This window comes from Altererythrobacter chaiwopuensis (genome assembly GCF_054957735.1).
Map to the genome: position 1 here is coordinate 1 of NZ_JBTXJF010000002.1, position 56108 is coordinate 56108.

Annotated in this window: 54 protein-coding genes and 3 pseudogenes (1 of these 57 running past the window's edge); 22 read left to right on the forward strand and 35 right to left on the reverse strand. The window is 57.6% G+C overall.

Annotation, left to right across the window (positions count from 1 at the left end):
* Positions 1–161 precede the first annotated feature (161 nt).
* The 8 genes and pseudogenes from ACX3VQ_RS09255 to ACX3VQ_RS09290 form a co-directional block, all read right to left on the reverse strand.
* Positions 162–844 (reverse strand): annotated as a pseudogene (locus ACX3VQ_RS09255) (IS6 family transposase).
* Between the two features lie 108 nt (positions 845–952).
* Positions 953–2629, reverse strand: coding sequence for a flavin-containing monooxygenase (locus tag ACX3VQ_RS09260; protein WP_462580758.1), 1677 nt, complete (start codon positions 2627–2629; stop codon positions 953–955).
* Entirely contained in the window at positions 2629–3804 is a 1176-nt protein-coding gene (locus ACX3VQ_RS09265; RefSeq protein WP_462573136.1) for a CaiB/BaiF CoA transferase family protein, read from the reverse strand. Before ACX3VQ_RS09265 ends, ACX3VQ_RS09260 begins: the two co-directional genes overlap by 1 nt.
* A 258-nt stretch (positions 3805–4062) precedes the next feature.
* Positions 4063–4791, reverse strand: coding sequence for a TetR/AcrR family transcriptional regulator (locus ACX3VQ_RS09270; protein ID WP_462580760.1), 729 nt, complete (start codon positions 4789–4791; stop codon positions 4063–4065).
* Positions 4788–6422, reverse strand: a complete 1635-nt coding sequence (locus ACX3VQ_RS09275; RefSeq protein WP_462580763.1) for a long-chain-fatty-acid--CoA ligase — start codon at positions 6420–6422, stop codon at positions 4788–4790. The genes ACX3VQ_RS09270 and ACX3VQ_RS09275 overlap by 4 nt, the downstream gene beginning before the upstream one ends.
* On the reverse strand, positions 6419–7456 hold the full coding sequence (locus ACX3VQ_RS09280) for a phosphotransferase family protein (RefSeq protein ID WP_462580765.1): 1038 nt from the start codon (positions 7454–7456) through the stop codon (positions 6419–6421). The genes ACX3VQ_RS09275 and ACX3VQ_RS09280 overlap by 4 nt, the downstream gene beginning before the upstream one ends.
* The gene (locus ACX3VQ_RS09285) at positions 7453–8193 is read right to left on the reverse strand and encodes an SDR family NAD(P)-dependent oxidoreductase (RefSeq protein ID WP_462580767.1); all 741 of its coding nucleotides are present in this window, start codon (positions 8191–8193) and stop codon (positions 7453–7455) included. Before ACX3VQ_RS09285 ends, ACX3VQ_RS09280 begins: the two co-directional genes overlap by 4 nt.
* Before the next feature lie 9 nt (positions 8194–8202).
* Positions 8203–10554 (reverse strand): TonB-dependent receptor, encoded by a 2352-nt coding sequence (locus ACX3VQ_RS09290; protein WP_462580769.1) that lies wholly within the window; start codon positions 10552–10554, stop codon positions 8203–8205.
* 215 nt (positions 10555–10769) lie between these two features.
* Between ACX3VQ_RS09290 and ACX3VQ_RS09295 the strand changes: the two genes are divergently transcribed.
* The 6 genes and pseudogenes from ACX3VQ_RS09295 (at position 10770) to ACX3VQ_RS09320 (ending at position 16315) form a co-directional block, all read left to right on the forward strand.
* Positions 10770–11525 carry a glucose 1-dehydrogenase gene (locus ACX3VQ_RS09295; protein ID WP_462580771.1) on the forward strand — a complete coding sequence of 252 codons (756 nt, stop codon included), beginning with the start codon at positions 10770–10772 and terminating at the stop codon, positions 11523–11525.
* On the forward strand, positions 11512–12855 hold the full coding sequence (locus tag ACX3VQ_RS09300) for an acyl-CoA dehydrogenase family protein (protein ID WP_462580773.1): 1344 nt from the start codon (positions 11512–11514) through the stop codon (positions 12853–12855). Before ACX3VQ_RS09295 ends, ACX3VQ_RS09300 begins: the two co-directional genes overlap by 14 nt.
* A gap of 14 nt (positions 12856–12869) precedes the next feature.
* On the forward strand, positions 12870–13349 hold the full coding sequence (locus ACX3VQ_RS09305; protein WP_462580775.1) for a nuclear transport factor 2 family protein: 480 nt from the start codon (positions 12870–12872) through the stop codon (positions 13347–13349).
* An 8-nt stretch (positions 13350–13357) separates the two neighbouring features.
* Positions 13358–14161 (forward strand): alpha/beta fold hydrolase, encoded by an 804-nt coding sequence (locus ACX3VQ_RS09310; RefSeq protein WP_462580776.1) that lies wholly within the window; start codon positions 13358–13360, stop codon positions 14159–14161.
* Positions 14162–14193: 32 nt separating this feature from the next.
* A complete protein-coding gene (locus ACX3VQ_RS09315) occupies positions 14194–15306 on the forward strand; it encodes an NADH:flavin oxidoreductase (protein ID WP_462581200.1) in 1113 nt (370 codons plus the stop codon).
* Positions 15293–16315: pseudogene (locus ACX3VQ_RS09320) on the forward strand (phosphotransferase family protein). The gene ACX3VQ_RS09315 and the pseudogene ACX3VQ_RS09320 overlap by 14 nt, the downstream one beginning before the upstream one ends.
* Positions 16316–16380: 65 nt before the next feature.
* On the opposite strand, the gene ACX3VQ_RS09325 reads toward ACX3VQ_RS09320, so the two are convergent.
* From ACX3VQ_RS09325 to ACX3VQ_RS09355, 7 genes are all read right to left on the reverse strand, one after another.
* Complete coding sequence (locus ACX3VQ_RS09325) at positions 16381–16788, reverse strand: nuclear transport factor 2 family protein (protein WP_462573125.1); 408 nt, start codon at positions 16786–16788, stop codon at positions 16381–16383.
* A gap of 124 nt (positions 16789–16912) precedes the next feature.
* Complete coding sequence (locus ACX3VQ_RS09330) at positions 16913–17329, reverse strand: Zn-ribbon domain-containing OB-fold protein (RefSeq protein ID WP_462573157.1); 417 nt, start codon at positions 17327–17329, stop codon at positions 16913–16915.
* Positions 17329–18297, reverse strand: coding sequence for a thiolase C-terminal domain-containing protein (locus tag ACX3VQ_RS09335; RefSeq protein ID WP_462580777.1), 969 nt, complete (start codon positions 18295–18297; stop codon positions 17329–17331). Before ACX3VQ_RS09335 ends, ACX3VQ_RS09330 begins: the two co-directional genes overlap by 1 nt.
* Positions 18298–18510: 213 nt before the next feature.
* Entirely contained in the window at positions 18511–18927 is a 417-nt protein-coding gene (locus ACX3VQ_RS09340) for a hotdog family protein (RefSeq protein ID WP_462580779.1), read from the reverse strand.
* 5 nt (positions 18928–18932) lie between these two features.
* Positions 18933–19448, reverse strand: a complete 516-nt coding sequence (locus ACX3VQ_RS09345) for an FAS1-like dehydratase domain-containing protein (protein WP_462580780.1) — start codon at positions 19446–19448, stop codon at positions 18933–18935.
* Between the two features lie 89 nt (positions 19449–19537).
* Positions 19538–21172 carry a class I adenylate-forming enzyme family protein gene (locus tag ACX3VQ_RS09350; protein WP_462580781.1) on the reverse strand — a complete coding sequence of 545 codons (1635 nt, stop codon included), beginning with the start codon at positions 21170–21172 and terminating at the stop codon, positions 19538–19540.
* A gap of 80 nt (positions 21173–21252) precedes the next feature.
* The gene (locus tag ACX3VQ_RS09355; protein WP_462580782.1) at positions 21253–21390 is read right to left on the reverse strand and encodes a hypothetical protein; all 138 of its coding nucleotides are present in this window, start codon (positions 21388–21390) and stop codon (positions 21253–21255) included.
* A 236-nt stretch (positions 21391–21626) separates the two neighbouring features.
* Between ACX3VQ_RS09355 and ACX3VQ_RS09360 the strand changes: the two genes are divergently transcribed.
* Positions 21627–22088 carry a MaoC/PaaZ C-terminal domain-containing protein gene (locus tag ACX3VQ_RS09360; protein ID WP_462580783.1) on the forward strand — a complete coding sequence of 154 codons (462 nt, stop codon included), beginning with the start codon at positions 21627–21629 and terminating at the stop codon, positions 22086–22088.
* Here ACX3VQ_RS09360 and ACX3VQ_RS09365 read toward each other — a convergent pair.
* The 4 genes from ACX3VQ_RS09365 to ACX3VQ_RS09380 are packed head-to-tail and all read right to left on the reverse strand — an operon-like array spanning position 22085 to position 27429.
* Complete coding sequence (locus ACX3VQ_RS09365) at positions 22085–22711, reverse strand: FMN-dependent NADH-azoreductase (protein ID WP_462573119.1); 627 nt, start codon at positions 22709–22711, stop codon at positions 22085–22087. The two genes, ACX3VQ_RS09360 and ACX3VQ_RS09365, sit on opposite strands and share 4 nt — an antisense overlap.
* Before the next feature lie 5 nt (positions 22712–22716).
* Complete coding sequence (locus tag ACX3VQ_RS09370; protein WP_462580785.1) at positions 22717–23046, reverse strand: Rieske (2Fe-2S) protein; 330 nt, start codon at positions 23044–23046, stop codon at positions 22717–22719.
* 1 nt (position 23047) lies between these two features.
* A complete protein-coding gene (locus ACX3VQ_RS09375) occupies positions 23048–24955 on the reverse strand; it encodes an outer membrane protein assembly factor BamB family protein (RefSeq protein ID WP_462580786.1) in 1908 nt (635 codons plus the stop codon).
* Entirely contained in the window at positions 24955–27429 is a 2475-nt protein-coding gene (locus ACX3VQ_RS09380) for a TonB-dependent receptor (protein ID WP_462580788.1), read from the reverse strand. The genes ACX3VQ_RS09375 and ACX3VQ_RS09380 overlap by 1 nt, the downstream gene beginning before the upstream one ends.
* Positions 27430–27596: 167 nt before the next feature.
* On the opposite strand from ACX3VQ_RS09380, the gene ACX3VQ_RS09385 reads away from it, so the two are divergent.
* The 3 genes from ACX3VQ_RS09385 to ACX3VQ_RS09395 are packed head-to-tail and all read left to right on the forward strand — an operon-like array spanning position 27597 to position 29564.
* Positions 27597–28949 carry an aromatic ring-hydroxylating oxygenase subunit alpha gene (locus tag ACX3VQ_RS09385; RefSeq protein ID WP_462580791.1) on the forward strand — a complete coding sequence of 451 codons (1353 nt, stop codon included), beginning with the start codon at positions 27597–27599 and terminating at the stop codon, positions 28947–28949.
* 17 nt (positions 28950–28966) lie between these two features.
* On the forward strand, positions 28967–29257 hold the full coding sequence (locus tag ACX3VQ_RS09390; protein ID WP_462573114.1) for a putative quinol monooxygenase: 291 nt from the start codon (positions 28967–28969) through the stop codon (positions 29255–29257).
* The gene (locus ACX3VQ_RS09395) at positions 29244–29564 is read left to right on the forward strand and encodes a putative quinol monooxygenase (protein WP_462580794.1); all 321 of its coding nucleotides are present in this window, start codon (positions 29244–29246) and stop codon (positions 29562–29564) included. Before ACX3VQ_RS09390 ends, ACX3VQ_RS09395 begins: the two co-directional genes overlap by 14 nt.
* 160 nt (positions 29565–29724) lie before the next feature.
* Here ACX3VQ_RS09395 and ACX3VQ_RS09400 read toward each other — a convergent pair whose 3' ends face one another.
* On the reverse strand, positions 29725–30480 hold the full coding sequence (locus ACX3VQ_RS09400; RefSeq protein ID WP_462573112.1) for an SDR family oxidoreductase: 756 nt from the start codon (positions 30478–30480) through the stop codon (positions 29725–29727).
* Positions 30481–30582: 102 nt separating this feature from the next.
* Between ACX3VQ_RS09400 and ACX3VQ_RS09405 the strand changes: the two genes are divergently transcribed.
* Positions 30583–31242, forward strand: a complete 660-nt coding sequence (locus tag ACX3VQ_RS09405) for a TetR/AcrR family transcriptional regulator (RefSeq protein WP_462580795.1) — start codon at positions 30583–30585, stop codon at positions 31240–31242.
* A 13-nt stretch (positions 31243–31255) separates the two neighbouring features.
* Here ACX3VQ_RS09405 and ACX3VQ_RS09410 read toward each other — a convergent pair.
* A pseudogene (locus tag ACX3VQ_RS09410) lies at positions 31256–31474 on the reverse strand (DDE-type integrase/transposase/recombinase); the annotation flags it as partial.
* 215 nt (positions 31475–31689) lie between these two features.
* On the opposite strand from ACX3VQ_RS09410, the gene ACX3VQ_RS09415 reads away from it, so the two are divergent.
* Positions 31690–32250 (forward strand): carboxymuconolactone decarboxylase family protein, encoded by a 561-nt coding sequence (locus ACX3VQ_RS09415; RefSeq protein WP_462580797.1) that lies wholly within the window; start codon positions 31690–31692, stop codon positions 32248–32250.
* Between the two features lie 101 nt (positions 32251–32351).
* Here ACX3VQ_RS09415 and ACX3VQ_RS09420 read toward each other — a convergent pair whose 3' ends face one another.
* The 5 genes from ACX3VQ_RS09420 to ACX3VQ_RS09440 all read right to left on the reverse strand — a co-directional run bounded on the left by ACX3VQ_RS09420 (position 32352) and on the right by ACX3VQ_RS09440 (position 35481).
* Positions 32352–33059, reverse strand: coding sequence for an IS6 family transposase (locus ACX3VQ_RS09420; protein ID WP_462580798.1), 708 nt, complete (start codon positions 33057–33059; stop codon positions 32352–32354).
* 211 nt (positions 33060–33270) lie between these two features.
* Complete coding sequence (locus ACX3VQ_RS09425) at positions 33271–33714, reverse strand: hypothetical protein (RefSeq protein ID WP_462580800.1); 444 nt, start codon at positions 33712–33714, stop codon at positions 33271–33273.
* Between the two features lie 2 nt (positions 33715–33716).
* Positions 33717–34304: a JAB domain-containing protein gene (locus ACX3VQ_RS09430; protein WP_462580801.1), complete on the reverse strand. Its 588-nt coding sequence runs from the start codon at positions 34302–34304 to the stop codon at positions 33717–33719.
* 271 nt (positions 34305–34575) lie between these two features.
* The gene (locus tag ACX3VQ_RS09435; protein ID WP_462580803.1) at positions 34576–34908 is read right to left on the reverse strand and encodes a hypothetical protein; all 333 of its coding nucleotides are present in this window, start codon (positions 34906–34908) and stop codon (positions 34576–34578) included.
* Between the two features lie 51 nt (positions 34909–34959).
* Positions 34960–35481: a LuxR C-terminal-related transcriptional regulator gene (locus ACX3VQ_RS09440; protein WP_462580805.1), complete on the reverse strand. Its 522-nt coding sequence runs from the start codon at positions 35479–35481 to the stop codon at positions 34960–34962.
* A gap of 530 nt (positions 35482–36011) precedes the next feature.
* Between ACX3VQ_RS09440 and ACX3VQ_RS09445 the strand changes: the two genes are divergently transcribed.
* The gene (locus ACX3VQ_RS09445) at positions 36012–36623 is read left to right on the forward strand and encodes a response regulator transcription factor (protein WP_462580806.1); all 612 of its coding nucleotides are present in this window, start codon (positions 36012–36014) and stop codon (positions 36621–36623) included.
* Positions 36624–36658: 35 nt separating this feature from the next.
* Here the strand turns inward: ACX3VQ_RS09445 and ACX3VQ_RS09450 are convergent, their stop codons facing one another.
* The 4 genes from ACX3VQ_RS09450 to ACX3VQ_RS09465 form a co-directional block, all read right to left on the reverse strand.
* On the reverse strand, positions 36659–37066 hold the full coding sequence (locus ACX3VQ_RS09450; RefSeq protein WP_462580808.1) for a hypothetical protein: 408 nt from the start codon (positions 37064–37066) through the stop codon (positions 36659–36661).
* Positions 37067–37753: 687 nt separating this feature from the next.
* Complete coding sequence (locus ACX3VQ_RS09455) at positions 37754–38491, reverse strand: IS6 family transposase (RefSeq protein WP_462581201.1); 738 nt, start codon at positions 38489–38491, stop codon at positions 37754–37756.
* A 105-nt stretch (positions 38492–38596) separates the two neighbouring features.
* Positions 38597–39562, reverse strand: coding sequence for a glutathione S-transferase family protein (locus tag ACX3VQ_RS09460; RefSeq protein ID WP_462580810.1), 966 nt, complete (start codon positions 39560–39562; stop codon positions 38597–38599).
* 88 nt (positions 39563–39650) lie between these two features.
* Positions 39651–42152 (reverse strand): TonB-dependent receptor, encoded by a 2502-nt coding sequence (locus ACX3VQ_RS09465; protein WP_462580811.1) that lies wholly within the window; start codon positions 42150–42152, stop codon positions 39651–39653.
* Between the two features lie 368 nt (positions 42153–42520).
* On the opposite strand from ACX3VQ_RS09465, the gene ACX3VQ_RS09470 reads away from it, so the two are divergent.
* Positions 42521–45166, forward strand: a complete 2646-nt coding sequence (locus ACX3VQ_RS09470; RefSeq protein ID WP_462580813.1) for a LuxR C-terminal-related transcriptional regulator — start codon at positions 42521–42523, stop codon at positions 45164–45166.
* A gap of 129 nt (positions 45167–45295) precedes the next feature.
* Here the strand turns inward: ACX3VQ_RS09470 and ACX3VQ_RS09475 are convergent, their stop codons facing one another.
* The gene (locus ACX3VQ_RS09475) at positions 45296–45544 is read right to left on the reverse strand and encodes a helix-turn-helix domain-containing protein (RefSeq protein ID WP_462580815.1); all 249 of its coding nucleotides are present in this window, start codon (positions 45542–45544) and stop codon (positions 45296–45298) included.
* A 264-nt stretch (positions 45545–45808) separates the two neighbouring features.
* On the opposite strand from ACX3VQ_RS09475, the gene ACX3VQ_RS09480 reads away from it, so the two are divergent.
* The 5 genes from ACX3VQ_RS09480 to ACX3VQ_RS09500 all read left to right on the forward strand — a co-directional run bounded on the left by ACX3VQ_RS09480 (position 45809) and on the right by ACX3VQ_RS09500 (position 49019).
* Positions 45809–46087, forward strand: coding sequence for a DUF3489 domain-containing protein (locus ACX3VQ_RS09480; protein ID WP_462580817.1), 279 nt, complete (start codon positions 45809–45811; stop codon positions 46085–46087).
* On the forward strand, positions 46087–46521 hold the full coding sequence (locus ACX3VQ_RS09485; RefSeq protein WP_462580818.1) for a DUF2924 domain-containing protein: 435 nt from the start codon (positions 46087–46089) through the stop codon (positions 46519–46521). Before ACX3VQ_RS09480 ends, ACX3VQ_RS09485 begins: the two co-directional genes overlap by 1 nt.
* Positions 46518–47633 carry a recombinase family protein gene (locus ACX3VQ_RS09490; protein WP_462580819.1) on the forward strand — a complete coding sequence of 372 codons (1116 nt, stop codon included), beginning with the start codon at positions 46518–46520 and terminating at the stop codon, positions 47631–47633. Before ACX3VQ_RS09485 ends, ACX3VQ_RS09490 begins: the two co-directional genes overlap by 4 nt.
* 171 nt (positions 47634–47804) lie before the next feature.
* Positions 47805–48212, forward strand: a complete 408-nt coding sequence (locus ACX3VQ_RS09495; RefSeq protein WP_462580821.1) for a hypothetical protein — start codon at positions 47805–47807, stop codon at positions 48210–48212.
* 321 nt (positions 48213–48533) lie between these two features.
* Entirely contained in the window at positions 48534–49019 is a 486-nt protein-coding gene (locus ACX3VQ_RS09500) for a YybH family protein (protein ID WP_462580822.1), read from the forward strand.
* Positions 49020–49173: 154 nt separating this feature from the next.
* Here ACX3VQ_RS09500 and ACX3VQ_RS09505 read toward each other — a convergent pair whose 3' ends face one another.
* Genes ACX3VQ_RS09505 through ACX3VQ_RS09515 form a run of 3 tightly spaced genes read right to left on the reverse strand, consistent with a single transcriptional unit; the run spans position 49174 to position 51826 of the window.
* Complete coding sequence (locus ACX3VQ_RS09505; protein ID WP_462580824.1) at positions 49174–50088, reverse strand: hypothetical protein; 915 nt, start codon at positions 50086–50088, stop codon at positions 49174–49176.
* Positions 50089–50124: 36 nt separating this feature from the next.
* Positions 50125–50799, reverse strand: coding sequence for a YybH family protein (locus ACX3VQ_RS09510; protein WP_462580826.1), 675 nt, complete (start codon positions 50797–50799; stop codon positions 50125–50127).
* Complete coding sequence (locus ACX3VQ_RS09515; protein WP_462580828.1) at positions 50786–51826, reverse strand: proline iminopeptidase-family hydrolase; 1041 nt, start codon at positions 51824–51826, stop codon at positions 50786–50788. Before ACX3VQ_RS09515 ends, ACX3VQ_RS09510 begins: the two co-directional genes overlap by 14 nt.
* Positions 51827–52270: 444 nt before the next feature.
* On the opposite strand from ACX3VQ_RS09515, the gene ACX3VQ_RS09520 reads away from it, so the two are divergent.
* From ACX3VQ_RS09520 to ACX3VQ_RS09530, 3 genes are all read left to right on the forward strand, one after another.
* Positions 52271–53746 (forward strand): DUF418 domain-containing protein, encoded by a 1476-nt coding sequence (locus ACX3VQ_RS09520; RefSeq protein ID WP_462580829.1) that lies wholly within the window; start codon positions 52271–52273, stop codon positions 53744–53746.
* Positions 53747–53972: 226 nt separating this feature from the next.
* Positions 53973–55151, forward strand: coding sequence for an acyltransferase (locus ACX3VQ_RS09525; RefSeq protein ID WP_462580830.1), 1179 nt, complete (start codon positions 53973–53975; stop codon positions 55149–55151).
* Between the two features lie 241 nt (positions 55152–55392).
* The gene (locus tag ACX3VQ_RS09530) at positions 55393–55758 is read left to right on the forward strand and encodes a cupin domain-containing protein (protein ID WP_462580831.1); all 366 of its coding nucleotides are present in this window, start codon (positions 55393–55395) and stop codon (positions 55756–55758) included.
* An 81-nt stretch (positions 55759–55839) separates the two neighbouring features.
* On the opposite strand, the gene ACX3VQ_RS09535 is transcribed toward ACX3VQ_RS09530, so the two are convergent.
* Positions 55840–56108: the 3' end of a fatty acid desaturase gene (locus ACX3VQ_RS09535; protein WP_462580832.1), read on the reverse strand. 619 nt of this gene lie beyond the right edge of the window; the window shows 269 of its 888 coding nt (coding positions 620–888); its start codon lies beyond the right edge, outside the window; it ends in the stop codon at positions 55840–55842.

Sequence of the window (56108 nt, forward strand, 5' to 3'; positions counted from 1 at the left end):
TTAGTGCATTAGCTTTGACAGAACCAAGAAATGGCGCGGAACCGCGCCGTTCTTGAGGCAATTTCTCCAGATATCTCAAAGACTTAGACCAGGTGGCGGTGGTGTCAGTCCAATGCGAACTCGTCTCCACCTGACGCACAAAGGGTCAAGCGTCGCCGGAGTTAAGCCGCAAGATTTTGCCACTCGGCGAGAGCCGCCGCGCGCCGTTGCTTGAAAGTCTGTCGATCGACGAGGTGGCGTTCCGAGTTTAAATGGTTTGAGATCGAGGCGTGGACAGATCCAAATTTCTGCAACGACTTCATCTGTCGAAATCGCAGCATGGTTCGTTCTCGTCGTCGGAATGGCAGGTGGGAGTTCTCAGCTCGATTGTTGAGCCACCTGCCCATCTCGCGGCGGTCCTCGTTGCCCAGCTCCTTCATCGCAGCTGGGTACGATCTGAGACCGTCAGTGACGATTGCCTCGACCTTGCCAAGGCGAGAGCAGCGGATTTATCCCGCTTCTTGGTAACGTAGCTCTCGAGGACTTCGCCTTCGTGATCGACCGCTCGCCATAGGTAAACCATCTCACCGTTGAGCTTTACGTACATTTCATCGAGGTGCCACTTCCAGTGGCGGTAGGCTTTCATCCGGCATACCCGCTGGCGGCGAATGTCCGCTGCAAACATGGGCCCGAACCTGTTCCACCAAAGCCGCACCGTCTCGTGGCACAGGTCGTATCCGTGCTCGAAAAGCAGGTCTTCCACATTCCGCAGACTAAGCGGATAACGAATGTACAACATCACGACAATGCGGATCACTTCGGGAGACGAGTGGAAGTAAGCGAACGGATTCTCCGGCTTGCTCATTCGCTCAAGTTAGCAAGCTCGCCGATCGGTCGCCATCCTTTTGACAACACCCGCCTTTGCGCTTCAACGCGCTCTGCAAGAGTTAAGCTGGCAGTCCCCGCCCGTTCATCACCCCGCACGCCGGGAGAATTCGAGTTCCGGAAAACCTTCTTCCGCGGATTGATCGAGCTTGTCGTAATAGGCATTCGCCCCGCCGAAATAGATCAGCACGCGCGGCGGCTTGTCGTCGCGGTTGGCGCCCATCATCCAGGAATTCACCTTGTCGCCTTCGGCCATCAGCGTCTGGGCGTGAATTTCGGCGGTATGCGCGGTCCATTCCTGCTCGGCCTCCTTGCGCGGCTTGAACACGTCATAGCCTTCGCGTTCCATCTTTTCGATGCAGCGCGTGATCCAGATCACGTTCTGTTCAATCGAGGTCGGCAGGTTAGCAAACGGCGCCTGCGGCCCTGTCACGATGAACAGGTTGGGGAAGTCGGCCACGCATACGCCCATGATGCACTCTGAAGCGGTGCGCCACTTCTCGTTCAGCGTCTGGCCGGTGATGCCGCGGATCGGGAACGCCTCCAGCGCGCCAGTATAGGCCTTGAAGCCTGTCGCCAGAACGATAATGTCGAACTCGTACTCGTTCTTTGTAGTGCGGATACCGCTTTCGGTGATTTCGACCAGCGGCTCGCGATCCTTGATGTCAACCAAGTGGACATTTTCCCTGTTGTAGGCTTCGAGATATCCATGATCTAACGGTGGCCGTTTGGCAAAGAGCGGGTAGTCATCGAAGCTGGGTGCAAGCAGCTCGGCGATCTCGGGATCATTGACCCGTTCTTTCATCTTGGACGTGATGAATTCCGCCGCCAGCCGGTTCGCGTCAGGGTTTACGAGAAGATCGTCGAAGGTCTCGAAAACCCAGCGGAAGCTGCCGGTCCAATTTTCTTCGAAGATGCGCTGCCTCTCTTCGGGCGGGGTATCGACTGCGTTCCTTCCAACAGGACTGTCGAATGCCATGCCGAACACATGGTTGCGACACTTGGCGATGACTGCATCGTAATTGTCTTTGATCTCCTTTTCCCACTCCGGAGTCATCGGCTTCTGCATCGCCGGCAGGATGTAGTTGGGCGTCCGATGGAATACGGTCACACTGCCCGCCGTTTGCGCCAACACCGGCAGCATCTGGACTGTGGTTGCGCCAGCGCCGATGATGCCGATGCGCTTGCCGGCATAGTCCAGCCCTTCTTGCGGCCAGCGTGCCGAGTGGAACAGCGGCCCCTTGAACCGGTCCATGCCTTTCATGTTCGGGATCATCGGTTCAGAGATCATGCCCATGGTGCTGACAAGATATTTGCTCGTGTAGGTCTTGCCATCGGCAGTCTCGACCTTCCAGCAACCACGATCAGCCAGATATTCCGCCTCGACGATTTCCGTGTTGAGCTGGATATTGGGCCACATGTCGCATTCGTCGGCGATGAAATGGAAATAGTTGAGCGTTTCCTCCCAACCTGGATACCTCTTCGACCATGACCACTTATGGAGCAGTTCCTTCGAAAAGGTCAGGCAATAGTAATAGCTCTCACTATCTGTGGCCGCGCCTGGGTAACGGTTCCAGGTCCAGGTGCCACCGATATCCGATGCCTTATCGAAAATGCGGACCGAGATGCCAAGCTCACGAAGGTAATGGATAAGAGCAAGCCCTGCGAAACCGGCGCCGATGCCGATTACATCGAAGTCGAACTTACGTTCTTTGCTCTTCTCCAATTCGGGAGCTTCGCCAATGCTGTCAGTCATTGTGCTCATCACTCGTACTCCTTCATCTCTTCGCGCAAGCTGATACCTGGACTGGCGCTGCTCACTTCTTGCAGGATCGCCTTTCGGTGGGAATCGCGCTGCCACATGGTTGGGTCGACCATTTCAGTGCCCAGAAAGCGGGGGGCAGGTCGTGGCTGTATGTATCCGTTGCTTTCGATGTAGCTCTCGCGAGCCTTGTTGTGCTCGTCGTCCAGAGCTTCCTCCATCGTTAGCACTTCACTGTAGCAGCAGTCGCGATGCTGGAGCCGTTCGGTCCATACAGCTCGTGGTGCAGCAGCAAAAATCTCTGCAAGGCGGGCGCGCATGGCAGGCCATTTTGTCTGGTCGAGCTGCTCGGCAAACAGGGGATCGTCTATCAGTCCGAGAGCGTCAAGCAGACTCGCATAGAACTTCGCTTCGATCGCGCCGATCGCGATAAATGTGCCATCAGCGCAGGTGTAGCAGCTGTAGAAAGGGGCGCCGCCATCAAGAAGGTTGCGGCCGCGGCCTGCGCTCCACATGCCGTTATGCTTGAGCGACCACATGCCCGCCAGCATTGTCGCAACGCCGTCAGCCATGCTGCAATCAATGATCCGCCCGCGGCCAGTTTCACGAGCGGCTAGCAGCGCTGTGACAAAGCCAAAAGCAAGCAGCATGCCACCGCCGCCATAGTCCCCGATCAGGTTGAGCGGAGGCGCGGGGGGCTGGTCTTCCGGCCCGATCGCGGCGAGGCAGCCGCTGAGCGAAATATAATTGAGATCATGCCCGGCCTTGTCGGCCAAGGGGCCTGTTTGGCCCCAGCCGGTCATGCGTGCATAGACCAGGGCGGGGTTCCGCTTCATCAGCACTTCCGGACCAAGGCCCAGGCGTTCCGCAACACCTGGCCTGAATCCTTCAATCAACCCGTCAGCGGTTTCTGCCAGCTTGGCGACAATCTCCACCGATTCGGGCTGCTTGAGATTGAGCGTGATCGAGCGTCGCGAGCGCAAGAGGACATCGCGTCCTTGGTCTTGGGCCAGGGGGTCGCTGCCTCCAGGCCGATCGATCCGAATGACTTCAGCCCCATGGTCAGCAAGCATCATTCCGCAGAACGGCGCTGGGCCGATGCCAGCCAGCTCGATAACGCGCACACCCTCCAGCGGGGGGCGCATAAGGCCGCTGTCGATAGGGTTTGGATGGCTCATCGGTCGCAGTCCTCGGCATTCTGGCAGATGGAAGATCTGTCGCGCCATATCTTCATCGACAGGGGCCGTCCGGTCATGCCGTGCATGGCTGCGCGGTACGATTGCACAGCATCATACAACCGGCCTCCGCATCCAGGTCTGATTTTTCAGCCCATCTCCCATTGCGCCTTATATGCGCTACATTTTTAGTTGTTAGCGTCTAGCAACTGTTAGCGCAAGCACAAATAGTAGAGGAGACAATCACGTTATTTCAATAGGTTAATTGTTTCCGATTTGCGCTTTGGGCGAAACGCCAAAGGCATCAGCTGTCGCGCGGCGATAGGCGTCGAACTGGCGCGAAATATCGATGCTACCGGGCGCCACAAGCCATTGGTAAATCGTACCGAAAATGAAGCTGCAGAACTGTACCGCGTACGACTCGGCGTCAATCGCGGCGTCGATCTCGCCGCTATTGATCCCGTCGCGAACCCAATGCGCTACATCGCGGCGATAGATTTCGTGATAGGCGGCAAGGTGGCTGCGCACGTCATTGTGCGAGCTTATCGATTCAAACCACAGTATGTACATGGCCTGCATGTACTCCGAGTGGTTCAGCAGGAAGTCTTCCACCGCGTGAAGGGCGGCCAGACACGCCTGCGCACCGGTACGCCGGCCGACTTTGTTCGCCAGTTCCTGCGTCCAGCCAGCGTTGAAGCGCAAGACGAGTTGCCCGAACAGCGCGTCCTTCGAACCGAACCTGTTGGAGGCGAGACCACGCGAATAACCGGCGCGTTCGCCCACCGCCTTCAGCGTTGTCGCATGTGTGCCCTGCTCAATAATCAACTGCTTGGCTGCTTCGAACATACGGGCATCGGATTCCGCGGTCCGTTCGGCCTGCGTGCGTCGCCGGGTGTTTTGCCGCGAGCGCTTGCGCATCGGTTCGACCACAGGGACTTCCGCAACTGTGCGAAGCGAAGCCTTGCCTTGTTTTGTCGGCAATGTGCTCATGAAACTTCGTCGACCCTTTCGAAACGCATGTCGCCGCGGGCAACCGAAGCCCTCAAGGCTTGCTTGTCGATCTTGCCCACCCCGGTCAGGGGAAGCTTGTCTGCATGCGCCCAATATTCGGGTATCCAGAAGCGCGCAACCCGGTCACGCAGGGCGCCGCGCAATTGTTTAAAGTCTGGCGTTGCACCATCAGTAGTCGTGACGACTGCCAGGGGCCGCTCTTCCCAGCGCGGGTCAGCCACCCCAATGACAGCGGCGAGTGCGACGCCGGGCAGCCCGACGATGTGGTTCTCAAGCTCGGCTGAGGGGATCCATTCGCCACCCGATTTGATCAGGTCCTTAAGCCGGTCGGTCACCTGGACATACCCGCGCGAATCAATTGTCCCGGCATCGCCAGTATCTAGCCAGCCATCCTTGGTCAGCACATCTGCTCCGACCCCGCGGTGGTAGCCGCGCGCGATCCACGCCCCCTTGAGCTGCAGTCGCCCGACTGTTCTGCCGTCTTCAGCGACGGCAGCCCCATTCTCGTCGACCAGTCGTACCCGCACGCCGGCTACCGGCCGACCACTCTTTGCCTGCAGGCGATGTGCTTGTTCCCCTTTGGCGTCGGCGGCGGGGTGCGATAGCACGCACAGTGGGCTCGTTTCGGTCATCCCCCAGCCCTGGATTAGCGGGATGCCCCATCGATCTTCGACTTTGGCAATGAGGCTCTGCGATACGGCCGAGCCGCCCGCAATGATTACGCGAAAGTTCGACATATCGACAGGATCGGCCGCGTCGGCCTGCAGCAGGTCGTTGAGGATCGTCGGTACTGTGGCGGTGAAGGTGGGGGCAGTCAGGCGCACCATCTGCCGGATCGACTCTGGTTGCAGATGTGGTCCCGGAAGGACGAAATCCGCCCCTGCTAGCCAGCCAGAAAAAGGTAAACCCCAGGCATTTGCGTGGAACATCGGTGGCATCAGCAGGATTCGGTCCCGGTCGCTCAGGGCAAAGGCATTCGCCGCCATCGACGCAAGGCTATGCAGGAAAATCGTTCGCTGCGAATAGACCACCCCTTTCGGATTGCCGGTTGTTCCGGAAGTGTAGCAGACTGCAGCCGCCGCAGTTTCGTCAGGCTCCGGGAAGTGGGTTAGTGGCGCGTGCGCGGCAATGAAGTCTTCATAGGCCGTCCAAGGCTTCTGCAGGGCCGCAAGTCCGTCGGTATTTCCGGTAACGATCACTTGCTCCAGCAGGGGCAGAGCGTTCATTTCGTCGATCAATCCGGCGAGCAGGTCACCATCCGCGATCAGGAACGCGTCTTCTGCGTCTGTCATGATGAATTGCAGTTGTTCGGGGTGCAGGCGCAGGTTCAACGTATGCAGCACGGCGCCTACGGCTGGGACTGCAAGATAGGCTTCGAAATGTGCGAAGTCGTTCCAGCTCAGCGTCGCAACCCTGGTATTCTTGCTCGCTCCTGAGGCTTGCAAGGCTGCAGCGAGTCGGCGCGCACGCTCGGCGGTCTCGGCATAGCTGCGCCAGGTTACCTGTCCGCCATCGAACAGGCCGATCCGGCTGGTTGCATGGATTCGCTCGCCATGCGCGACGATCGAGGCCGTGCCCAGCGGCTCGTGCATCATGGTGGCGTCCATCATTGCATGCCGGCCTTGCGCGCGAACCGCGCAGCCTCATCGAGCAGAGCGGGTACGTCCTGCTCAAGGCCCCGCTCATATGCACCCTCGACCTGGCCCTGCCGGTAGAGGACGAAGGCACCTTCGACGATTGCAGCGAGGCGCCACATGGCAAAAGCCTGAAAATAGGCGAGCTGTGCGATCGAAAGCCCGGTAAGATTAGACCAACGCACAGCCAGCTCCACGCCCGGGACAGCGCCGGGCACATTCGACACGCGCTGGACGAAGCCAAAGCCCCGCGGCAAGCTCTCGTCACGGTTCCACATCGCCGTGACCAGCCCGACATCCACTAAAGGATCGGCCAAGGTGGCCATCTCCCAGTCAAGAATCGCTTTGACCCGAGGCTCAGCTGTATCCATCAGCACATTGTCGAGATGGTAATCGCAATGCACGATCCGCACTGTTTCCGAGGAGGGTGCGTTGTCCGCCAGCCACGCGCCCAAAGTCTCGATCAACGGCAACTCGCGCACAGCATGCTGGCGCCGGACATCGCGCCAGCGCGCAATCTGGCGTGTCACGAATTCCTGTGCCTTTTCGACTTGGCCAAGCCCGGCAGGAACTGGCGTGATGGCGTGGACGCTTGCAAGCGCTTCGATCAGCGCGAAGCCCAGCGCATCTATTGTTTCGATGCTATCCGGGTATGTAGTGGGCAGGGTATCTGTGATCGCTTCCCCGCTTACAAACCGGCTCAGCAGGAACGGGGCGCCGATCACCCCTGGATCGTCGCAAAAACCCACCGGAGCGGCCACCGGGGCTTTTCCCGTAAGCGCTGAAACGAAACGATATTCGCGCGCAATCCCGGCCGCTGCCCGATCGGACACGGTTTCGGCCGGGGGATGGCGCAAAACGAGCATCCCGTCGCTGCTTTCGACCAGACTGGTAACATTGGCATTGCCGCCGGTCAGTCGGCGGATGATCCGCGCGTTCCGGATCCCGGTTTCCTGCTCGACCCAGTTAGCAAAGCGTTCCACCTGGCCGATCTCCGCGTGATCAGTCACAGCTTGCACATCAGTCCGCCATCAGTCGCAATGATCGATCCTGTCATATAGCTTGAGCCGGCCACCCAGAAGACGACATCGGCGATTTCCTCGGCACTCCCCTCGCGGCGCAGCGGGATGTCCTCGATAATCCGCGCACGGGCCTTTTCCGGAATTTCCGCTGTCATCTCGGTGGAGACGAAACCGGGGATGACGAGATTGACGCGTATGCCGCGCCGCGCCAGTTCGACCGCCAGCACCTGCGTCATTCCGGCAATCGCCGCCTTGCTCGAGCCATAGGCGACATCCCCGGCAAATCCGCGCATCCCTACCACAGCACCGATATTCACAATGGCGCCCCCGCTTGCTGGAAAATGTGGCAGACAGCCGCGGATCGTGTTGAGTGGACCGTTGACATTCGTGTCAAGCACCGCGCCGAAATCATCGAGCGCAATGCGATCGACCAGACCGCCGCGGTGCAGCCCGGCATTGTTGACGAGGACGTCAATACCGCCCCAAGCTTCTGCAATGGCCTCAAAACACTGCTGGAGCCCTTCGGGATCCGTGACATCGGCCGCAACGCCCATCGCCCTTTCACCAAGCTCGCTGGCGATCGTGGCGATATTGGTGTTGCGAGCCACGAGGCAGACCCGGTCCCCGGCTGCCAACGCGCGTTCAGCGATGGCCCTGCCGATCCCGCGTGAGGCACCTGTCACTACCCATCGCCGCGGCGATGCCGGGAGATCCTGGTCTGCCATCGGTTCCCCTTAGAAAGTCTGGGTTATTGCAACGCCATAGGTCGTGCGCGGACGCGGTGCGCCATAACTCCAGACACCCTGTACGTCGTAACCGATTGTCCAACCCTTCTCGTTCGAAAGGTTCTTGCCGAACAGGCTCACCGTCGTGTCGTTGAACCGGACGTTCACGGAGGCATCGATCAGGTACTGGCCGTCATTGCGTAGGTTGGGGTTGTTGAGGAAGGTGATTTCGTGCGGTCCGATGTAATGGACGTCACCCGAAATCCATGCCGAAGCATTGTCGCTGATGTCGGTTTCATACGTGGCGCCCAAGCTCCAAGTCCATTTCGGTGCGCGACGGATCTTAAGGAAGGTCGCGTCCACCGGGGTGCCTGTGCTGTAGATGTCCCCGAAGAAGTTCTCGTATTGCGCGTCGAGATAACCGAGGTTGCCGTTGAATCGGAAATTCTCGCTGACCCGCGCGGTCAGGTCGAGCTCCATGCCCTTGAACTCGGCCGAGGAAGCGTTGATGGTGCGGTTCTCACGGCCGGTTGATGTGCCCGGCGCTGGGACATCGAGATCCTGCTGCATATCCTTGTATTTCATCAGGAACGCTGCACCGTTAAGCCGCACATTGCCGCCCGCGAATTCGGTCTTGAAGCCGATCTCGTAGTTGTCGAGCGTTTCCGGATCATAAGGGATCGTGGCAGCGCCAATGGTCGAGGGGCGACCGTTGAAGCCGCCGCCGCGATAGCCGCGCGACCACAATGCATAGGCCATGGCGCTATCGGTCAAGTCATAGCTCAGCGACACGCGTGGTGTGAACTTTGACCAGCTTGCTTTCACGGGAGTGGTCATCACGATCGCTCCGGGAAAGGCCGCGTAAGGATTGGCTTCCACCAGCGTATCGTAGAGAAAGGTAGTCCCGTCGTTGACCAGGCTGGTTTTCTTGTCGTGGGTATAGCGGGCACCAAGCGTCAGAGTCAGCCGGTTGGTAAGCTCGTAGTCCGCTTCCCCGTACAGCGCCCAGGATTTGTTGGTCTGAGTGACGTCCTGTGAGCTTGTAAGCAGAGGTGTGCCGGGGATCCCGAGAAACTCGGCAAAGCCGATGTAGTTCTTCAGGTTGATGGTGTAGCGCGAATCCCACAGATAAGCGCCCATCACGAAGGTGAGGGGACCGGTGCCGCCCTTAGCCAGGCGCAGTTCGTTGGTTGTCTGCCGCCAACGCGCCGGACGATCGGTGTGGTAGAGGGTCAGAGGCGCGGAATCGAAGTCCTGCGTGATTTCCTCATCGGTCTTGAGCCAGCCAAGGATGTAATTGATCTGGAGGTCCGATCCGAGGTCATAAGTTACCTTGCCGATCGCCATGTCGAACTTGAAACTGGCATTCTTGCCCAGAGGGCCGTCGCCGACGCTGACATAGCGATCGCCAGAGGTCGGGACGCCTGGGCTGGGTGAGCACTGATTGTATGCAATACAGAAGAGATCGGTATCGCGATTGATAGCGAGAAGCTGCGGCGGATCCTGATCGGTTTCCTGATGGTCGTAGCTAAGCTGAAATGTCAGGGCGTCACTCGGCTCGAACAGCAGCGCTGCGCCTACTGCGAAAAAGTCCGAACGCTGCGCTTTCTGGTCATAGAAATCATTGTAGAAATAGCCGTCGCTGCTTTCGTAGGCGGCGCTGACCTTGACCGCTACTTTTTCGGACAGGCCGCCGCTCGCAACGCCCTCAAACTTCATTGTATCGAAGCGTCCATAAGTGGCGCGCGCCTTGCCCGTTAGGTCATAGGTCGGCTTGGATCGCGCGAGGTTGATCACCCCGCCGGTCGCATTGCGCCCAAACAGTGTACCCTGTGGACCGCGCAGCACCTCCACACGGTCGATATCGATTGCCTTGAACAGGCTGCCCGAGCTTTGGCCAATGTAAATATCGTCGAACACCACGCCGACCGCAGGATCAACCGACTTTTCGACGTCCGCCACACCGATGCCGCGAATATAGACCGCAGCAACGCCGCCGGGACCTTGTTGGGTGTCATCGATAACAATGTTGGGCGACGAGTCCGCGAAGTCGCGCACATCCGAATCGAACCGTCGGTTGAGTTCAAAGGCTGACAACGCGCTAATCGAAGCAGGCACATCTTGAATGTCTTCCGATCGCTTGCGCGCGGTGACAACAATCGTGTCGAGCCCACCGGCCCCTTCAGTAGAAGCTCCATCCTGCGCTTGGGCGGCGGGTGCCGCCAGCGGCAGGGCGGCGGTGGTGGCCAATAGCATTACGGCCTTGAAGCGATTGATCATTGGCTTTGCTCTCCCCTCAGAAGGCGTTTTGTCAGCTCGCAGCTTGTTTTTGCTTCGCGAGTCACGCACTGTTTTGATCATGCTATATTTGCTTGCTATCGACAAGCAAATTATATCCAATTGCGCCCTGGGGCCAAGTTGCCGGCCCGCCCTGTCGCCGCGGATGAATTTCAAATTGCTGATTTATATATAATAAAGATAGACCGTGGACCTATCTTATATTCTTGCTTGTTCTCATCTAGTAAGTGTGTAGAACAAATAGGATAGCAAAAACGACAAATCTGGGAGAGCATGTGATGTCGGGTCGGCTGGCAGGAAAAGTCGCTCTGATTTCAGGCGGAGCAAGTGGGCTCGGCAAGGCTCAGGCCACACTTTTCGCGCGAGAAGGCGCCGCAGTCTTGATCGGTGACGTTCAGGAAGACTTGGGGCGGGAGGTCGCCAAATCGATCGACGAGGAAGAAGGCTGTAGGGTTTCTTTCATCCGCCTCGACGTGACCGATGCCGACAGTTGGAGCGCAGCGGTAGAAGAGGCCGTGGCGAAATTCGGCAAGCTGACCACGTTGGTGAACAATGCGGGGATTTTCCACCCGGGCGGCATTATCGATGAGACTCTCGAAGGTTGGGATCGCATGATCGCGATCAACCAGACCGGCGTGTTTCTCGGAATGAAGGCGGCGATCCCCGTGTTGCTCGCCTGCGGCAACGCCTCGATCATCAACATCAGTTCATTGTTCGGACTCATGGGGAGCCCGGGCGCTATTTCCTATCACGCGTCGAAAGCCGCAGTGCGCTTGATGAGCAAGGGCGCAGCGCTCGAGTTCGCCAGGCATGGCATTCGCGTCAACACGATATTCCCGGGCCAGATCAAGACCCCGATCCTCGGTGACATCACGCCCGAACAGGACGCCGCATTTAAGGCGGCAATCCCAATGGGCGATGCCGGCGAGCCTATGGATGTTGCCTATGGCAGTCTCTACCTCGCTTCGGACGAAGCGAAATATGTCTCCGGCGCCGAACTTTGTATCGACGGCGCATGGTATGCTGGACATTGATCTCCATCACCGGGCGATAAGACCAGAAAGGGCAAGAATGGCTTGGGATTTTTCAACTGATCCGGAATTCGAGGTGCAGCTCGAATGGATGCGCGGTTTCGTAAAGGAGGAGATTGAGCCGCTGGACCTCGTTTTCCGCCATCCCGCCGCGCACGTCGATCCAGCTTCGCCAGCGGCGAGGGCCATGGCGCCGCTGAAGCAAGAAGTGAAGAAGCGCGGCCTGTGGGCTTGTCACCTCGGGCCGGAATTGGGCGGCAAGGGCTTCGGCCAGCTAAAGCTCGGCCTGATGAACGAGATCCTCGGCCGCAGCAGATTTGCGCCAACGGTATTCGGCACACAGGCTCCCGATACCGGTAATGCAGAAATCCTGGCGAGGTTCGGCACCGAGGAACAGAAAGCGGAATACCTCCAGCCGTTGCTCGATGGCGAAATCGTCTCCTGCTATTCGATGACAGAGCCGCAGGCGGGGGCGGATCCTGGCCAATTCACTTGCCAGGCGCGTCTCGATGGCGACGAGTGGGTAATCAATGGCGAAAAATGGTTCGCCAGTCATGCCTGCGTCGCCGAGTTCCTGATCGTCATGGCGATTACTGATCCGAGCGTGAAGGTCCACGAAGGCTCGACCATGCTGATCGTCCCGAAAGACACGCCGGGGATGGAGATCGTGCGCAATACAGCAGTCGGTCCGAAGGACGAGATCGGCAGCGGGGTGCATGGCTACATCCGCTTCACCGATTGCCGGGTGCCAGAAGCTAGCCGATTGGGACCAGTCGGCGGGGGCTTCAAGGTGGCCCAATCACGCCTGGGCGGTGGACGCATCCACCACGCAATGCGGACCGTCGGAATGCTGAACAAAGCGATGGAATACATGCAGGAGCGCGTGGTCAGCCGAACCACCAAGGGCGAGCTGTTGGCCGACAAGCAGATGGTGCAGGAAAAGATCGCCGACAGCTATACGCAGATCCTCCAGTTCCGCCTGCACGTGCTCTACGCCGCCTGGCTACTTGACCGCGACCAAGCCTATACTAGGCCGGTCCGGCGCGAGATTAGCGCGATCAAGGCGGCTATGCCGGGCGTGCTCAAGGACGTGGTCTACCGCGCGTTGCATCTGCACGGCTCACTGGGGATGTCGAACGAGACACCGCTGATGGACATGTGGCAATATGTTCCTGAAATGGGGATCGTCGACGGACCGACCGAGGTTCACAAAGTGGTCGTGGCGAAGGACCTCTTGCGCGATGCGAAGCCGTCTGATGGCCCCTTCCCCAGCTACCACGTCCCGACTCAATTGGCCATCGCGCGCGAGAAATTCGCCGCCTATCTGGATTGAAGCGAGCGCCTGCCATGAACCAGTCCCAAGCCAGTCTTGCAGACATTGCGAAGCGGCTCGACCAGATCGAGAGCCGTTTCGCGCTGCACGATCTCGTCAGCGAATACTGTCATGGCTTCGACAAGCATGACTGGGATCGTTTTCTTTCGATATGGTGGCCGGAAGCGGTGTGGGACATTGGCCCGCCGTTCGGCAAGTTCGAACGCCACGAAGGAATCGCGCATGTGACACAGAACATCCTGTGGCCCGCCTGGCGTGCAACGAGCCATTTCACCACCAACCTGGTGGTCGCCTTCGATGGTACTGGCCGTGCAACCGGTGTCTGCGACGTCGATTGCATCGGCACTACGGCGGACGGTCAGGCGCAAACGATCAGTGCCAGCTACTTTGACCAGTTTGAACGCCGTGACGGCATCTGGAAGATCGCTCACCGCAGTGTGAAGATGTATCACTTCAATCCGCTGCCAGGCGTTACACTTTCACCGCCAGAGTAGGAGTATACATGGCCTATCTCAATACAGAAGACGGTAGCCGCGTCTATTACGAGCATCACCGGGGCGAAAAGCTGCCGGTAATGCTGATCCATGGCTGGGGCATGTCGGGCGAATATTGGGCTTCGGCAATCGAAGCGCTGGCAGGGGCCGGCCACGGCGCGATCGCGATCGACCATCGTGGCTGTGGCCGTTCGGACCGCGACTGCACGGATATGTCGATCGCCGCAATCGCTCGCGATGTTGCGGCAATCGTGGAGTGCTGCGGCGCCACGAAAGTCGTGCTTAACGGTTGGTCGCTGGGCGGCGCAGTGGCGGTCGCCGCGGCCGAGCTGCTTGGTGAAAAGGTGGCCGGCATCGTGCTTACCTGCGGTGCTTCGCCACGGTATACTCAGGCCGAAGGCTTTCCGCACGGAGATATGCCTGGAGACGTGCTTGCAATCGGCGCCGCGATCACAGCCGACCGGGCCGGCTTTTTCCGCGCTCTTGCCGAAGGTGCGGCTGCCCCGGGGACAAGTGAGGCGCTAATCTCTTGGGTTGAGCGAGGCTTCCTGGCATCGGCTCCGCGTGCCAGTGAGACCTTGGCCGATCTTGCCAACCTGGATCAGCGCGAACTTCTCGCTTCCTATAATTTTCCAGTGCTGTCCATTGGAGGCGCAAAGGATACCATTGCCGATCCCGCCATCGCCGCGTTTGCCGCAAGCTGCGCGGGACAAGGCAAACTGCTTACCATGGATACTGGCCATTCCCCCCACCTTGAGAATGCGCCCGCTTATAACGAGGCACTGCTTGCTTTTGTCCGGAGGCTGACTTGACGACCATCGTATCTAGCAATGACCTGGCTGATTTGCTGGCTCCGCTCCACACCCCCTTTGCCTGCAAATCGCTTTTAGCTCCCAACCGCTTCTGCATGGCTCCGATGTCGCGCTATTTCGCGCCTGGCGGTGTGTTGACAAGTGAAGGCGCCGAATATTACCGGCTGCGCGCCGCAGCGGGGATCGGCACGATCATCACGGAAGGCACCGGGGTTGCGATCGACCATACCGTTGCGGCCGACTCTGTCCCACTGTTCGTTGGCGAAGAAGCGCTATCCGCCTGGCAAGTGGCGGTTGATGCTGTCCACGCCGCTGGCGGTACATTCGTTCCGCAGCTGTGGCATGTAGGTGGGTGCGAAGATTTCAACTATCCGGATTCACCGCATGCGCCGCTCGTCAGCCCGTCCGGCTTTTGCGGCCCGGACGTGCCCGGTGGCCGCGCCATGAGCGACGAGGACATCGCTGATACCATCGCCGCCTTCGCGCAATCGGCCAGGTCGGCCAAGGAGATTGGCTGCGACGCGATCGAGCTTCACGGTGCGCATGGTTACATCTTCGACCAGTTCTTCTGGGATAAGACCAATCACAGGGACGATCGCTTTGGCGGGCCCGACATTGCCGATCGCGCGACCTTCGCGGCAGAGACCGTTGCGGCTTGCCGCGCTGCGGTGGGCGAAGATTTCGCCATCATCATGCGCGTTTCGCAGTGGAAGACTTATGACTACGATGCGAAACTCGCGCGCGACCCGGAAGAAATGCATCGATGGCTTGAACCATTGGTCAAGGCTGGGGTCGACATCTTTCACGCATCGCAGCGCCGCTTCTGGGAGCCAGAATTCGAAGGCGATCACAAGAACTTGGGCGGCTGGATCAAGGAAGTGACCGGCAAACCGGTCATCACGGTCGGCTCGATCGGGATGGACCGCGACCTGATGCAGGACTTCGTCGAAGGCATTTCCTCGCCCATGCTCAACCGGCTGGAGGAACTCGTCGCCATGTTCGAGCGCGGCGAGTTCGACCTGGTCGCGCTGGGTCGGGTGTTGCTGGCTGATCCTGACTGGCTGCAAAAGGTGGAGCAGGGTCGTCTTGACGAATTGACGCCATACGACCGTGCGACCGCGCTCGTGCAATATGAGCACCACTGATTTCAACATCGACCGGCTGGCAGACTGGCTCTCGCGCACTGTCCCTGACTTCGAGGGACCGCTGACCGTCGAGCGTTTTGCGGGCGGTCAATCGAACCCGACTTATCGCCTGGTTACCACGACGCGCGATTATGTCATGCGCAAGAAGCCGCCGGGCAAGTTGCTCAAGGGCGCGCATGCAGTCCAGCGTGGGGCCCGGATCATGGCAGCGCTACAGGGTACCGGAGTACCGGTGCAACAGATTCACGCCGTATGCGAAGACAATGCAATCGTCGGAACGGGCTTCTTCGTCATGGAACTCGTCAAGGGACGGATCTTCTGGGACGCAACATTCCCCGACGTACCGGATGCGGAACGACCAGCCTACTTCAACGCCATGAACTAAACCATCGCTCGGCTCCATGGCGACGAATTTGCGGAAGTCGGCCTCTCGGATTTCGGCAAGCAGGGGCAGTACCTAGAACGGCAGATTGCATTATGGACTCGGCAATATCTGGCCGACGAAGCGGCGGGTCGCGATCCGGCGATGGACGAACTAATTGCTTGGCTGCCCGAGAATATTCCTGCCGGCGAACGCACGACCATCACCCATGGGGATTTCCGTTGCGATAATATGATTTTCCGCCCTGCCGAGCCGCGCATCCTGGCCGTGCTCGACTGGGAACTGTCGACCCTTGGTAATCCGCTCGCCGATTTCGCGTATCACGCCATGATGTACCGGATGCCGCCCGAGATTGTCGCGGGGCTCGCTGGGGCAGACCTTGAGGCACTCAACATCCCTGACGAGCGTACCTATCTGGCTGCATATTGCCGACGGACAGGAATCTCTGAAATTCCTCACTGGGAATATTACCTTGCCTTCAATTTTTTTCGGCTCGCGGCAATCTTCCACGGAATCAAGGGTCGCGTCATCCGGGGTAATGCCAGTAGCCCGGAGGCCCGAGAGAGGGTGGCCAATCTTCCGCGCCTAACCGCGCTAGCGCATCAATCAATGTTGGCATGTAAGTAATCAGCAAGGAGATGCTGTCAGTCTGACTTTTCTCTCTCTTCGCAATCAATGTGCCAACTCAGGAACTATCTGGAGCTCAGCTTCTTTTGCTTGGCCGCAGCAAGAACGGGAGCTGGATTGAAGTAGAACGGCTTTATCTCGCAGCACTTGCCATCGCGGAAACGGAATAGCTCGCACAATTCCGCGTCTTCCAGGCCCTCGCCTGCAAATTTCATCCGCAAGATTGCAACAACATAGTCGCCTCCGGTTACCGTCTCGATTCTTTCAAGACCGGCGACACCCAATCTTGCGAACACGTCTCTAGAGAGCTCGCGCAGGGCGTTTCTGCCCTTGTATGTCCCAGCCATTGGAAGCCCTGCCGCTTCCGTAATCACGAGATCATCCGTCAACATGTCGTTAGCGCGTTCCCAATCGCCACTTCGCATCGCACCGTAGAGATCATCGACGAATTGAACCATTTCATCATGGGTCATGAGCATTTCCTCTGCGCGTGGCCGGTCTGGAGTCTCGTTTGAAAGCCAAGTGGATGAATTTTCAGGATCGCGGACAAGCGCTATCTCAATCTGTTGACTTGCCGCTGCCAGCCAAACCTGTCAGCTATTCGGCGACGGGCCGGAATTTCGGCATGGTGATCTCAGCCGACCAACGTTCGAAAACCACTTCGACGGCGATACCGCATTTGACGCTTTCAGCGTCACAGCCAATGACATTGCTCATCATGCGCGGCCCCTCTGCAAGGGTGATGAGGGCGATAACGTAGGGGGCATCGGACGCATAAGCCTCCGATATGGCGCGCGTGACTATCGTATAGGTTTTCACAGTGCCGCGCCCGCTTGCCGCGCGCCATTCAATCTGTTCGGACAAACAGTTCGCGCAGATCACGCGCGGGTAAAATTGATAGGTGCCGCAGGACGTGCAGTATTGGAGCAAAAGCTTGTGATCCTGGCAGCCTTGCCAGAAGGGTGCGGATTCCGGTGTCGGGCGGGGAAGGAATTTGTCTACATGGTCCTCCATCAATGGCGCTCCCTTCCGAGGATCACTGTGGTATGACTTGACATGATGCCTCCCTGGCCATGCACCATCGCGACCTGGGCATCCTTGACCTGACGCGCGCCCGCCGTACCGCGAAGCTGGGTCACAGTTTCGGTGAGCGCAAACATCGACCCAGGATTGCCCGGATGGCAATGGGATAAAAGCCCCCCATGGGTGTTGACCGGCAACCTGCCGCCAAACTCGATATTGCCATTTTCCACAAACGCGCCGCCTTCGCCCTTTTCGCAAAAGCCAAGGTCTTCAAGTTCCACCAGGACCGTGGGGGTGAAACAATCATATAGTTGCGCAAAGTCCATATCGCTCGGTCCCAGCCCGGCCATGGCATAGGCCCGACGGCCCGATTCCACGGCGAAGGACGTGGTCAGGCTTTGGGCCTGGCTGATATGCTCATGGCCATGGCCTTCGCCGACGCCCAGAATATAAACAGGATCATGTGGAAAATCTGCGGCTCTTTCGGCCGAAGTCATGATGATCGCGGATCCACCATCCGAAACCAGCGAACAATCGAGCAGGTGCAAGGGATCGGCGATCATCCGCGAATTGATCACGTCGTCGATGGTGATGGGAGTGCGCATTTCGGCCGTCGGATTGAGGCAGGCATGCTTGCGGCAGGCGACGGCGATGGCGGCGAACTGTTCAGCGGTAGTGCCATATTTCTCCATATGGGCGCGCGCGATGAGGGCGTAGAAGGCAGGAACTGTCGGGCCGAAGGGAATTTCAAACTGGGAATGGCCGGCCGACGACTGCATTTTCATGGCCTGGTCGCGGGTCAGGCCGCTGCGTAAACTGTCCGCCATTGTAATCAGGACGGTGGTGCACATGCCGCTGAAGATCGCGGCGGCGGCATGATGCAGGATCGAAAAGGTGGTGCTGCCGCCGGCACTCACGCCAATGCAATAGCGGGGGAATATCTGCAGATACTCCGCCATTGCCTCTGCGTGATACATATAGGGTTCGGCCATCGAATTGCAGGTGATCAGGCCGTCAATCCTGTCCTTGGTGATTTGCGCATCTGCCATGGCGCGGCGTGCCGCATCGATGCACAAGCCGGTGGGGCTGAACTGGGGCAGCTTACCCACCTCGGTATCCGCGGCCCCGATGATGGCAACTTTTCCGCGCAAACTTTCCAACGTTAATTCCGATCAGGCCTTGTCGAAGGCGACGACGGCTGTGCCAGGAACGATCACCTCGCCAGCTTCATTCTTGATGAAGATTTCAAGTGTGGCAGAACCATTGTCATGATCCACCGAAATTACCCGGCCGCCTGACGTGACCGTCTCGCCGATAAAGGCGGCTTTCCGGTTCGAGTATTCAAGATGCGTCATCCGGCCCTCACCATCCAGCCATTCTATGACACATTGAGTCAGCCAGTCGCCGAGCATCGGCCCTGACATCACGATTCCAGGATAGCCTTCTACTTCCGTGGCATAGGGCATATCGAAATGGATGCGATGGGCATTCCAGATAGCAGCGCTGTACATGAAATTCTGGACGTTATCGGGACAATAGGCCCGGCCTGGCAAGGCATCGTCCGGCTTCAGGTTCGTTATTTTCGACATAGCAGTTATCTCAAGAGCCGTGTTGTTTTTTCGGTAAGGACAAGTTCGCCAGCCGAGGTCTCCACTCGCATGACAACTTCATAAAAAATTATCGGCCCTTGCGAGCCAGTCTTTTCGTAAATGTTGGTCAAGGTGCGGGTGGCAATCAGTTCATCGCCAGCCATGATAGGCCTGAAATAATCGATGCTCAGGCCGCCAGCCATTGCCTTTTCGAGTGGAAATTTCGGAAGCAATCGATCGATCGAAACGCCGTCTGGGCTCAGCTGGTCAAGTTCCACTATGTCCCAGAACAAGGCGAGATGGAACAAGGGCGGCGCTACGTCGCCATCAAGATACTCCTTCTTCTTCCATCCTGTAGCAATTGAATACTTACGTATTTCACGGCGCGAGGCTATTTCGGTCCGTGGTTCGGATGCACGGCCAATGTAGGAAAGCAATTCATCAGTCAAAAGACCATTTGTCTTTGATGAATTACTTCTCTCTGAAATAGATTGATCTAATTTATCTTGTTTTTCAGTCATTTTTGAATTCTTTTCAAAAATTTAATGTTATATTTTCACGGACATCAGTCAGAGATGCATGATCGCGACCTTGCCTTGCAGCGGCGTGCTCATGCCTCGATCCCGAGTTCCCTGATCAGCTCGTCGCGGAGCCGGAACTTCTGGATCTTGGAGGTCGACATCGGCCAGCCATGTACGAAGCGCACGTGGCGCGGAAGCTTGAAGTTGGCGATCCGCCCGCGGCAATGCTCCACCAGCTCTTCCGGGGTCACCTGGCCGCCGGGAACAAGTTCGATGAAAGCGGCCGGCACTTCGACATAGCGCGCATCGGGAATGCCCACGACCTGAGCCAGCTTGACGGCCGGATGCGCCTGCAAAGCGCTTTCGATCTCGGCTGCCGCAACGTTCTCGCCGCCAACCTTCAGCATGTCCTTGGTTCGGCCATGAAACATGATCGTGCCATGTTCGTCGAATGACCCGATATCCCCGGTGTGCAGCCAACCATCGCGGATCGATTCCGCGGTCTTCTCAGGCGCGTTGTAGTAACCCATCAGCATGTTGGGACCGCGCGCGCAGATTTCACCGCGTTCGCCGGTCGCGCATTCCTTGCCGGTTTCGGGATCGACGATGCGCACTTCCCATTCGTCCAGCGGGACGCCCAGCCGAGTCGTTCGCAATTCGAAACTGTCGTCAAGCCGGCTGGTGCAGATCGTACCGGCCCCTTCAGTCAGGCCATAGGTACCGACATGGACGATCGACGGCATAGCCTCGACCATGGCATTCTTGATCCATTCCGGCTGGACCGCGAAATTGCTGTTCATGAGCCGCATGTTCGAAAGCTCGGTCTTCGCGAAACTTTCATGCGTGATAAGGTCCTGCATGATGGTCACAAAGGCGGGATAAGCCACCGTCGCCCGTTCACGCTCCAGCATCGCCAGCGCCGTCCCGGCATCGAAATAAGGGACCGTGAGATAGGCCCCGCCGACATCGATGACCATCATCATCGGCAGGATTCCGGCGATGTGGTAAATCGGCAATGGTGACCACACCCGGTCGCTTGCCGTGACCTGGTAGCGTTTGCCCAGGTTGCGGCTGTTGCCGACCATCGCGCGGTTGCTGATCATGCAGCCCTTGGGGCTGGAGGTCGTACCCGAGGTATAGAGGATCAGCGCCACATCCTTCGGATCGACCGCTTCAGTGATGCTATCGACGTCGCTTGCGGCGACGCGTTCGCCCAGCGCCATGGCGCGGTTGCGTGCCATCATCGGGGCGGCGCAATTCTCCTCCAGGCAGATGACCTGGCGCAATTCCGGCGCTTCGGGAAGGCTGAGCGCCTCGGGATTGTCAGCCCTCGCGAGCGAAGGTAGCGCCTTTGCCAGACGCTCGCCGAAGTCGACCGCGTCTGCCACCTTGCCGGTTGTTACCAGCATGACCAGTGAGGCGTCCTTGACCAGATATGCCAGTTCTCCCGGCTGGTAGCGGGCATTGACCGGCACCACCACCGCCCCGATCAGCGCACAGCCGAAATAGATCTCGACGAATTCCGGACAGGTCGGCAGCAGGATGCCGACATGCTCGCCGCGTTTCACGCCCAGCCCGGTCAGCGCACGGGCCCAGCGCATCGCCGCGTCATAAAGGCCCGTGTGCGTCAGTCGCCTGTCAGGGAAGACCAGCGCATCGTTTTCGGCATGGATCCGCGCGTTTTCGCGCAGCATCTTGCCGATGGTGTAGATTTCGCCGCTCATCGTGCTGGCCTCTGCGGACCGTTCATCTGACTGCTCTCCCAATCTTTCATGCCCTGTGCCGCAAGTTTCGGAAGCTAGATCTAGCGAAGCAGCGTTGCTGGATCGCCATCCCGTTCCTCGGTCGCCCTGGCGAAGAAGCCGGACTGCGCCGTGCCGATGAGCCCGCTGCTGACGACTTCAAAATTCTGGTCGGGATAACGCTCCAGCTGCGATGCCATCAGGGACGATCCTTCACTGGTGGTCGCTTGCCAGCGGCTTACTGCTTCTAACGGGTCGGGGACGAACCACGACATCTGGAATATGCTCTGCCCAAGGGCGATGCCTGCCATAGCCTGCCTTGTCCTTCTTCCCGTGGCGCGATCTTACCAGCCGCGCCGGGGAAGTAAACATTCAGGCATGATTGTTTTTTAAAATGCTGCTTGCGCAGACCAAACGGATGACGCTAGCTAAACCGATGGATCGGCCGCGCCCACCCCGCAAGTTCGAGGATCTGGAACTGGGAGAGATCCGGCGATCCTCCTTGCGAACGGTGACGCAGCAGGAAATCGTCGATTTTGCGCGGCAGTATGACCCGCAATGGTTCCACTCCGATCCGGAGGCCGCGCGTACCTCGCATTTCGGCGAGCTCGTCGCCAGCGGCGTACATGTGCTGGCGATCTGGCGGCAGCTCGACCACGAGATCAACAGCGACATCGACTCCGTTTGCGGCATCGGCTTTGACAACTTCCGTCTCAAGACCGCGCTGCGTGCAGGCGACACGGTCTATGCGACATCCCGGGTTATCTCACTGACATATTCCACCAGCGGAAAACCACGCGGAACCGCCATAACCTATTACGAATTGCGCAACCAGAACGAGGAAATCGTTCTGCAATTCAACAGTATAAACCTGGTCTACAGCCGCGCGGCGGATTAACCTGGAAACCATTTGGCGGAGATTTCGGCCGCTTGGCGATGCGCCTCGGCCATTGCCGCATCAACTGCCTCCGGGGGTCCGTAAGTCGGGGCAACCCTGACGCTGTCGACCGTGCTGACGCCGATGAAACCGAGCCAGCTTTCAAGGTAGCGTAGCTGGAAATCGAGGCTCTCGATGCCCGGATCCGCACCGAACGGCATGGCGCTTGCGGCGATGACCGCTACCCGCTTGTCCGCCGCCAGGCCTTCGACGTCTCCCGCTCGAGTATTGCGGAACGCCATACCTGGCTGCGTCACAACATCGATGAAATGCTTGAGTTTGTAGGGAATGCCGAAGTTCCACATCGGGGTCGATATCAGCCAGGCGTCATGTGCCAGCACCTCGTCCGTGAAGCGCCTGATCAACGCCCAGTCCGCCGCTACTGCGGGCGCGACATCCTCGCCCATGATGAGGTTATAGCGCCCTTCGATCATGTCGCCGCCGAGCGAGGGTAGCTGCGCTTCCCACAGGTCCAGCCGCGTCACCTCCACCCCGGTCGGCAATGCGGCGAGGAAGCTCTCCGCCACCGCGCGCGACCGCGAGCGATCCGCGCGCGGGCTAGCATCGAAATGCAGCAACCGCATGCGCGTCAGGCCGCTGGATCGAGGCGGCGATCAAGATCGATTGCAATTTCCTCGCCCAGCACTTCGCAGTGCCAGGCCTTGATCGGTTTATCGGTCAGATTGCCGCTCGGGCAGCCGTTGCGGAGGTCGAACCGCACTCCGTGAAGCGGGCAGAAGATGAATACTCTCTTGACCTTGCCCCCGTGCAGCTCCTGGAAAGCATGGCTGCATTGGTTCTCCACCGCGAACACGCCCATCTCGCTTCGCGCCAGAACGATTTTCTCGCCGCCGTGCTCGATCGCCAGCGTTCCTTTCTGGGGCAGATCTCCCAGCCTTGCGACGATCTCCAACGCCATGTCAGCGCGATTTCTCGAAGACCAACAGAACGTTTCCGGGCATGTGGAAGTAGAGCCCATAGCCACTGTTGACGACCAGATAGCCGTTATATGCGGTGGGCCCCGGTCCACTCATCGCACCACCCCGGGTAGTGTCCCCGCTGATCGTCTTTACCGGTTTGGTCGTGTCATAGGACCATAACACCTTGCCGGTCTTGCGATCATAGCCGCGCAACATGCCATCGAGGTGCCCGGCCAGCACAGCGCCCGGAATGGCGGTTGCCGCCGCTGACACGCCGGGATCGCAATAGGGCTTGTCACCGCAATTGTCCTTCGCCTTTTGGCGCCATATGACCTTGCCCGTGGCCGCCTCGATCGCGTGGATGCCTGCTCCGTTGAGCTTGAGATCATAAGTTCGCCCGTCATAGGTATCGACCATGTCGACGATGGGTACGTAGATGCTGGTCCCTTCGCGCGCCATGCCGAAATGAACCCCGCCCTGCGTTCCGCCATGGCCAAGCCGACGGTTCCACACGATCTTGCCGGTGTCCGGATCGACGCCATAGGCAACACCCGATTTCTGGCCGACCACGATGATATCCTTGCCGCCACCAAGCGGCACGATGATCGGCGATGCTGCCAGATCGAGGTCGGGTCCTTTTTCTTTCGGGCAGTTTTCGTTGCCGATCATGCAGCCGACGTTCCAGGCATCGTTTTTGGTGAACTGAACCTGCCACAGCTTGCGACCGGTCCTGGCGTCGACCGCGAATAGTGCATCGCTGTTCTCGTCGGCGGGGGAAGAATAGTTCTCGCCCGAACCGAAATAGAAGCGACCCCGCTTCGCGTCATAGACCGGGCTGCCCCACACCGGTGCGCCCGAAGGCCCGAGAATTCGGGCACCGGCACTGGTGCGGCCTTGCTCGCGCGGCTCGGCGGGCACCGTGTAAGTCTTCCAAAGCTTCTTGCCGGTCTTGGGATCGAGCGCGAGCACTGCGCCGCGGAAGGAGCAGCAATCGTATTTTGGATCGGCTGCCGAAGTCACTTCCAACGATGAAATCGGTACTGCGAGCACACCCCCGCCAAGTGCAGGTGTGCCGGTGATCGTGGCATTGGGGTGGTCATCGGCCTTGACCTGCCACAATTGCTTGCCGGTCATCGCGTCGATTGCATACACTCGGCCGAGAATATCGCCGAAATACAGGCGTTTGTTATCAGCATCCGTAACGATCGCATTGCGCACTTCTGCACTCGCGCGGAAAACCCACTTGGCGCAACCCGTAGCGAGATCGAAGGCGTACACCTTGCCCGTCTGGCTTCCGACGAAGATCGTGTTCCAACCTATTGTCGGCTGCGAACGTGCACGATTTGCGCCGGGATAGGCAAATGCCCATTTAAGCTTGAGCCCCTTGAGGTCGCCAGCACTCAGGCCACCCACGGACGCAGGGACGAAGCGGCCGGTGTCATGGCCCCAGCCTACTGCGGCAGGAGGCGTCCCGGCGAATTTTGCCACATCGCCGGTGCAGGCCGGCGGCGGCGCGGGGGGCTGGTAATCGTCCAGTTCGATACGCGCAAGATACTCGGCAATCTCCTGGCGCTGTGTCGCGGAAAGGTGCGCCGCCTGCTGCTTCATCACTCCGTTGTTCAGCGCATCGAGCACCATGTCCGGCTCGAGCATCTCCAGCCAGACGATGGCCGGCGCCTTCGGAACGGCTCCGCTGTGGCAACCGGCGCAGTTTTCATAGAACAGTGCCTTGCCCGGATGGGTTTCGGGATCGATGGGAGTGCCGCTGCGCGAGACGAACTCATCCGTCGAACTTACGCGAGTGGCTTCGCCCCCGGCAACAGCATTACTGTCAGCGTCCCCGGTGGGCTGGCAAGCGGCGAGCAATGTCGCAAACGCCAGCCCGACCAGGGCAGTCCATCGCATCATTAACTACCGGCTCCGAAGCTGACTCCGAGCTCGATGCCGAAGTAGCGCGGCGGACCGAACTGACTGTTGAGCCACAGGCCGGCAACATTCTGCGATGCCGTGCGATAGCGCTCGTCGGTCAGGTTCTGGCCGACCACGCGGATGTAATAGTCGCCATCCGCCTGCGCCAGAGTAAGCGACGCATTCAAAAGCGTGCGGGCATCGAGGAAGGTGTTGCCGAGCGGATCGTCGATCGCCTGAGTGAACAGGTTGCGGCTCTGGTAGGCAACATTGCCATTGAGCGATACCTCCCAGTCAGAACCAACCGGTAGAGTATAGGTACCGTCGAGGGTCCACTGCCACTTCGGGGCACGGTCGAGCGGCGCCGTCGCAAGATCATATCCGGCATTGGGTGCGTCGTACTCGTCGTACTTGCCATCCTGGTATCCCAGAACGCCGCGCAGAGTCAGGTTGTCAACGGGCTTGGCCGTCAATTCGGCTTCAATGCCCTTCACCGTGGCCGATGCCGCGTTGAAGAACAGCGTCACCTGGTTGGGCGCGCCGTTGACGACGATCGGCACATTGAGCTGCTTCTGGAGATCGGAATATTCGACGTAGAAGCCGGTCAGGTTGGCCCGCAGACGGTTGTCGAGCAGGCCGGCCTTGACCCCTGCTTCGAAGCTCTTCGCCTTTTCCGGATCGGTCGCGCGCGCGTCGCTGGCGAAGAAATCGAGGTCCGCGCCATAAGGCGCAAAGCCGCCGATCTGGTCGTTGAAGCCGCCGCCCTTGTAGCCGGTGGCATGCGTCGCGAAGAAGTACAGGTCGGGGTTCGCTTCATAGCCGAGGCTGATGCGATAGGTCAGCTCGTCGGACTTGTCGTCCACCCGCACCACGCCCGCCGGATAATTGTAGACGCTCGCATCCAGCGGTTCGTCGATCGAGATGCCGAAGTCGAAGCCGCCTTCAAGTGCCGGAATGAAGGTCTGCTGCCGCCCGCGCCAGACCTTGTCATCCCACGTCTGGCGGACGCCGGCGGTTAGCGTCAGGCCATTCGAAATCTCGAACGTTCCTTCGGCGAACAGGGCCTTCGATTCCGCCTTTTGCGCATTGCAGAGGATGTACGGCGCATCGTTCCAGGCGCCGAACGGAAGCGGCCCCAAAACGAGGTCGAGGAAGCCGAGAATCTGGGACACGCAGAAGTCGGCCTTATCGTTCTGATAGAACCCGCCGGCGACGAAATCGAACGCCCCTCCCAGATCGCTGGCGAAGCGGATTTCCTGCTGGAACGTCTTGCGATCATCGTCGCGGCTGGCGTCGAATACCGAAAGCGGCTGGCCATCGATGCCGATCGCCGTCACACCGGCATAGGAGTTCGGCAGGCGCGAGATTTGCTTGCGCCACCCGGTGACCGAGGTGAGCGTCCCGACCTCGGTATCGATGTCGATATTGGCATAGAGGCCATCGACATTGATTCGCTGCTTGCGCCCGAGGAAGGCATCGCCGCGCAGCGTGATGCCGGCATTGTCCAGCGGGTCATTGCTGTTGGGATTGGGCACATTGAGGCCGAGGAAATCGGTCAGGAAGCCGACGTTTCCGGTGTAACGATCGTTCTCGTTGACCGAAGGAACGGTACCCGAACGGTCGCGCAGCCATTCGTACTGGAACAGCGCGCTGATGTTATCGCTCGGTTCGAGCAGCAGCTTCGCCCGGGCATTCCATACATCCTTGCCGCCAACGCGGCGCCCGTCGAGGCAGCCCTCTGCACCGTCCCATTTCGACGGAATGCCGGACAGGTTGTTCACTGGGCCATAGCAAGCCCCGTTGCGGTAATAGCCGTCGGTCTTCTCGTAGCCGCCGACGAGGCGAATCGCTGCGATGTCGCCAAGCGGGACGTTGACCGCGCTTTTCACCGCCACCGTGCCGAAATCGCCATAGCTGAACTGCCCGTCAACGCCGACATAGTTCAGTTCCGGCCGCTTGGTCCGCACGGTCACCGCGCCGCCGGTGGAGTTCTTGCCGAACAGCGTGCCTTGCGGGCCGCGCAGCACTTCAACCTGCGCCACATCGAAGGTGTCGAGCAATTGGGTCTGGACCGAAGGCATAACGAAGTCGTCCACCAGCACGACCACCGGCGGCTCATAATACACGATGATGTTGTTCTGGCCCACGCCGCGCATCGCGAAGCTCGCCGCGTTGAAGCCGGTAATCGTTTCAGCCGAGAAGTTAGGGGAAAAGGCCGCTAGTCCACCGATCGTATCCACGCTCGCCTGTTCGATCAGCGTTTCATCGATGGCCGATACGGAGATCGGCGTGCGCTGCAGGTCGGTCTCGCGCCTGGTCGCCGTGACCAGGATCGTGCCGAGCCCCTGTTCATCATCCTCCGCAGCAGCGGCTTCAGCCGCTCCTTGTGCAGCCTGTGCATATCCGACCGCCGGCATGATGCCGAGAGACATCGCAGCAAAGGCAACGCCGCATTTAAGCAAGCTCTTGGACATAGATCTCTCCCACCCTCTTATCTTAGGGATAGCGGCTCAGGCCCCTTCCCATTTGACTCTATCTTCCTGCCACAGCAAAATATGTCAATCAATCATGATTGTTTTTTATTTGGCATCAATGGCATTGCTGTAACAGTCGGACAGGCTGGCACGGGAGAACGGCGAAAATGCACTTCAATTTCCGCAACTGGGATATTCACAATGGCGATTCCCACCCCTTCAATGCCGAGCGTCCGCGCCCGGACAATGGGACTTCGCGGCCTGATCCTTCGCGTTATTATGCGCGCGAGTTCTGGGACGCGGAATGGGAGCGGGTCTTCACCAGGACCTGGCTACTCGCGGGCGTCGAATGCGACATTCCGGATGAAGGCGACTGGCTGCGGTTCGACATCGGCACCGAATCCTTCGTCGTGGTCCGGCAGGATGACGGCAGCGTACGCGCGTTTTACAATGTCTGCCCGCACCGCGGCAGCCAGATAGCCCTCGATGATTTCGGTTCGGCGGACAAGTTCACCTGCCCGTTCCACAGCTGGAAGTTCGCGCTCGACGGGAAGAATATTTCCGTAACCGATGCTGAAACCTTCCATCCCGACGTACTTTGCCACGGCACCGACATGAAGCAGGTGCGCTGCGAAACGATGGCCGGACTGATCTTCATCTCGATGAATGACGATGTCATGCCGCTGGCGGAGTATCTCGGCGAAGTTGCGGATCATCTCGCCCTTTATGACATCGGCAAGATGCATGTCGTGCAGCACAAGCGATCGGATTGGGCTGCCAACTGGAAAGGCGGCGTTGACGCGTTCTACGAGATCTATCATCTCCACTCAGTCCATCCACAGACCCAGGCTGTGATGGATGATCGCACGCAGATCGATCTATTTCCCAATGGCATGAGCCGCCAGTTCGTCCCCTTTGCTCAACCAAGCCCACGCTTTCCCGATCAGGAAACCGTGAATGCCGGGATCAAGATGATGCTGGCCGATGCAGGCATCGACCCTGACAGCTTCACCGGCACTGCACAGGAAAGCCGTGCCGCCATTCAGCAGGCCAAGCGCGAGCGTTCGGTCATGTACGGCCTCGGCTATGAAAAATTCAGTGACACACAGTTGAGCGATTCGACCATCTACGGATTGTTCCCCAACATCCAGATTGGCTGCCATCCCGAAGCGGTCTTCATTCACCGCTTCATGCCGCACCCGACCGATCCCGAACAGTTCACTTACGAGACTATCATCCTGTTCAAGCCGGAAGACATTCCCGGCTATTCCACGCCAGCGTGGATGGGATTGGCCGAGGACGCCGATACCAGCGGAATGATCCGGCCTGATATCATCCACAGCAAGCTGGGCGAACCGCCTGAACTGGGCGAGGTTCTGGACCAGGATAGCGAACTCTTGCCGATCGTGCAGAAGGGTGCGCGCTCGCGCGGCTTCGCAGGACCGCTGTGGAGCGAACAGGAAGCCCGGCTGCGTCATTTCCATGTCGAGCTGGATCGCTACATCAACGGTGAGAAATAAAAGAGCAGGAGCCCCTGATGCCCACCACTTTCCTTTCCCGGTTCAATATCAAGCCGGGCATAGAGGCCGAATTCATCGAGCTGATCGATGCGATGGAAGCCATTGCAGCTACCGAAGCGGATACGCTGCAATACAAGTTCTATCGGCTGGAAGATCCGGGCGCCTTCGCGGTCTTCGAAAGCTTTACCGACGAGTCGGCAGACCTTGCCCATCAGCAGAACCCGCAAAGCGCGCCGATCATCGCACGGATGATCGATTGCATTGATGGCACCTATCACCGGGAGTATCTTTACGATGTCAAAGCCTGAACGCGGCGGAGCCCCGGGTAAGTCGTTTATCGCAACGCTGCACACGAAGCCCGAAAAGCGCGCGGAATTCATCGCGCTCCAGACCGAACTGAAGGCGCTGGTTCACGAACATGAACCAGATGCATGGGTGTACGAGATCATGCAGTCGGAAGAGGACGAAGATCTCTTTTATTGCATTGCCACGTTCAAGGACGAAGCTGCCTTCGATCACCACATGCAAATTGATTTCCACGACCGGCTGGTGCCGCCGATCCTCGATTGCCTGGCGCAAGAAATGCAGCTGACGTACCTACGCTCGCACTCGTGAGCGAAGCCGATCTTGCCCGGCGGCGCATGAACAATGCTGGCGACGGCTGTACCGCAGACGCTGGAGACACCAATGACCAAGGCTTTCCTGCCTGAGAAGCCCGGGTTCTCAACTCGGAAAATCAGCCTTGAACTCCATCAAAGAAGTCCGACATGATTGTTCATGGCCGGATGCTGAAGCCATTGTCGACGAGATATTCGCCTCCCGTCAGGAAGCGCGCGTCGTCGCTACAAAGATAGACGATGAGGTTCGCGACGTCGCTTGGCGCACCTGTCGCCCCGGCGGGCAAGACACCTTCGGGAATGGCGTGCTCTTCCCCTGCGCGACCCTCTGCGCTCTGGATCATCGGCGTCTCGATCGATGACGGGTGCAGCGTGTTGCAGCGCACCTTGTAGCCCTGGTCCTGGCAATGCACTGCAATCGACTTGCTCATCGAGCGCACTGCGCCCTTGGCTGCGGAATAGGCGAAAAACGGAGCATAACCGAAATGGCTGGCGGTCGAAGACATGTTGATGATCGAACCGTTATCCGACTTCGCCAGAAGCGGCAGACCAAGCTTGCAGCCCAGGAAAACGCCCTTGCACATGATGTCCATGACGCGGTCGAACTGCGCGACCGTGGTCGCTTCCGGGTCCGCGACCAAGACAATCCCCGCATTGTTGACGAGGATATCAAGGCGACCGTGGTCACTTGCGATCCGGTCATAGACCGCCTGCCAGTCTGCTTCGGATGCGACATCATGCCTTAGCGCAACAGCAGCACCGCCGATCTGCGCGGCCACCGCAGCAGCAGCATCCGCATTCACATCCGTCACATAAACTATCGCGCCTTCCTCCGCGAGACGCAAGCAGTCGGCCTTGCCAAGCCCCGAACCACCCCCTGTGACGAGCGCGGTCTTGCCTTCCAGTTTGCCCATGACGATAGCTCTCCAACTGATTCGTTTGACTAGTCCTTTTTGCACAAGATATGTCATCATTAAAAACAGGCACGCCTGCTTATTTTGTATGAGGCCCCGAATATGCCACGCAGTTCGTCAACGCAGCGCAACAAGGAGAAGGGTCCAGCCAGTGCCCAGCCAATCATCGAACCGACCGCCCAGGCGATCAAGAGCGCAAAGACCCGTGCCCGCCTGATCGAGGCGACCATCCGCTGCCTAGTGAAATACGGCTATTCCAACACCACGACGCCCAAGGTCGCAGACGATGCCGGACTGTCGCGTGGCGCCATGCTGCACCATTTTGAGACCAGGCGGCAACTGCTCCAGGCGACTTTGATAGAGCTGCATCACAAGCAATTGCGCGCCTTCCGACGTTCAGCAGGCACGCTGGATCATGATGCGCGCACTCTCCTCCATGCCTATTGGGGCCAACTGACCCGGCCGAATTTCATCGCTTTCCAGGAACTCGCGATTGCTTCGCGCACAGACAAGGAGCTCGCTGTAACGCTCGAACCCGTCCGGCTCGAATTCCGAGAGCGTTGGCACGACCTGGCCATCGAACTATTTCCGGAATGGCGTGACGATCCCCAGGCATTCGAGGTTGCTCTGGCGCTGACGCAAAGCACGCTCGAAGGCATGGCGATCAACCGGCTGACCCATGGCATCAATGACGATACGGTCAAACTGGTGATCGATCACCTCGAAAAGGTCATCCTCGACCTGCGGCCCGTCCGCAAATAAGACGGTTCCGCGTTTAACGGACATTCAGGCCCAGCTCTTTCAATGCAGCAGGAAAAGATTTGAGCCCCTCGGTCACGATCTCGACTGGGCTTCCATGGCGTTTCAGTGTCTTCTTGAAGAAAGCCATTGCAGCTGATTTATGGCACTTTTTCTTCACGTAGCTTTCCAGGATTTCACCCTCATGATCGACAGGGCGCCAGAGGTAATGTGTCTCGCCGTTGATCTTGACGAAGCACTCATCGAGATATCAACGCCACTGGGAGTAGCCCTTGATGCGACTGATGCGCTGTCGCCTGATATCGGTCGCGAACATAGGGCCGAAGCGATTCCACTCCGGCAAGCAGTCTCGCCGACCACCCGCCATTGCTTTGACAAAGCCGCACGGCCACAATCGTGCCTCGATCAGTGGATACCGCAAAATCACAAGTCGAAGGAGAGGAGAAAATCATGCCTCGCGTACATGTTCCCGAAGAGCACGCGCACGACCCCTTGGCCTATGTCTGGGCCGAATACACGCCCAAAATCGGCGCGGCGGCGGCGGGCTATTCGCTGGCGGTTTACGAGAATTCACAGCTTTCCATGCGCGAAATGGAAGCAGCCCGTATGCGCACCGCATTGATCAACGGTTGCAATCTGTGTCGTGAAATGCGGGCGGCGCGCGATCTGCCCGGCCATATCGAGCGCAGCGGTGGCAGCGTCGAGAAGGCCGCAAAGGCGCGCGACAACACTCCGCCGGACGAACGCTTCTACACGGAGGTGCTGAACTGGCGTACCTGGGATGCCTATAGCGAGCGCGAGCGGCTGGCGATCGAATATGCCGAACGGCTCGGTGAAGCACCGCAATCGATGGACGATGACGAGGATTTCTGGGAACGGATGCACGCCCATTTCAGCGATCGCGAGATTGTCGACCTGACCTTCTCGATCGGCTCTTGGATGGCGCTGGGACGCTTTACCCACGTTCTTGCGCTCGATGGTGTCTGTATGCCGACCATGCCGCAAAGCTGACCCGACCAGCGATCGGAATCTAATCCATCCGGCTTTCGGTGCTGTCAGTCCGACGCCAACTCGTCTCCACTTGGCAAGGCGGTCCCTACCCGCGCCGCGCTTCAGGCCATCAGTGATTGCCACTCGACCATGGCGGCAGAGCGGCGGGCTTTGTAGGTCTGTCTATCGATTAGGTGGCGTTCGGAGTTGAAGTGGTTGGAGATCGAGGCGTGGACTGAGGCGAATTTCTGTAACGACTTCATCCGCCGAAACCGCTGCATCGCACGCTCTCTTCTTCGGAAGGGATGGTGACTGTTCTCGGCCCGATTGTTGAGCCACCTCCCCATCTCGCGACGGTCTTCGTTGCCGAGTTCCTTCATCGCCGCCGGGTAGGATTTCAGGCCGTCGGTGACGATCGTCTCAGCCTTCCCGTGGCGCTTCAGCGCCTTCTTGATGAACGCCAAAGCCGCGGATTTGTCCCGCTTTTTCGTGACGTAGCTTTCCAGGACTTCGCCCTCGTGATCGACCGCACGCCATAGATAGACCATCTCACCATTGAGCTTGACGTACATCTCATCGAGGTGCCAGCGCCAATGGCGGAACCCTCGCATTCGGCTTACTCGTTGCCTGCGAATATCGGCAGCGAACATCGGGCCGAAGCGATTCCACCACAGCCGAACTGTCTCGTGACACAGATCGTAACCGCGCTCAAAGAGTAGATCCTCGACATTCCTCAACGACAATGGATATCGCACATAAAGCATCACGACCATGCGGATGATATCGGGCGATGAGTGGAAGTATCGGAACGGATTTTCAGTCTTGCTCATCCGCTCCGGGTAGCAACCTGCCCACCGACCCGCCATCCCTTTGACAGCACCGCGGTCCACAACCGGTTGCGCAATTTTAGTCTGACAAAGCCTTCTCACGGTATAGGCATTTTCCCGCTAATCGATGCTTGGAAAGTCGAAATAAGCGAAGGACTCATGGCGGCACTCGCAAGTGGATCGCAGCAGTCACAATTCTGGCCATGGCCCCCAGTCAAAGCAAGTGATGCTTGCGGAAGGAGAAATAGTGATCAAGTTGTTGCAGAGCGTGATCGGTCAAAGCAACCTCTCGCACTCTTCTATCGGTGCCGGAATTGGACCGTTCCACCAACCCCTCATCTTCTAATATCGAAATCCATCGAAGTGCAGTTGTCTGCGGCTCATCTGAAAGCGCACAGAGGCTAGTCACTGAAATGGGTCTAGCTTGGTGACTAGAAACATAGAGCTCAAGCAGCATAGTCCATGCGGGCTCGCCAAAGAGATGGCTTGACAAGTGTGTAGATCTTGCTCGTCGATTTTGCAGCTCTAAACGTGCTTGCCGGACGCAAAACTCACGGCGAGCGTTCAAGTCTTCTTCAGTTGTGGCGGCTAAAGACGCGGTCTGCAATAGCTTGAGTCCAGCTTCAGCGAAATCGCGAGGGGTTTTGAATTGCTTCATGCTCATAGCAAACCTGCACGTCGCATGCTGAAGGCCGATGAGCCCGCAATGATGAGGTGGTCTACGAATTGAATATCTAGAGTATGCGAAAGTATTGCCAGATGCTTGGTTGTCCGAATATCAGAATCGCTCGGCTCCGTTGACCCGGATGGGTGGTTGTGAGCAAGAGCAAATGCGGGAGCTCCCGTTGCAATAATCGGTTCGACCACCTGCCGGAATCGTCCAAACGCTTTGGCTTTTGCTCCGTGAGAGAGCACTTTATAGCCCAAATATTGCCCATTGGAGGCAAGAAGAATCTGCAAAATAAACTCTTCCGAAATATCTCGGAAGGCCTCCACCAGTATTGCTAGCGCTTGGGTATCGCAACGGTAGATCGCGCCGTTCTCACACTCTTCCAGTCTACCCAAGATTGATCGTAGCCGACCTTCGCCAGGCGAATCTGATGGAACATGGTCCCAATCAGGATCAGAGTGGCGACAAAGCCGGTCGGAGCGCTCTTCATGATCGAGTAGACCGCCGGCTCCACTTCCACTTGTACGTACCGGGCGAAATGAGCTGCCACACTCAACAGTTGAAACGAAGCTGCCCATATTGGCCAAGCCCTTTTTGCATTAATAGCGATCCAACTCATCGCCCCTAGACATAAAATATCTACAGCGAATGAAATGAGATCAACGTTGAGAAAGCGGGGTGGGACCGAAGCATAAACGATCGCTTGAATTGCAAAAAGGGCCGCCAAAGTTGCTGCCCCAGCCTTTTCTGGCTTGCCCCCTCGAAGGAACGCTGCGGCCACACAAGCCAAGAGAATACTGTAAAAGATTGCAATGCTATGGACGTTCAGTTGCGGTCCCATAACTAGCCCTATCCAGCGCGCGCAGCGGTCACCTCACTAAGGTGTTGCGCATTAGCATTTTCGGGGCATGTAAATGGAAAGTCTGCCTTAGTCTCGATAATCTTCTTAAGATCTGAATGCGCACCAACAGCCTTCAAACGGGCATCAACAAGGCTCTTTTGCAATTCAGCCACCCTTGTGATTGCCTTTTGGCCAATTACCGCGTCCATGTCGGTATCGACCCGAAACTGTGTCATCTCCACCATCAGCGATCCGGCTGATGCTAAAAGTAAGTCGAGGTCATCTTCGAGTGTGTGAATTTGACGACTAATGCGAATAGCAGCGATTTCTTTGGTCTTCATCTTGCATCTCCGTTCGCGCTTACGCGCCAGCGTGTTGAGTTGAAGACCCCTTCAGACCAAGTCTCCCATGGTCACCGCTATTGCGGTAATCACCAGTCCGATAACCGACAGCAAAACTGCACCGACAACAATTGCGGCAATCCTACCGAGCGGACCAAATTTGGCGTCCAGAGTCTCCAGGGTTGTCGGTTGATTTTGCCAAAGTCGAGGCTCAAAAGTTGCAGAGTCTTCGACAACAAATAGCGGGCTTTCCGACAGCTCCTGGAATTGCTGATCTTCAAAATCTGAATGGAAGTCGATCACCGGCTCACCATATGTGGTTCGACCACATATGTTTTTTAGAAGTGCGTACCGGCGAGCAGTAGCCGCGCGATCTTGAGTTCCAAGTTTGGGCCAAACAGCTTTGATGCGTTGGTCAACAGTGTTGGGCGCGATTCCGAGTTCTCTCGCGATTTCCTTTGACGTCTTATGGAGCAAAACGCGATCGAGAACTTCAACTTGAGCTGCTGTCAAGCTGTCAAGCAGGCGCTCGGCAGTCCTAGGATCAAGTTCAGGGTTTGCTATATCGAACACATCATAACTGTACCCGTTATACGCGGCGGGTCCAATAGCCGTATGGAACTAGGGTTAGGCAAAAAAACCTAAGTCAATGAAATTTAACAAGGGTCCTATTCCTTTGGTCCATTTCGGACCGTTAATTCTTCTGTCAACGTGTCGATAGCCTTCTGCAAATGTACCGCTGGAACAGTGGATTGATGACGATCGAGTATCGATAGCACCTCGCTCATAACGTCGAGGACGTGCCCCAACTCCAAGTTGGAAGATGGTTGTCGGGCGTGTTGCGAAGATGGAATAGGTTGAGTTCCAATTATTGTTCAGACTTGGAAATGCCGACCGCTTTTATGCCGATTCATGATGAAGATGCAATCCCGCCAAATTGCCCAGGGGTCGATCTAACGCGCCAATGTCTTGGTGGCCTGACAAGCTATGCTCGATCACAGTAGAAAAATACACTGAGTCCAGATCGGACCATTCTTTAAGTGCATTTGCGTAGCTTGTGTGATTCTTTCCGACCTATCAGTAGCTCCCGGAGAGGTTGCACAATGTCTAATAAAGAGAAAGTGTATTTATTTGACCGCAGTGAAAGAAGACGCGCGCATCTGTGCAGTCTTCTGACAAGTGAAAAATACCATGTTGAACCGTGTCACGATCCCAAAGATTATCATTTGGGGTTTGGATCTGCAGGAATAGCTCTCGTTAGAGACGAGGACAACGCAGTAGCCGAAGTAGTGCAACACTTGAGTTCAGCTTCAAGTTTCATTCCCACCCTAGCCTATGACTCCACACCTTTAGTGGGCAAAGTGGTCCGTGCAATGAATGCTGGAGCAATAGACTATCTTGAATGGCCATTTGATTGCCAGATTTTCGAGAGTCACATCAAGAAACTCGATATGCGCCTCTCTGCTGCACGGGAGCTGAAATTGCGAGAACAACGTGCGCGAGAGCGCTGGTCCGCACTAACGAGTCGTGAGAAGCAAGTTTTGCAGGCAATGGGCGACGGGAAAACAAACTTCGAAATCGCCAATAAGCTATCAATAAGCCCTCGAACCGTTGAAATCCATCGTACTAACTTGATCAAGAAGATGGGTGCAAGACGCTCCGCGGATGCGGTTAGGAGTTTGGTTGAGGCTAGCCTCACCAGTTCGATCGAGTAGCCTTGGTGCTAGCAGTTGGCGGCCCGGGACTAATGCTAAAAGTCCACAGTCGCTCCAACCTGACGGAATACAGCCGTCATAAGCGCCGCCGCTAAGGCGATGGCTTCTGTCTTTCCTTCGGCGTGAATCTCTCCATCGACTCCTGGCAAGAATATGGATGCAATTGCATGCTCGCGGGGAGGCTTACTCAACATAAAGCCAGTGTCGTCGCCTAAAAGACTAATTGCTCCATCGATGTAGGCAGCCGCTCTAATATGAGCGTCAAATGCTTGCTGGGATGGACGGGGCTCAAATAGGTACGACCACTCCTGTGGCGCCATGAGGCAAAGCGAAAATAGGTTCGTCAGAATTTCACCCTGGTCAACCTCTTGGGCGGTCTCACAAGATTCAAGCAGTTCGCTCAACTCAAGAAACCAAAGTTCGCAATCTAGCTGATCTGCCATTGCTCTTTACCTCTCTCGAGTCGACACGGACGCAATTTTAAAAATGTTTCGTCCCAACTACATTCCATAGTCCCAATGAGAACCCACCAGACGGAATTTGTCCACTTCATAATGGCCAGATGTAACCGCAACCAAAATAACTTAATCTCGGTCACTGGGTCGAGCAAGGATTTGAGCCGATCACCTCCCATCGTCCAGACCTTCAATGGCGCATTTCTCACTCTCCGGATTGTATGCTGATGGGGCGTTAGCGGACAAGCAGTGCCGGATACCGGACATCAGACGGTATCAAAGAGGCAATTGCAGTCGCCAGCCGATCTCCGCCTAACGACCACTCGTCAACCTGGACCTTACCCGACAGCCTTGGCAAAATCTTCACGCTCTTGCGCGTCAGACCATGCGTAGTAAACTGAACTATGGACTCATCCCCTTCACTAGAAAAACTTCGATCCGATCTGCGCGAATGCCTCATTGCGGCAGATGCGTTGGATCTCAGAATGGTTGGCATTTTCGTTTCGCAGGCCCTCGATCAAATTCCATCTGAGGCCGAAGAATTGTCAGCGCGAGAGAATGTGATCTTGGAGAGGAGGCGGGATGGAGAAATCTCAAAAATTGTCAAATAGGTTGCTGTCAGTCTAACGCTAACCGCTCTCCACTTGGCAGAGTTCGCCCTTCCCCAGCGCCCGTTCAGGCCATGAGGTTTTGCCACTCGGCAAGGGCGACCGAGCGGCGAAGCTTGTAGGTCTGGCGATCAGTGAGATGGCGGTCCTGGCTGAAGTGGTTGTGGAGGGAGGCGTGAACTGAAGCGAATTTCTGTAGCGACTTCATCTGCCAAAATCGTTGCATGGCACGCTCACGTCGTCGGAACGGCAAGTGCGAATTCTCCGCTCGATTGTTGATCCAACGCCCCATCTCACGACGGTCCTGATTGCCAAGTTCCTTCATCGCCGCCGGATAGGATCGCATGCCGTCCGTAACGATCTTCTCCACCTTGCCGTGTCGTTTCAGGGCTTTCTTCATGAATGCCAGTGCCGCAGCCTTGTCGCGCTTTTTCGTGACGTAGCTTTCCAGGACTTCACCCTCGTGATCCACCGCTCGCCACAGATAGTGACGCTCGCCAATGATCTTTACGAAGACCTCGTCGAGGTGCCAGCGCCAGTGACGAAAACCCTTCATCCGGCTGACCCGCTGTCGACGGATGTCAGCGGCGAACATCGGACCGAACCGGTTCCACCATAGCCGAACAGTTTCGTGACAGATGTCGATGCCCCGTTCGAACAGCAGGTCTTCCACATTCCGCAACGACAAAGGAAACCGCACATACATCAGCAACGCGAGCCGAATGATCTCGGGCGAAGAGTTGAAATACCTGAATGGGCTATAGTTGGTTTGCGTGGTCTGGGCATGGGTGAGCCCTACCCTCACCGGCTCACTTTTCAATCAGGTGCGTTTGCTTTGACAACACCCCGTCAAGGGAGACGTCAGGTAGGAGCAAGCTCGTCCGACTGACATCTCCGACGCCAGCCACTACTATGACAGCAGACGATGCACATAACCAATCCTTGGGAAATGAAGATGCAGGATACCCAATTGCTCGTGCTCGCGGGCCAAAGTGATGCTCTGTTCAGAGGCTCCGACAAGACGCCCTTCTACCCATTCAATACCGTAATCGTCGGGCGCGACCGCGATCAAGTCGCCGCGCGCGACGCCTTCGATTTCAATATCTGGCGCAGCAGCATGCGCCAGCGGTGCATGCCGTCCCGCAATTGCCAGGGCTTCGCTCGCATCAATCGACGTCGCATGATCTTCGCTCGCGGCATCGATGCGCGCCATCCAGCGCGCCGTATTCGGCAACGATTCTAGACAATCGGCGAGTAAGTTGGGCATCATCGCGCGGATCAGCCATGGGTTCATATAGGCATGCACATCGAGCAGGCTGGGCACGTTGCCGGCCAACCAAGGTCTGCCTGCGCCAGTTTTGCCTGCGACTAGCTGACGTTCGATCCGGGCGAGATGACAACGCCATTGCTCACGGTTGTTTATGACCGTCGCGCGCATGCGCTCGACATCGAAACGGTCGCCCATCAGCGCGCGTCGGTCGTCGTGAAACTCCGGCGGGAATTGATCGCCCATGGTACCGAAGATCAGCCCGATGCTGGCCATGAACCAGCGCGAATCGGTCCAAGTGGCAATCATCGACGCCAGCCCTTCGATCCCCGGCCACAGCAGCGGCGAAGCGGGAAATCGACGTTCGAGCTCCTCGAGTATGACCTGCGTGTCGCAAAAGATGTCGGCACCAAGCTGCAGCACCGGAATGCGCCGATAGCCGCCAGACAGAGTCATCAGTTCGGGCCGCGGCATGATCGGCGCTACATCGACCTTGCGCCAAGCGAGCTGCTTGAACCGCAGCGCCAGTCGAACCTTTTCCGAAAAGGGTGAAATGTCGTAGCTGTGAAGGATGATCTCGTCTGAATGGGTCATGCTGCGTGCTTTCATGATCTCGCGCTAACCGCGGGTAAGCACGCTCGCGACCGCGCACCTGTCCGCTGCCGACAGAACGACAGTGGCAAGCAAGAATAATGGCTCAAAAACGAACAGTACCGGTGAAGGTGACGCTGCGAGGTGGCAGAATCTGGCCGAAATGCGAGCCGAACGAAAGTGGGATGTCGTTGCCGTCGGTAATCTCGTAAGTATCAAGGAGATTGTTGCCGCGCACGCTGAGCGTCCACGGCCCAACAACAGGCCCAATGCTGATCACAGCATTGAGCAGCTGGGTATTGCCTGTCTTCAGGATCGGATCGAGGTCACCCTGACGGAACGCGCTGGTTTTGAAGCTGTAGTCGATGTTGAACCCGGCCACCATCGAGCCGATATGGTGTTCGTAATCGAAATTGAGCGAGGCGGAGAATTTGGGGCTGTCGACGGTAGTCCGCCCGCTGACATCGTTGATTCCGGCCGCCGCGCAATCGGCGGCGGTCAGTCCCGCTGCGGCCGGCCCCAGCGCCCCGTCGAACTGAGCCTGCCTGAAGGCCAGGAACTGCGAATTGGTGCAGGCCTGATTGGGGAAATTGTCGAAGCTGAAATCGGTATAGGCGGCCGCCGCCGTAATCAGCAGTCCATCGGCGACGCGCCAGCGCGAATCGAGCTCGATGCCTTTGGTCTTGGCGCTGGCGGCGTTTTCGACGTTGAAAGTGGTGTTGCCGCTGAACACCGCGACCTGGAGATTGCTGTATTTGGTGTAGAATGCGGCGAGATTGACCTCGGCGAGACCATCGAGCAGCAAGGTCTTCGCCCCCAGTTCGAACGCCAGCGCCTTTTCGCCTTCAAAATCGGCGCTTTCACGCAAGGCTCCAGCACCCGCCGCGTGGCCGGTGTAGAAGGAATTGAACCCACCCGCTTTCGCGCCCGAAGACGCCGAACCGTAGAGCATCGCATCCGGGCTCGCATCCCACTGGGCATTAGCCGACCAGGTCAGATTGCCCTCGCGGCGGCGCAGTCCCTGAAAGTCATGCGTGGTGAATTCGAGCAATTGTTCGGCAACCACTATCGTGAGCGGATTGGTGGTTTGCGCGGTCGCGCCTTCAATATAATCGGCGGCATGGACCAGCTGGCGGGCGGTCTTCGCTTCATTAGTGTAGCGCAGCCCCCCGGTTACCCTGAAGCTATCTGACAGATTGGCCGTTGTCTGGCCGAACAGAGCCCACGACTGGGTCGTCTGGGTGAGCTGGGCATAGCGCGACACGCCGATCACGCCTAGCCCGACTAGAGGTGCCAGCGCCTGTTGCGAAGCGCAAGCAAAGGCAACGCCCGCGTCCACCAGCGGATCGCCCGCAGCGCAGCCCGCCGTGGTCAGCGCGTAGAAGGTTGAAATGCTGGCCGGGGTCAATCCCTCGGCCACTAGGTCCGCGTCGAGATAGAACCCGCCAAAAATGTAGTCGACCGCCTGCCCGGTATCGGACGCATAGCGGATTTCCAGCGTGCGCTGGTCCATCCGTTCTGCGTCGTCGAAGCGAACTAGTGCCAGCGGCGACAGGTCGGCGTCGATCGCGCGTTGGAAGCCGTAGCGCGAGAAGGAGCCGAGTGCGGTCAACATGCCACCATTTGCGAAGCCGTGTTCGATCGTCAGCCGCGCTTCATCGAGATTGCCACTCATGGTCTGAAGCGAGCCGAAATCCTGCACCGGATCGATCTCACCGGTGAGCGGATCGATATCGGCGGTGTTGATCGTATAATCGCGAACATCCTCGACGCCGACCGCCGCCAGCGCACCCGCGACGAGGTGTTCGAACGGTGCTCCCACGCTCTTCCAGTCGCCGTGCTCATAGCGCATGCTGACCAGCGTTTCAGGGCCAGCATCCCATTCGGCACTAATCCGTCCAGCCCATTCCCTGGAATCGGGATAATCATCGCCGGTAAACCCGTTGCGGACCCAGCCCTTACTCGTGTCGCGCATCTGAAACGCGCCACGCAGGCGCAATGTATCAGTCAGCGGCCCCGACACAAATCCATCCGCGTCGACGCGGCGAAAGCGGGCATTGTAGCCGAGCGAGCCTCTGGCTTTGAAATCGCTGGTCGGCTTCGCGGTGGTGATATTGAGTGCACCAGCGATAGTGTTCTTGCCGAACAGCGTCCCTTGCGGCCCGCGCAGCACTTCGACCGCAGCAATATCCATGAATGCGAAGCGGCTCTGCACGCCGCGCCCGCGGAATACGCCATCGACAAAGGTTCCGACCGATTGTTCGAAGCCCGCCTGGTCACCCGAACCGAGTCCGCGAATGCTGATTCGGTCGCCGATTGTCGCCTGGTTTACCTGCAGATTGGGTACAGTGTTTGAGAGCGCGTCCATCCGCTCGATTCCCTGCTTCTGGATCGTTGCGCCGGTCACGACTGAGATCGAGACGGGAACATCCTGCAGATTCTGCGAACGCTTCTGCGCCGTGACGACAATGACATCCAATCCGCCTGCAGTGACCTCTTCTGTTTGAGAGACGCTAACCGCTTCGGGGACGACGTCCCCAGTTTGCCTCTGCTCCTGAGCCTGTGCCTGATTGGCCGTCATCGCTGAGGCAATCGTCAACCATGACACCAGCGACCTCAATCTTCCCTGCCGCAGGAAACTCCGACCGTCTGTGTTTGATTCCGACGTGTTAGACAATTTCACTCTCCTAAATCACTGTCGTTCGCTTGACGACTATTGCGCAAATGTTGGGGATGGGCGTCAAAATGGACAACTACATGGATGGGTAGGTTTCGAGTGAGGCGAGCACGTGGATCCAAGCTCATGCTAGGTCGTGTTGGCAAAAGACTTCAGCCATGGCGCCGGAGGCAATCTTGCACTAACAATCAACGCGGACCACTCAGTGGGGGCCGGTCAATATGGATGGTACGTTTGTCAGAGGGCCGGCAAAGCTTAGGCCGCCTCGCCGGCCACGACATATGGTGGAGCGACCAGACTTGACTGCGCAATTGCGCAAGGCGCAAGAGGGTGTCGTCTGCACGCTGTTTGCCGCCGCTGGCTATGGCAAGACTACCACGATGCTTCAGTATTTTGATCACGCGGTCGCGCAAGGAGCCATCGTTGCATGGGTCTCGTTGGACGAGCAGGACAGAGATCCGTACAGCTTCCTTGAATCGGTGATCCTCAGCTTCGAAACAGCGCAGGCCGGGATCGGAAAGACAGCGCTCGCCTGGTTACGCAACGGCGGAACGAATGTGGTCGACGCCGTGCTTGCTGCGCTTTTTAATGAAATCGCCGCCAAGTCGACCCTGGTGGTGCTGTGTCTTGACGATTTTCACGCAGCGGAAACCAGTGGAGTCAATGCGATCCTGCAGTCGATCCTGAAACGAGCGACAGATAACTTCACGCTGATGATTGCGAGCCGCACCGTACCCCGTGTCGATATCGCAGCCTATCGAGTACGCGGTCAGGTCACAGGCCTTGGGACGCGCGACTTGTGCTTTGGTCTACAGGAATCGATTCATCTCATGAATCGATTGACCGATACCCCAATGTCCCGCGCTGAGGTCGTTTCGATTGTTGAGTATACCGGAGGCTGGGCCTTGGCCCTCCAGGCCTCGGCGATATCAGTGCAACAACTGGGGAGTGCTACGCGTTTTCTGGAGCGCGCACCGAATGCAGATTCCGACCTGTTCGACTTTCTGGCACGCGATGTGCTGGAAAGCCTCGACGGACCGATCCGGCAATTTCTGTCCGACACTGCCCATTTGACAATACTCAACGCAGAGTTGTGCAATGCGGTCATGGAGATTGACAACAGTAGCTCCATGCTCGCCACTCTTTTACAATTGAATTTGTTTGTCGAACCTCTCGCAAGCGAAGAAGGCTGGTTCCGCTACCATGCCCTCTTTCAGGATTTCCTCCTCCGCAAACAATCCACTCGCGGGCTCAAAAGCGTCCACGAGCTCAATCGACGCTCTTACATCTGGTTCGCGAAACGTCGAATGTATGACCATTGTGTGGCTCATGCGCTCAACGCGGAAATGTGGCCAGAAGCTGCCAGCAGCCTGGAGGCAGCTTGGAGACAAATGGTTATCCTCAGCCAGTTCGATCGTCTCCAGGACTGGCTGGATAGATTACCGCCGGAGATGCTGGCAGACAATGCGGAACTGCAAATCGCCTATGGTTGGACCGAAATACTCCAACGGAACATCGCCGCCGCCGAAAGGCGGATCGCGGCAATTCGGCGTCGATTCCCGACCGATGCAGAGGCATTGACCAATAAAGGAATGGCGCCAGACCCTTTGATGCGCGACCTTTTCGTCCTCCAGGCTGCCGCCGACAATGTTAGCGACAACACTGCTGCGATTGCCGCACTAAATGGTGTCGACCCCGGACATTTTGACGATCTGGAGCCGTTCCAGCGAGGAATCATCCTAAATTGCATTTCCTATGCCAATGTCGTCACGGCGAATTTCGACAGAGCGCATCGGTTAGCCTCTTTTGCGCTTGAGATACACCGCGAGGCAGGTCTTGTTCTCGCCGCGATATACGCAGAAATTTTTCATGGATTCGCGTGGCAGGAAGCAGGCGAGCTTCATGCCGCGCGCGATGCGTTTCTCCGCGCGAACAATCTCGCAATCGAGCAGTTCAATCATCCCTACTCCGCGCCGCAGGACTTGCTATCCGCAATTTACTACGAATGGGATCAGATTTCAGAAGCGGAGGATGCAATCCGCAATGCGGCCAATGCCATTCGCGGGCTCTCCATCGTCGGTCCGCTGATCGACCATCACCTAACCATGGCAAGGTTGGCGCTAATCCGTCGGCAACCCGCGGAAGCTTTGTCAATACTGACCGAGGCCGAAGTCATAGGGCGGCGCGAAGGCTGCACCCGTTTGCTGATAGCGGTCCTCGCAGAACGCATCGGTATCCAATTGGCCGCCGACAAGATCGCCGAGGCGCACGAGGTTGAAGGCGAGCTTCTGAAGCTGGCCGGAGCTCAGAATATGGAACAGTCGATGCTTTCCTTAAGCGTTAGCAGCGTTGCCGCACAGGCCATCATTCTGATCCGAATAGCGGATAGGCAACCCGAATCCGCTCGCACGCTGATCGCCCCCTATATCAAGCAGGCGCAACGTTCCGGTCGCCGGGCTGAACTCATCAAGTTCCTTATCCTCGACGCCAAAGCGCTTGCAGCGCAAGCTATGCAGAAGCGGGCGGCAAAAAGGCTGGCGCTGGCCTTGGCGAAAGGTGAAACGGCCAACTACGTGCGGACCTTCGCCGACAACCTTGTTGCCGAGCAGCAGCTTTGCGTGGACGGACTCAATCAGGCGCTGCTCGAAGGGTGCGACGAGGCCTATCTCCGGCGTGTTTCGGGATCCATGAATATTCCTCAAGCGCGCTGGATCATTACCCCCACTACGAAATCCGTGCAATTCAGCACGCAGGCGCTGACTAATCGCGAACGCGAACTTCTGGTGATGCTGAGCGCGGGCAACACGAACAAGCATATTGCTCGGGCGCTCGGCATCAGCGCCAATACGGTCGCTTTCCATCTGAAGAACCTTTTTGACAAGCTTCAGGTCAACAATCGCACCCAGGCAATAGCTGTGGCGCGCCGGAATGGTTTGTTACAGTAAGTGTCATTGCGTATCTCACGCCGATAAATTGGTGTACCGTACAGTTTGCAAATATTCGCTTGGTTTTTGTCGGTGGTGTCAGTCCCGCGCGAATTCAGCTCGGCGGCCCACTTCACATAGATCGCTTTATCATTCTTCAAGCCAGACGCCGCCAACCTGCTCTAACGCTCTTGCGCCAATGAATGTCGCACCTTGCGTTTCGAGCGCTGCCAGGATCTGTTTTTTCGCGTAGTCGCTGATCGGCTCGCCGCGCTCAAAGCGACGCAGTGTCGAGACGCTGATACTTGCCGCTGATGCGAGCTCTTCCTGGGTGAGATCAAGCAAGGTTCGGGCATCGCGGCAGGCTGAGGCCGATAGCTCCTGTGGCTCCATGGTCATGAAGTGCCCCCGGTTTCAGATCCTGACCCTATCTGATTTCAACTCCGAAAAAGCACAAGAGGGTAGAGTTCGCAAATGATGCGCAGATTGCTGCTTTCCCGAGCCGTTCACGCACATTCCATTGGACTTAGCCCGCCAAGCAAGCATTGCTGTCGCTACTGAATCGCGGCCCTGATGATGGTCGCTGCCCCAACGCCAAGCGCGTGCCGGGGCCTTGGGTGGTGGAAGCAGCAATTACGCTGCTCCGGAACAAGGAACACTGCCATGACCGCAAAGACAAAGTCAAAGCAAGAAACTGCAACAATCGCCGCAGCCGCACCCAAACAGGAGGCGTCAGCACCTCGCCCCGCCAGCAAGATCGAACAGGTCATTGCCATGCTCGGGCGCAAACAAGGCGCCACGCTGGCCGAGATGACCGGTGCGACAGGCTGGCAGCCGCATTCGGCACGCGCTGTCCTGACCGGCCTCAGGAAGAAGGGCCACACGATCGTGAAGTCAAGGCGCGATGACGTCACCTGCTACCGGATCGCGGAAACGGATTGATGACGCAACGAGGCAAATGCGATCTCGAGCATGAACTGGCTGCGCTGGAGGCGATGCCTCTGGCGCAGCTGCGGGCGAGATGGACCGACCTTACGGGTCGGCCAGTCCCGCGTGTAAGCGCCGCACTGCTGCGCCTGGCGCTGGCATGGGAGGTGCAAGCCGCGGTCCATGGAGGCCTGTCACGACAGGTGCAGCAGACACTCGATCAGCTCGCAGCGGGCAAGACCAAGACCCGCAGGCACGAACCCGGCATGCGGTTGATGCGCGAATGGAATGGCGTGCTGCATGTGGTCACTATCGGAGATGATGGTGCGATCTGCTGGAACGACAGGACATGGAACTCGCTTAGCAGCCTCGCCCGGGCAATCACCGGCACACGCTGGTCAGGCCCTGCCTTCTTCGGACTCAAACAGCATAAGAAGAAGGCAGCATGAGCAAAATCATCCGCTGTGCAATCTACACCCGCAAGTCATCCGAAGAAGGTCTCGAGCAGGACTTCAACTCGCTCGATGCCCAGCGCGAGGCCTGCGGCGCCTATGTTCTAAGCCAGGTATCGGAAGGCTGGAAACTCCTCCCCGATTTCTATGACGATGGCGGTATCTCGGGCGGTACGCTTGAGCGCCCTGCCCTCCAGCGCCTCTTGGCAGACGTGAAGGAAGGCAGGATCGACATCATCGTCGTCTACAAGGTCGACCGGTTGACGCGTTCGCTCTTGGATTTTGCCAAGCTGGTCGAGGCGTTCGATGAAGCAGGGGTCAGCTTTGTCTCGGTTACCCAGTCGTTCAATACCACCACCAGCATGGGAAGGTTGACCTTGAACATGCTGCTGAGCTTCGCGCAGTTCGAGCGCGAAGTCACTGCCGAGCGTATTCGCGACAAGATTGCCGCCTCCAAGGCCAAGGGCATGTGGATGGGAGGCACCCCGCCGCTGGGCTATGAGCCTGATGGGCGCAGCCTCAGGATTGCCGAGGAGCATGCCGCAATCGTTCGCGACATCTTCGCGCGCTATCGCCGGCTAGGCAATGTGAGGCTCGTGGCAGAAGAGCTGGTACGCGAAGGGATCAGAACACCTAGGCGCCAGACTGCCACTGGCAAGAGCTATGGCGGCTGCGCCTTCACCCGCGGCAAGCTCTATCATCTCCTGAGGAATCCGATCTACGCAGGAGACATCGCGCACAAGGGAAAGGTCTATCCCGGCAATCATCCCGCAATCATACCGCGCGAAGAGTGGGAGGCGGTTCAGCAGCAGCTGACGGAGAATGTCCGCGGCATACGCACGGCGCGCGAGGCCAGCACCGCCCTCCTTGCAGGTAAGCTGTTCGATAGCGGTGGAGAGCCACTGATCCCGGTACATACCAGCAAGCCCTGCGCCAAAGGAGATACAACTACCCGCAGGCGGTATCGCTACTATGTCTCAAAGTCTGCGCATCACGATGCCGCAAGTTCAATGCACGACAGCATGCGGATACCTGCCAAGGAGATCGAGCAGGCCGTCGCCAGCGAACTGGCGAAGGCACTCGCTGACCCGCTCGCCCTCGCCCAGTAACTGAAGATCGACATCGCGCCCGCCCAATATGCCAGGGTATCCAGCAGGCTCGAGCAATTGCGGGGCGAGCTTGGTCACCTCCGTCGCTCTTCGATCAAGCCCCTCGTCAATCGGGTGACGATCCATCCCCATCGGCTTGAGCTTATTATCTCGGCCCAGGCGCTCGCTGAAATGCTCGAGCTGCACCTTGGCTCCGATCCGCCAGCGACGATCAAACACATGGCAAACGTTCGGCTGACCCGCTCGGGGCAATCACTCAGGCTGGTGGATGACAGCGGAATCTTGGCTGGATCACGCAGCACAGACCCGACGCTCCTGAGGCTACTGGCTCAGGCGCATCAATGGTGGGGTATTCTCTCGCGCGGCGAGGTCGACGCCACCCGGCTCGCAATCAAGGAAGGCGTAAGTGTGTCCTGGATCACTCGCGTCGCTCGGCTTGCCTTTCTCTCGCCGCAAGTGCTCGAAGCGATCCTGGCAGGCAAAGCGCCCGCTGCTCTCGATGCCAAGGCGCTACTGGCGACGGGTGCGATTGCGCCCCACTGGAGCGAGCAAGCACGCAGGATGCTAGCGCAAAAGTAGAGCCGGCATGCCAGCAACTGCGCCATCGCGGTCACGCGATTTTAACGACACCCCTTCTCCGGTTCGTCACAATCACAACCTAGGCAGATATCGCGACCCGAAGGGCTCGGACATTCTGATCCCTCTCCTGATGCCCCGCCGCCTCCAAGGCGTGCGGGGCCTTTCTTTGGCAGAAACTGGGCCGTTAGCGGAATGTCTGCAATGCGGCTCCGGTATGAGCAAAGCAGACATTCGGTTTCCGACCCACTTACTGACATGGCGTTGATCGGCTAACGTCAGCAAACCGGAGTTCGTATTCGGGGGACTTCAAGGGGAAAGCGCATGATCTACCGATTGGCAATTTGGGCTGCACTTGCAGTGATGGTCTGTGCAAGCTCTCCCTCAAATGCCCAGGCCCGCGAGGTTGACCATACGAATGCAGTCGTCGATGCCTCAAGGGCAATCGTGTCAGCGTTCGGGCGAGATGATCCAGAGGCCTATTTCAAGCTTTTCGCATCCGACGCGACGTTCATCTTTCATACGACGCAACGGCGTCTCGAGGATCGTCGAGCTTATGAGCTTGAGTGGGCGACATGGCGGCGCGATCTTGGGTTCCGTGTGCGCTCCTGCAAGAGTTCAAACCAGCGCGTCCAACTGTTCGGTGCAGTAGCGATCTTGTCCCATGACGTCCGGACGGAAATCACCACTAATGACGGCGATGCGATCTTGATGGAACGTGAGACAATCGTCTTCCACAGGCGTGGCGATCGATGGGTTGCAGTTCACGAGCATCTATCTCCCCTCCCTCCAGAGACGGCTAGCAGCTGACCAAGGTCCATTTCCATTCTCCGCTTTCCCACACCCAGTAGCGGCCTTGAGAGCGGCAAACAGGCCGCTTTGACAGGCTATCAGCTGAAAGCGGTTGGTCAGCTAACGACCCAATTGCGGACGTTTGTTTGTAAGGTCAGTGCCTGGCCGATTGTCACACTGCCGGTACTATCTCGTTGTCGACTTTCCGGCGCGAACCCGCCGCCCATCCATGCCAACTGATGCCTATGCTCGCTATGCCAGTCACCACGAGAAGAAGAGACAAGTCGATTTTAGCGACGGACGCAAAGATCGGGGCCCAACCGGGCAGCCTGCCGACCGTAAGGTAAAGAATCGCCTGCGCAGCAATGATTGCCGCGACGAGCAGAAATGGCCGGCCATGTTTTGGTGCCTGCCAATAAAGTGCGATCGCAATAGCGAAGGCACCAAGATTGCCGATGGCGAATGGGTAGTCGAAGGCCACTTCATCATCGCCAAAGCCGGGCACATAACCAACGAGTAGCCGCCAGAATACCGGCGCAACAACGAACATCACTGTTGCCAACATATAGCGCGAATGGAGTTGTACCTTGTGGCGATAAGTCAACCCACCCCAGAACATGACCGCGTAACCAATATTGGCCAGCGGATCAAAGAAGCCGAACTGAGCGATGCCCACGTTCTCCGGGGCACTCAGTCCGCCCGCAAGCGTGGTCGCTTCGACATGGATAACCCACATTCCGGCAATCAGAAAAAAAGGGAAAAGCGCGAACACCGCAAGGCCCGCGGTGCGGTGCAGCGACCAGCGGTCATGATGGATCGACCACGCCTGCAGTGCCGCGAGGATCGTCCAAAGCACTGCGCTGGCAGCGTGCGCGTGATGAGCCAACAAAGCTCCCGAATGCTTACTGAGATAGCTAGGCCAGAACGCTACAAATGTAAGCGCGAGCAACGCCAACACAAAAAGCCAAGCCTTTTTATACGGCATCGCCCCCTCCGACTGGTTCAAAAAGCATTCCCACGAGCGAGGAAGCTTAGCAAGAACGATGTTCGCAAACTGATCGGGCGGTATCGTCCGCTTTTCACCCAATTGCGGACATTGGCGATCAGCGAGCGTTATACCGGGTCAGCCTCCCCCGGCGGGCAGGTCGCTGTTGATTATGTCTGCGGCGGCTTTCCATTCGCCACCAACCTTCCGCCAGACGACTACATACTTTCCTGTGTCGACCTGTTCCGTGCCTTCGGGCGCAACAGTCAGTCTATATGTCCCACGATCGAGAGCCATGTCGCCTGACGATGACACAACTATCTGCTCCGGAGCGAACGTGAGTTCAAAGCCTGGCGTGTTCATCATCGCCGCCCAGTTCTGCTCAATCGCTGTCCGGCCTATTCCGATGGCCGCATTAGGCGGCATAAAGGCACCGTCTTCGGTATACATCTGGGCAATGGCAGCCGAATCCTTCGACTTGATCAGTTCGAGCCATCGAGCGACCTGGCTGCGGATAGCATCCTCGTCGGCGGAATTGGCAACGCTAGCAGCAGCCTCTGAGGATGTGCTGTTCGCATCCTCTTCTTGGGTGTCACATGATGAGATTAGCAACGCGGTCGCAGCAAGAAGCATAAGGCGTACGGTCATAGCATACCTCCCAAATTGCGTGTCTTTCATAAACCCGAATTGAAGCCTCAGCAACGGAAGACCGCGAGACCGGTCACGGCTTGCGATCTCGCCGCTGACGTCCAGGGCAGTGATCGCTTTCGACCCATATGCGGACATACGACCAGCAATATCAGCGCGCTTCATCCACCCGTTTCAGGAAATCGCTTACGACCTTCGCATAGGCCTCGGGCTCGTCCGCCATGGTCATGTGCGCGCTGTTTTCCATGATCGCGATTTCGGAACCCGGAGTGAGGCTGTGGTAGTGCTCTAGAGATTCCGGAGTGGCTTCGTCAAAGCGCCCGGCGGTCCAAAGAATCGGCACCTTGATTTGCGGCAGGAAATCCTCGCGCTCGAAGGACTTGAGCGTTCCAGTCGCGCTGAATTCGCTCGGCCCCCACATATAGCCGTAGACGTCACCGTTGAGGTCTTCGAAGGTCTCCACCAGGTAATCCGGCCAAGGATCGGAAACCGATAGGTGCCGCTGATAATATTCCATCATCGCAGCCTGGTATTCCTCTGAATCGGTTGTTCCCTCCGCTTCATGGCGGCTGATTGAGTCCTGCATCTCCTGCGGTAGGCCTAGGATCAGGCGGTCGGCATCGGACTCCCAGCGCGAAGTACTGGGAACAGGGCTCGCCATCACCAGGCTTTTGACCCCCGCGGGATTTGTACGCATGTATTCGATCGCGAGCATTGAGCCCCAGGAATGGCCGTACAGGTGGACATTCCGGAGGTGCAAAGCCGTACGCAATTGTCCGAGCTCCTTGACGAAGCGCTCGGTCGTCCACAGCGATTGGTCCTTTGGGCGATCCGATTTGCCCGAGCCGAGTTGGTCGTAAAAAATCACCGGACGATCGACAGCAAGCCGCTCTAGCTCCTTAAGATAATGGCTCGAGGCACCGGGCCCTCCGTGCATCAGGATCACAGGAGTAGCGTCTCCAGAGCCTACGATCCGATACCAGATTTTGCCCCCATCAACTTCGACATAACCTTCGCGCGGGCTTAGGCCGTGGTTGGATGAGCAAGCGACCAAAATAAGGCACAGCAACAGGCCAAGAATCTTGCGCATCAATTTTCTCCCCCTGTTTTTAAGAGGAATACCATGAACGTCGCCCTTGGCGAAATAGTCCGAGTTCGAACTGAAGGCCGACAGGCCGCTTTCCTTGCTCACTAGCTAAAAGCGGACCACCCGCTAACGACCCAATTGTAGACATTCGAGCCGGTGCAATTCAGGTTTAGCCGAAAATCACTTGGGCCCGTCACGATCGGCGATGTTTACCTCGCCGTATCTAATTTTGACTAACCCGCGGTTGCGCAATTCGCGAAGATAAATGTTGGGCGCGTTGCGTGAGCAGTCTGACAGCAGGACCAATTGAGCCTGCGAGATCTACACCTCCTATGCGCCCCGGCAGTTTACGCCCAGTTGCGCCAGCAGCAGCACAAGGTTCGCCACTCGGCTGACCCTGCGCGGCAAGGCCGAGCTTGTGCGCGCTGACGTAAACCTGGGCGAACCGGAAAGCACGAAGGTATTCCAAATGTCGCAGGGTGGGTAAGAGGTTCTGCGTATGCCAATGAAGTACTCCAGTGGCAGGGGTTGGCGCGTCGCCCGTCGAGAATGTTGCGCTCATCTTTCTTTATGCGTAGGTCTTGGAAGCCACGCCGTTGGACCGGGGAGACGTGGCGGGGCAATGGGGTCGCGGCCTATCCTGCCTCGGGGACTGGGGACCCTATGACTACGCTTGTTAGTGGCGCGATTGGAAGTACGCCTGTCGCTAAGGTGGATCGCATAGATTCGCTGGATATCCTGCGCGGGATCGCCGTTTTCGGCATCCTCATGATGAACATTTCAGCGTTCGGTTTAATCTTCCAAGGCTATTATAATCCCTATGCCTCGGGCGGCACGAGCGATCTAAACCTGCTGGCATTTCAGGTTATGAATGTCGGCTTCGAAGGCACTATGCGTGGTATCTTCTCCATGCTTTTCGGCGCCGGCATCGTGCTCATGACGGAACGGATGGAGCAAGCGGGGGCGGGATTGACGACCGCCGAAATTCATTTCCGTCGCATGACGTGGCTGATGATCTTCGGGATCATTCACTGGACGCTGCTGCTCTGGACCGGCGAAATCCTGTTCGCCTATTCGATCTGCGGGTTCCTGCTCTTTGCCTTGCGCAAACTCCCAGCAAAGCTCCAATTGGGCATGGGGATCGCTGCTCTCTTCATTGCGGGTGCGATTTACAATCAGGAATACTACGAACTGGTCGAACTTGAAGGGCAGGTCGAAGCGGCCAACGCAATTGTGGCAGTCGGCGGGACGCTTGACGACCAGCAGACCATGGCGCTTGCGGCTTGGAACGCGAAAGCCCTCGAGACCGTGCCAACCCCCGAATCCACTGCAATGTTCGAAAGCTGGCACAATGGTTCCTATTGGGAAGCTGTTACCGGGCAATATTCCTTCAGCTATGATTTCCAGTGGACGCACGCGCCGTTTTGGTACTTCTTTGACATGATCCCGTTCATGCTCATCGGGATGGCGCTGCTGAAATGGAGGGTGCTGGCCGCACATTGGCCGGCAAAGTTCTATTTGGGCATGATGGTGGGCGGCTATGCGGTTGGTATCCCCCTTGGCCTGTACGAGTATGGAATTCTCGTTTCAGGCGATTTTGGGCCGGTTGCCAATGCGCAGGCGAACCAGACATACGAGATCAGTCGGCTGGCAATGGTTGCGGGCCATATCGGTCTTATCTTCGTGTTGATCAGGCTTGGCGTGTTCAAACTGCTCCAGCGTGGGCTTGCTTCAGCTGGGCAGATGGCGCTGACCAACTATCTGACGCAGACCATGATCTGCACAACCCTGTTCTACAGCTTTGGCTTTGGGCTTGGGCTTTACAACGAGTTGGCGCGGATCGAACTCTATACGATCTGGGCGGTAATCATTGCGGTCCAGACCTGCTGGAGCGTCCTGTGGCTCAGGTATTTCCGTTTCGGCCCGTTCGAGTGGCTGTGGCGCTCGCTCACCTATTGGCAGTTACAACCTATGCGCAAGGGACAGGACGGCCCGGTGCCCGGACAGATTCTCGGCGCTACCTAAGCGATTATCGCCAGTCGAGTGTGGTTCGGCGCGAACCGGAAAAGTGGGGAACGACGGTTCGCGATCAAGAAATGAGATTCAATTCGAAATACTCGAATGTCCGCTTCCCACCCCACTCCCAGACGTTCGAACTGGAAAAGCTGTCCCCCGAAAGCCGACCGGCAGCTAACGACAACTTAGCGGATGTTGCGCCACAACTGTGAAAGTCACTGCCAGATAAACATCTATGAACATCGCTTATTGCTGCTACTCAGATCGCAGTGATGCTGGGGGGCTGACATTGGGCAAAAGTGAAGTAGCGCGAGCGGGTGGCCTCAAAGGGCAGGCCGCCAGCCGATTTATCGGCCATTTGCATGCGTTTAGGGGAGTGGCGATCATGTTGATCGTACTCGTGCACGTCGCAGGGACTACAATGTATCGCCTCGGCACCGACCCCGATATGTCAGATTATATGATGCTGTTTGCGGTCTTTGAGACCATTGCTCATAACGGAACCATCTTCTTTGCGCTCATTTCGGGCCTTCTTTATTCCACAGTCCTGGCAGGGCGCACATGGTACAATTTCTTTCGGGGCAAGGCGCTGAATGTGGTCTTCCCTTATGTGCTTATTAGCCTGATTTTTACGTACGTTGCATTTTCGGATTTTGAAGGCATCCAATTATTCACTGGGAGCATGAATCAGTATTTTCGAGAAGCGATGCACAATATTTTCGTTGGTAGCGCGTCGTTTCATTTTTGGTACATCCCGGTTCTAATTGGCCTCTTCGCCCTAACCCCGTTGATCGACTGGATCGTGGCTCAATCATGGGGCACTTGGCTAATAGCGGCTGCAATGGTGGTTCCATTGTTCCTTAGCCGCACCTTTCCTGACAATTCACCGCAAAACGTGGTCGTCTTCATGGCTCCTTACGCTTTCGGAATTTGGCTTGGCGCGGATTATGACAACCGAATGGCGCAGCTGCGCCTCTACCTTTTGCCACTGATCGCTGTCGTCGTTGTCTCCAGCATCGCAACGACATTGATATTCGAAGCATATGTGGGTCCGCTCGTGATCGCCGGTGAGCAATGGGAAGGACCGATAAATTGGTATGAAAGCATTTCCTACATTCAGAAAATGACGCTTGCCTGCATAGTGCTACTATGGCTGAAAGCGCATGAAAGCTGGCAACCACGCTGGCTGGAAATGTTGGCGACATACGCTTTTGCGATCTATTTTCTTCACGTGGCAGTATTTGTAGTCGTGATCGAAGCACTGATCGGGCTTGGCGTCACAATCACTCCGGTTTGGATGCACGTTATAACCGTGCCGGTCATCTGGATTGCAGTCCTAGCCATTTCACTTGGAGTAGCGGTTCTTGTTCGAAGACTTACGGGCAAAAGGTCCCGAATGATAATCGGGGCCTGACCGCTGGCCGACAACGACTTATGGCTGCTCCCCACCCATAAGCGGGCTAATTGCAGGCTAGAGTGACGGGCCAGGAGCGGACAGGCAACTTTACTGTCTCGTCAGATAAAAGCGGACCGGCTGGCAACGACCGACCAGCCACCGTTCGGCTGCAAGATTTCAAGCATTCTTCATGAAATCTTCAAGCTTGCCCGGACGACATCTGGTAGCTCTTCAGCATCAGAAGAAGAGGAGACACGATATGTCAAATAGCATTGAAGTTCTGCGCTTCGAGAATCCCGACGAACAGCTCGATATGAAGCACGCTGGTGGCATTTCAATCATCAACACTGGCTTGGGTCATACGGGAATGCACGCGATCTTCGAACCAGGCTGGACTTGGGAAAAGGACGAAAAGCCCCTTTTGGGATCACCGGATACCTGTCCGATGCATCACACTGGCTACTGCATCAACGGCGTCCTGAATGTTCGCATGGTTGAGACTGGTGTTGAGACAAGGATCAAACCTGGCGACTTCTTTGAAATTCCACCGGGCCATGATGCCTATGTCGAAGGCCAAGAGCGAGTCGAACTAATCCTATTTGCTTCCTCAGAGCATAGCCACTGAGGTTTCGTCGCTGCCAGTCTGGATGAAGGAATGTCAGCCTTCCACCCAATTGCGGACATTCGCCAGCCGCGAGGCTGGACGTTAGTTTTCTCCTAGTTGGCAGCCCCTCGCCTCGAGGATCGGCCGCATCTCTCGATAGGCCGATGGCGTATCAGTAAGTGGGATATAGGGGTGGAGGTGGTGCACGATGTGGTATTGCATCCCCATGGACCCGATATTGCCCAGCTTGGATTTCCAGCTTCGCGTGTCACGATAGCGACCCTGCTCATCCATGGGATGGTGCGGCGCCCATGACAGGAAGAAGAAGATGTAGGTCATGCCGATCTGGTAGGGGAGCCACCACAGAAACA

What these genes read in the sequence shown, in the direction of transcription:
- ACX3VQ_RS09260 (WP_462580758.1), bottom strand. Translation starts at nt 2,629, where the DNA reads ATGAGCACAATGACTGACAGCATTGGCGAAGCTCCCGAATTGGAGAAG.
- ACX3VQ_RS09265 (WP_462573136.1), bottom strand. Translation starts at nt 3,804, where the DNA reads ATGAGCCATCCAAACCCTATCGACAGCGGCCTTATGCGCCCCCCGCTG.
- ACX3VQ_RS09270 (WP_462580760.1), bottom strand. Translation starts at nt 4,791, where the DNA reads ATGAGCACATTGCCGACAAAACAAGGCAAGGCTTCGCTTCGCACAGTT.
- ACX3VQ_RS09275 (WP_462580763.1), bottom strand. Translation starts at nt 6,422, where the DNA reads ATGATGGACGCCACCATGATGCACGAGCCGCTGGGCACGGCCTCGATC.
- ACX3VQ_RS09285 (WP_462580767.1), bottom strand. Translation starts at nt 8,193, where the DNA reads ATGGCAGACCAGGATCTCCCGGCATCGCCGCGGCGATGGGTAGTGACA.
- ACX3VQ_RS09290 (WP_462580769.1), bottom strand. Translation starts at nt 10,554, where the DNA reads ATGATCAAAACAGTGCGTGACTCGCGAAGCAAAAACAAGCTGCGAGCT.
- ACX3VQ_RS09295 (WP_462580771.1), top strand. Translation starts at nt 10,770, where the DNA reads ATGTCGGGTCGGCTGGCAGGAAAAGTCGCTCTGATTTCAGGCGGAGCA.
- ACX3VQ_RS09300 (WP_462580773.1), top strand. Translation starts at nt 11,512, where the DNA reads ATGCTGGACATTGATCTCCATCACCGGGCGATAAGACCAGAAAGGGCA.
- ACX3VQ_RS09305 (WP_462580775.1), top strand. Translation starts at nt 12,870, where the DNA reads ATGAACCAGTCCCAAGCCAGTCTTGCAGACATTGCGAAGCGGCTCGAC.
- ACX3VQ_RS09310 (WP_462580776.1), top strand. Translation starts at nt 13,358, where the DNA reads ATGGCCTATCTCAATACAGAAGACGGTAGCCGCGTCTATTACGAGCAT.
- ACX3VQ_RS09325 (WP_462573125.1), bottom strand. Translation starts at nt 16,788, where the DNA reads ATGACCCATGATGAAATGGTTCAATTCGTCGATGATCTCTACGGTGCG.
- ACX3VQ_RS09330 (WP_462573157.1), bottom strand. Translation starts at nt 17,329, where the DNA reads ATGGAGGACCATGTAGACAAATTCCTTCCCCGCCCGACACCGGAATCC.
- ACX3VQ_RS09335 (WP_462580777.1), bottom strand. Translation starts at nt 18,297, where the DNA reads ATGGCGGAGTATCTGCAGATATTCCCCCGCTATTGCATTGGCGTGAGT.
- ACX3VQ_RS09340 (WP_462580779.1), bottom strand. Translation starts at nt 18,927, where the DNA reads ATGTCGAAAATAACGAACCTGAAGCCGGACGATGCCTTGCCAGGCCGG.
- ACX3VQ_RS09345 (WP_462580780.1), bottom strand. Translation starts at nt 19,448, where the DNA reads ATGACTGAAAAACAAGATAAATTAGATCAATCTATTTCAGAGAGAAGT.
- ACX3VQ_RS09350 (WP_462580781.1), bottom strand. Translation starts at nt 21,172, where the DNA reads ATGAGCGGCGAAATCTACACCATCGGCAAGATGCTGCGCGAAAACGCG.
- ACX3VQ_RS09355 (WP_462580782.1), bottom strand. Translation starts at nt 21,390, where the DNA reads ATGGCATCGCAGCTGGAGCGTTATCCCGACCAGAATTTTGAAGTCGTC.
- ACX3VQ_RS09360 (WP_462580783.1), top strand. Translation starts at nt 21,627, where the DNA reads ATGGATCGGCCGCGCCCACCCCGCAAGTTCGAGGATCTGGAACTGGGA.
- ACX3VQ_RS09365 (WP_462573119.1), bottom strand. Translation starts at nt 22,711, where the DNA reads ATGCGGTTGCTGCATTTCGATGCTAGCCCGCGCGCGGATCGCTCGCGG.
- ACX3VQ_RS09370 (WP_462580785.1), bottom strand. Translation starts at nt 23,046, where the DNA reads ATGGCGTTGGAGATCGTCGCAAGGCTGGGAGATCTGCCCCAGAAAGGA.
- ACX3VQ_RS09375 (WP_462580786.1), bottom strand. Translation starts at nt 24,955, where the DNA reads ATGATGCGATGGACTGCCCTGGTCGGGCTGGCGTTTGCGACATTGCTC.
- ACX3VQ_RS09380 (WP_462580788.1), bottom strand. Translation starts at nt 27,429, where the DNA reads ATGTCCAAGAGCTTGCTTAAATGCGGCGTTGCCTTTGCTGCGATGTCT.
- ACX3VQ_RS09385 (WP_462580791.1), top strand. Translation starts at nt 27,597, where the DNA reads ATGCACTTCAATTTCCGCAACTGGGATATTCACAATGGCGATTCCCAC.
- ACX3VQ_RS09390 (WP_462573114.1), top strand. Translation starts at nt 28,967, where the DNA reads ATGCCCACCACTTTCCTTTCCCGGTTCAATATCAAGCCGGGCATAGAG.
- ACX3VQ_RS09395 (WP_462580794.1), top strand. Translation starts at nt 29,244, where the DNA reads ATGTCAAAGCCTGAACGCGGCGGAGCCCCGGGTAAGTCGTTTATCGCA.
- ACX3VQ_RS09400 (WP_462573112.1), bottom strand. Translation starts at nt 30,480, where the DNA reads ATGGGCAAACTGGAAGGCAAGACCGCGCTCGTCACAGGGGGTGGTTCG.
- ACX3VQ_RS09405 (WP_462580795.1), top strand. Translation starts at nt 30,583, where the DNA reads ATGCCACGCAGTTCGTCAACGCAGCGCAACAAGGAGAAGGGTCCAGCC.
- ACX3VQ_RS09415 (WP_462580797.1), top strand. Translation starts at nt 31,690, where the DNA reads ATGCCTCGCGTACATGTTCCCGAAGAGCACGCGCACGACCCCTTGGCC.
- ACX3VQ_RS09420 (WP_462580798.1), bottom strand. Translation starts at nt 33,059, where the DNA reads ATGAGCAAGACTGAAAATCCGTTCCGATACTTCCACTCATCGCCCGAT.
- ACX3VQ_RS09425 (WP_462580800.1), bottom strand. Translation starts at nt 33,714, where the DNA reads ATGAAGCAATTCAAAACCCCTCGCGATTTCGCTGAAGCTGGACTCAAG.
- ACX3VQ_RS09430 (WP_462580801.1), bottom strand. Translation starts at nt 34,304, where the DNA reads ATGGGCAGCTTCGTTTCAACTGTTGAGTGTGGCAGCTCATTTCGCCCG.
- ACX3VQ_RS09435 (WP_462580803.1), bottom strand. Translation starts at nt 34,908, where the DNA reads ATGAAGACCAAAGAAATCGCTGCTATTCGCATTAGTCGTCAAATTCAC.
- ACX3VQ_RS09445 (WP_462580806.1), top strand. Translation starts at nt 36,012, where the DNA reads ATGTCTAATAAAGAGAAAGTGTATTTATTTGACCGCAGTGAAAGAAGA.
- ACX3VQ_RS09450 (WP_462580808.1), bottom strand. Translation starts at nt 37,066, where the DNA reads ATGGCAGATCAGCTAGATTGCGAACTTTGGTTTCTTGAGTTGAGCGAA.
- ACX3VQ_RS09460 (WP_462580810.1), bottom strand. Translation starts at nt 39,562, where the DNA reads ATGAAAGCACGCAGCATGACCCATTCAGACGAGATCATCCTTCACAGC.
- ACX3VQ_RS09475 (WP_462580815.1), bottom strand. Translation starts at nt 45,544, where the DNA reads ATGACCATGGAGCCACAGGAGCTATCGGCCTCAGCCTGCCGCGATGCC.
- ACX3VQ_RS09480 (WP_462580817.1), top strand. Translation starts at nt 45,809, where the DNA reads ATGACCGCAAAGACAAAGTCAAAGCAAGAAACTGCAACAATCGCCGCA.
- ACX3VQ_RS09485 (WP_462580818.1), top strand. Translation starts at nt 46,087, where the DNA reads ATGACGCAACGAGGCAAATGCGATCTCGAGCATGAACTGGCTGCGCTG.
- ACX3VQ_RS09490 (WP_462580819.1), top strand. Translation starts at nt 46,518, where the DNA reads ATGAGCAAAATCATCCGCTGTGCAATCTACACCCGCAAGTCATCCGAA.
- ACX3VQ_RS09495 (WP_462580821.1), top strand. Translation starts at nt 47,805, where the DNA reads ATGCTCGAGCTGCACCTTGGCTCCGATCCGCCAGCGACGATCAAACAC.
- ACX3VQ_RS09500 (WP_462580822.1), top strand. Translation starts at nt 48,534, where the DNA reads ATGATCTACCGATTGGCAATTTGGGCTGCACTTGCAGTGATGGTCTGT.
- ACX3VQ_RS09510 (WP_462580826.1), bottom strand. Translation starts at nt 50,799, where the DNA reads ATGAAGCGCGCTGATATTGCTGGTCGTATGTCCGCATATGGGTCGAAA.
- ACX3VQ_RS09520 (WP_462580829.1), top strand. Translation starts at nt 52,271, where the DNA reads ATGTTGCGCTCATCTTTCTTTATGCGTAGGTCTTGGAAGCCACGCCGT.
- ACX3VQ_RS09525 (WP_462580830.1), top strand. Translation starts at nt 53,973, where the DNA reads ATGAACATCGCTTATTGCTGCTACTCAGATCGCAGTGATGCTGGGGGG.
- ACX3VQ_RS09530 (WP_462580831.1), top strand. Translation starts at nt 55,393, where the DNA reads ATGTCAAATAGCATTGAAGTTCTGCGCTTCGAGAATCCCGACGAACAG.